General features: G+C 67.1%; 51 protein-coding genes and 5 tRNA genes (2 of these 56 running past the window's edge). 40 read left to right on the top strand and 16 right to left on the bottom strand.

Translation table 11 applies throughout. The features are described 5' to 3' along the window. Together ACFWZ1_RS10050 and gloB are read right to left on the bottom strand one after the other, a co-directional pair. Positions 1–197 carry the start of a transglycosylase SLT domain-containing protein gene (locus ACFWZ1_RS10050; RefSeq protein WP_439666307.1) on the bottom strand. Its footprint begins 1054 nt before the window's first position, so 197 of the gene's 1251 nt are visible here — the first part of the coding sequence; the start codon lies at positions 195–197; the stop codon falls past the left edge of the window. Then, positions 194–958 (bottom strand): hydroxyacylglutathione hydrolase, encoded by a 765-nt coding sequence (gene gloB / locus ACFWZ1_RS10045; RefSeq protein ID WP_439666306.1) that lies wholly within the window; start codon positions 956–958, stop codon positions 194–196. The genes ACFWZ1_RS10050 and gloB overlap by 4 nt, the downstream gene beginning before the upstream one ends. A gap of 205 nt (positions 959–1163) precedes the next feature. On the opposite strand from gloB, the gene ACFWZ1_RS10040 reads away from it, so the two are divergent. The 3 genes from ACFWZ1_RS10040 to dnaQ are packed head-to-tail and all read left to right on the top strand — an operon-like array spanning position 1164 to position 3035. Further along, the gene (locus tag ACFWZ1_RS10040; protein WP_439666305.1) at positions 1164–1844 is read left to right on the top strand and encodes a methyltransferase domain-containing protein; all 681 of its coding nucleotides are present in this window, start codon (positions 1164–1166) and stop codon (positions 1842–1844) included. Between the two features lie 16 nt (positions 1845–1860). Further along, on the top strand, positions 1861–2304 hold the full coding sequence (gene rnhA, locus ACFWZ1_RS10035; RefSeq protein WP_231320356.1) for a ribonuclease HI: 444 nt from the start codon (positions 1861–1863) through the stop codon (positions 2302–2304). Beyond that, positions 2301–3035, top strand: coding sequence for a DNA polymerase III subunit epsilon (gene dnaQ, locus ACFWZ1_RS10030; RefSeq protein ID WP_439666304.1), 735 nt, complete (start codon positions 2301–2303; stop codon positions 3033–3035). Before rnhA ends, dnaQ begins: the two co-directional genes overlap by 4 nt. A gap of 163 nt (positions 3036–3198) precedes the next feature. Here dnaQ and ACFWZ1_RS10025 read toward each other — a convergent pair whose 3' ends face one another. The 3 genes from ACFWZ1_RS10025 to ppsA form a co-directional block, all read right to left on the bottom strand. Further along, the gene (locus ACFWZ1_RS10025) at positions 3199–3903 is read right to left on the bottom strand and encodes a PP2C family protein-serine/threonine phosphatase (RefSeq protein WP_439666303.1); all 705 of its coding nucleotides are present in this window, start codon (positions 3901–3903) and stop codon (positions 3199–3201) included. A 104-nt stretch (positions 3904–4007) separates the two neighbouring features. After that, positions 4008–4097, bottom strand: a tRNA-Ser gene (locus ACFWZ1_RS10020). An 87-nt stretch (positions 4098–4184) separates the two neighbouring features. Beyond that, on the bottom strand, positions 4185–6557 hold the full coding sequence (gene ppsA, locus ACFWZ1_RS10015) for a phosphoenolpyruvate synthase (protein ID WP_439666302.1): 2373 nt from the start codon (positions 6555–6557) through the stop codon (positions 4185–4187). Between the two features lie 222 nt (positions 6558–6779). On the opposite strand from ppsA, the gene ppsR reads away from it, so the two are divergent. Both ppsR and ACFWZ1_RS10005 read left to right on the top strand, forming a co-directional pair. Next, positions 6780–7595, top strand: coding sequence for a posphoenolpyruvate synthetase regulatory kinase/phosphorylase PpsR (gene ppsR, locus ACFWZ1_RS10010; RefSeq protein ID WP_231320348.1), 816 nt, complete (start codon positions 6780–6782; stop codon positions 7593–7595). Positions 7596–7611: 16 nt separating this feature from the next. Beyond that, the gene (locus ACFWZ1_RS10005; protein WP_231320346.1) at positions 7612–8088 is read left to right on the top strand and encodes a DUF1249 domain-containing protein; all 477 of its coding nucleotides are present in this window, start codon (positions 7612–7614) and stop codon (positions 8086–8088) included. Positions 8089–8234: 146 nt separating this feature from the next. On the opposite strand, the gene ACFWZ1_RS10000 is transcribed toward ACFWZ1_RS10005, so the two are convergent. The 3 genes from ACFWZ1_RS10000 to ACFWZ1_RS09990 form a co-directional block, all read right to left on the bottom strand. Next, a tRNA-Asp gene (locus tag ACFWZ1_RS10000) sits at positions 8235–8311 on the bottom strand. Positions 8312–8349: 38 nt separating this feature from the next. Next, a tRNA-Glu gene (locus ACFWZ1_RS09995) sits at positions 8350–8425 on the bottom strand. Positions 8426–8434: 9 nt separating this feature from the next. Next, positions 8435–8510: transfer RNA gene (locus ACFWZ1_RS09990), tRNA-Ala, on the bottom strand. A gap of 149 nt (positions 8511–8659) precedes the next feature. On the opposite strand from ACFWZ1_RS09990, the gene ACFWZ1_RS09985 reads away from it, so the two are divergent. The 5 genes from ACFWZ1_RS09985 to ACFWZ1_RS09965 all read left to right on the top strand — a co-directional run bounded on the left by ACFWZ1_RS09985 (position 8660) and on the right by ACFWZ1_RS09965 (position 13604). Beyond that, the gene (locus ACFWZ1_RS09985; RefSeq protein ID WP_231320344.1) at positions 8660–10414 is read left to right on the top strand and encodes a cation:proton antiporter; all 1755 of its coding nucleotides are present in this window, start codon (positions 8660–8662) and stop codon (positions 10412–10414) included. A 141-nt stretch (positions 10415–10555) separates the two neighbouring features. Then, positions 10556–11314: an FKBP-type peptidyl-prolyl cis-trans isomerase N-terminal domain-containing protein gene (locus ACFWZ1_RS09980; protein ID WP_439666301.1), complete on the top strand. Its 759-nt coding sequence runs from the start codon at positions 10556–10558 to the stop codon at positions 11312–11314. 119 nt (positions 11315–11433) lie between these two features. Then, positions 11434–12780 (top strand): UDP-glucose dehydrogenase family protein, encoded by a 1347-nt coding sequence (locus tag ACFWZ1_RS09975; RefSeq protein WP_439666893.1) that lies wholly within the window; start codon positions 11434–11436, stop codon positions 12778–12780. Further along, positions 12773–12985, top strand: coding sequence for a SlyX family protein (locus tag ACFWZ1_RS09970; protein ID WP_231320340.1), 213 nt, complete (start codon positions 12773–12775; stop codon positions 12983–12985). The genes ACFWZ1_RS09975 and ACFWZ1_RS09970 overlap by 8 nt, the downstream gene beginning before the upstream one ends. A gap of 58 nt (positions 12986–13043) precedes the next feature. After that, on the top strand, positions 13044–13604 hold the full coding sequence (locus tag ACFWZ1_RS09965) for a DUF2058 domain-containing protein (RefSeq protein ID WP_439666300.1): 561 nt from the start codon (positions 13044–13046) through the stop codon (positions 13602–13604). Positions 13605–13634: 30 nt separating this feature from the next. On the opposite strand, the gene ACFWZ1_RS09960 is transcribed toward ACFWZ1_RS09965, so the two are convergent. After that, positions 13635–15695: a 3-hydroxyacyl-CoA dehydrogenase NAD-binding domain-containing protein gene (locus ACFWZ1_RS09960; RefSeq protein ID WP_439666299.1), complete on the bottom strand. Its 2061-nt coding sequence runs from the start codon at positions 15693–15695 to the stop codon at positions 13635–13637. 150 nt (positions 15696–15845) lie between these two features. On the opposite strand from ACFWZ1_RS09960, the gene ACFWZ1_RS09955 reads away from it, so the two are divergent. From ACFWZ1_RS09955 to recO, 11 genes are all read left to right on the top strand, one after another. Continuing rightward, the gene (locus ACFWZ1_RS09955) at positions 15846–16343 is read left to right on the top strand and encodes a hypothetical protein (RefSeq protein ID WP_231320334.1); all 498 of its coding nucleotides are present in this window, start codon (positions 15846–15848) and stop codon (positions 16341–16343) included. Positions 16344–16350: 7 nt separating this feature from the next. Beyond that, positions 16351–18891, top strand: coding sequence for a putative bifunctional diguanylate cyclase/phosphodiesterase (locus ACFWZ1_RS09950; protein ID WP_439666298.1), 2541 nt, complete (start codon positions 16351–16353; stop codon positions 18889–18891). Positions 18892–19142: 251 nt separating this feature from the next. Beyond that, positions 19143–19739, top strand: coding sequence for an RNA polymerase sigma factor RpoE (rpoE, locus tag ACFWZ1_RS09945; RefSeq protein ID WP_209621599.1), 597 nt, complete (start codon positions 19143–19145; stop codon positions 19737–19739). Beyond that, entirely contained in the window at positions 19736–20380 is a 645-nt protein-coding gene (locus ACFWZ1_RS09940) for a sigma-E factor negative regulatory protein (RefSeq protein WP_231320331.1), read from the top strand. Before rpoE ends, ACFWZ1_RS09940 begins: the two co-directional genes overlap by 4 nt. A gap of 111 nt (positions 20381–20491) precedes the next feature. Beyond that, positions 20492–21976, top strand: coding sequence for a DegQ family serine endoprotease (locus tag ACFWZ1_RS09935; protein ID WP_439666297.1), 1485 nt, complete (start codon positions 20492–20494; stop codon positions 21974–21976). A gap of 190 nt (positions 21977–22166) precedes the next feature. Beyond that, positions 22167–23957, top strand: coding sequence for a translation elongation factor 4 (lepA, locus tag ACFWZ1_RS09930; RefSeq protein ID WP_231320328.1), 1791 nt, complete (start codon positions 22167–22169; stop codon positions 23955–23957). Positions 23958–24046: 89 nt separating this feature from the next. Beyond that, on the top strand, positions 24047–24964 hold the full coding sequence (gene lepB / locus ACFWZ1_RS09925) for a signal peptidase I (RefSeq protein ID WP_439666296.1): 918 nt from the start codon (positions 24047–24049) through the stop codon (positions 24962–24964). Between the two features lie 103 nt (positions 24965–25067). Beyond that, on the top strand, positions 25068–25448 hold the full coding sequence (locus ACFWZ1_RS09920) for a DUF4845 domain-containing protein (RefSeq protein ID WP_231320326.1): 381 nt from the start codon (positions 25068–25070) through the stop codon (positions 25446–25448). Positions 25449–25453: 5 nt separating this feature from the next. After that, the gene (rnc, locus tag ACFWZ1_RS09915) at positions 25454–26113 is read left to right on the top strand and encodes a ribonuclease III (protein ID WP_439666295.1); all 660 of its coding nucleotides are present in this window, start codon (positions 25454–25456) and stop codon (positions 26111–26113) included. 79 nt (positions 26114–26192) lie between these two features. Beyond that, complete coding sequence (gene era / locus ACFWZ1_RS09910; protein WP_439666294.1) at positions 26193–27122, top strand: GTPase Era; 930 nt, start codon at positions 26193–26195, stop codon at positions 27120–27122. A gap of 62 nt (positions 27123–27184) precedes the next feature. After that, positions 27185–27904, top strand: coding sequence for a DNA repair protein RecO (gene recO / locus ACFWZ1_RS09905; RefSeq protein WP_439666293.1), 720 nt, complete (start codon positions 27185–27187; stop codon positions 27902–27904). Positions 27905–27982: 78 nt separating this feature from the next. On the opposite strand, the gene ACFWZ1_RS09900 is transcribed toward recO, so the two are convergent. Then, positions 27983–28723 carry a response regulator gene (locus ACFWZ1_RS09900; RefSeq protein WP_439666292.1) on the bottom strand — a complete coding sequence of 247 codons (741 nt, stop codon included), beginning with the start codon at positions 28721–28723 and terminating at the stop codon, positions 27983–27985. 45 nt (positions 28724–28768) lie between these two features. Between ACFWZ1_RS09900 and ACFWZ1_RS09895 the strand changes: the two genes are divergently transcribed. The 8 genes from ACFWZ1_RS09895 to ACFWZ1_RS09860 all read left to right on the top strand — a co-directional run bounded on the left by ACFWZ1_RS09895 (position 28769) and on the right by ACFWZ1_RS09860 (position 36197). Then, positions 28769–30790, top strand: a complete 2022-nt coding sequence (locus ACFWZ1_RS09895; RefSeq protein ID WP_439666291.1) for a hypothetical protein — start codon at positions 28769–28771, stop codon at positions 30788–30790. A 25-nt stretch (positions 30791–30815) separates the two neighbouring features. Next, on the top strand, positions 30816–31415 hold the full coding sequence (locus tag ACFWZ1_RS09890) for a YdbL family protein (protein ID WP_439666290.1): 600 nt from the start codon (positions 30816–30818) through the stop codon (positions 31413–31415). Between the two features lie 74 nt (positions 31416–31489). Further along, positions 31490–32803 carry a 23S rRNA (uracil(1939)-C(5))-methyltransferase RlmD gene (gene rlmD, locus ACFWZ1_RS09885; protein ID WP_439666289.1) on the top strand — a complete coding sequence of 438 codons (1314 nt, stop codon included), beginning with the start codon at positions 31490–31492 and terminating at the stop codon, positions 32801–32803. Positions 32804–32963: 160 nt separating this feature from the next. Then, positions 32964–33509, top strand: a complete 546-nt coding sequence (locus ACFWZ1_RS09880; protein WP_231320316.1) for a CYTH domain-containing protein — start codon at positions 32964–32966, stop codon at positions 33507–33509. Continuing rightward, positions 33500–34516, top strand: coding sequence for a beta-N-acetylhexosaminidase (nagZ, locus tag ACFWZ1_RS09875; RefSeq protein WP_439666288.1), 1017 nt, complete (start codon positions 33500–33502; stop codon positions 34514–34516). The genes ACFWZ1_RS09880 and nagZ overlap by 10 nt, the downstream gene beginning before the upstream one ends. Further along, on the top strand, positions 34513–35067 hold the full coding sequence (locus ACFWZ1_RS09870) for a hypoxanthine-guanine phosphoribosyltransferase (RefSeq protein ID WP_231320313.1): 555 nt from the start codon (positions 34513–34515) through the stop codon (positions 35065–35067). Before nagZ ends, ACFWZ1_RS09870 begins: the two co-directional genes overlap by 4 nt. A 14-nt stretch (positions 35068–35081) precedes the next feature. Further along, complete coding sequence (locus tag ACFWZ1_RS09865) at positions 35082–35831, top strand: S-methyl-5'-thioinosine phosphorylase (protein ID WP_439666287.1); 750 nt, start codon at positions 35082–35084, stop codon at positions 35829–35831. A gap of 159 nt (positions 35832–35990) precedes the next feature. Continuing rightward, positions 35991–36197 carry a cold-shock protein gene (locus ACFWZ1_RS09860; RefSeq protein ID WP_036117760.1) on the top strand — a complete coding sequence of 69 codons (207 nt, stop codon included), beginning with the start codon at positions 35991–35993 and terminating at the stop codon, positions 36195–36197. 114 nt (positions 36198–36311) lie between these two features. On the opposite strand, the gene trxB is transcribed toward ACFWZ1_RS09860, so the two are convergent. Next, positions 36312–37274 carry a thioredoxin-disulfide reductase gene (gene trxB, locus ACFWZ1_RS09855; protein WP_439666286.1) on the bottom strand — a complete coding sequence of 321 codons (963 nt, stop codon included), beginning with the start codon at positions 37272–37274 and terminating at the stop codon, positions 36312–36314. 205 nt (positions 37275–37479) lie between these two features. On the opposite strand from trxB, the gene ald reads away from it, so the two are divergent. From ald to ACFWZ1_RS09815, 8 genes are all read left to right on the top strand, one after another. Further along, positions 37480–38544, top strand: a complete 1065-nt coding sequence (gene ald, locus ACFWZ1_RS09850) for an alanine dehydrogenase (protein WP_231320310.1) — start codon at positions 37480–37482, stop codon at positions 38542–38544. A gap of 224 nt (positions 38545–38768) precedes the next feature. Beyond that, positions 38769–41093, top strand: coding sequence for a DNA translocase FtsK (locus tag ACFWZ1_RS09845; RefSeq protein ID WP_275045763.1), 2325 nt, complete (start codon positions 38769–38771; stop codon positions 41091–41093). A gap of 198 nt (positions 41094–41291) precedes the next feature. Next, positions 41292–41954, top strand: a complete 663-nt coding sequence (lolA, locus tag ACFWZ1_RS09840; RefSeq protein WP_439666285.1) for an outer membrane lipoprotein chaperone LolA — start codon at positions 41292–41294, stop codon at positions 41952–41954. 7 nt (positions 41955–41961) lie between these two features. Further along, positions 41962–42633, top strand: a complete 672-nt coding sequence (locus ACFWZ1_RS09835) for a YoaK family protein (protein ID WP_439666284.1) — start codon at positions 41962–41964, stop codon at positions 42631–42633. 55 nt (positions 42634–42688) lie between these two features. Then, positions 42689–44008: a replication-associated recombination protein A gene (locus ACFWZ1_RS09830; RefSeq protein WP_231320307.1), complete on the top strand. Its 1320-nt coding sequence runs from the start codon at positions 42689–42691 to the stop codon at positions 44006–44008. A 92-nt stretch (positions 44009–44100) separates the two neighbouring features. Beyond that, a complete protein-coding gene (locus tag ACFWZ1_RS09825; protein WP_231320306.1) occupies positions 44101–44676 on the top strand; it encodes a hypothetical protein in 576 nt (191 codons plus the stop codon). 111 nt (positions 44677–44787) lie between these two features. Further along, positions 44788–46068, top strand: coding sequence for a serine--tRNA ligase (gene serS, locus ACFWZ1_RS09820; RefSeq protein WP_439666283.1), 1281 nt, complete (start codon positions 44788–44790; stop codon positions 46066–46068). A gap of 29 nt (positions 46069–46097) precedes the next feature. Further along, positions 46098–46187: transfer RNA gene (locus ACFWZ1_RS09815), tRNA-Ser, on the top strand. A 376-nt stretch (positions 46188–46563) separates the two neighbouring features. On the opposite strand, the gene ACFWZ1_RS09810 is transcribed toward ACFWZ1_RS09815, so the two are convergent. Next, positions 46564–48768 carry a histidine kinase dimerization/phosphoacceptor domain -containing protein gene (locus tag ACFWZ1_RS09810; RefSeq protein ID WP_439666282.1) on the bottom strand — a complete coding sequence of 735 codons (2205 nt, stop codon included), beginning with the start codon at positions 48766–48768 and terminating at the stop codon, positions 46564–46566. A gap of 258 nt (positions 48769–49026) precedes the next feature. Between ACFWZ1_RS09810 and ACFWZ1_RS09805 the strand changes: the two genes are divergently transcribed. Both ACFWZ1_RS09805 and ACFWZ1_RS09800 read left to right on the top strand, forming a co-directional pair. Further along, the gene (locus tag ACFWZ1_RS09805) at positions 49027–49848 is read left to right on the top strand and encodes a Crp/Fnr family transcriptional regulator (RefSeq protein WP_439666281.1); all 822 of its coding nucleotides are present in this window, start codon (positions 49027–49029) and stop codon (positions 49846–49848) included. Positions 49849–50331: 483 nt separating this feature from the next. Beyond that, a complete protein-coding gene (locus tag ACFWZ1_RS09800; RefSeq protein ID WP_231320297.1) occupies positions 50332–50544 on the top strand; it encodes a hypothetical protein in 213 nt (70 codons plus the stop codon). Here ACFWZ1_RS09800 and ACFWZ1_RS09795 read toward each other — a convergent pair. The 3 genes from ACFWZ1_RS09795 to ACFWZ1_RS09785 form a co-directional block, all read right to left on the bottom strand. Next, positions 50522–51718, bottom strand: a complete 1197-nt coding sequence (locus ACFWZ1_RS09795) for a cation:proton antiporter (protein WP_439666280.1) — start codon at positions 51716–51718, stop codon at positions 50522–50524. The genes ACFWZ1_RS09800 and ACFWZ1_RS09795 overlap by 23 nt on opposite strands. A gap of 82 nt (positions 51719–51800) precedes the next feature. Further along, positions 51801–53183, bottom strand: a complete 1383-nt coding sequence (nhaD, locus tag ACFWZ1_RS09790; protein WP_439666279.1) for a sodium:proton antiporter NhaD — start codon at positions 53181–53183, stop codon at positions 51801–51803. Between the two features lie 61 nt (positions 53184–53244). Continuing rightward, positions 53245–54690, bottom strand: a complete 1446-nt coding sequence (locus ACFWZ1_RS09785) for an MFS transporter (protein WP_439666278.1) — start codon at positions 54688–54690, stop codon at positions 53245–53247. Positions 54691–54863: 173 nt separating this feature from the next. Between ACFWZ1_RS09785 and rnk the strand changes: the two genes are divergently transcribed. Next, positions 54864–55271 (top strand): nucleoside diphosphate kinase regulator, encoded by a 408-nt coding sequence (gene rnk / locus ACFWZ1_RS09780; protein WP_231320290.1) that lies wholly within the window; start codon positions 54864–54866, stop codon positions 55269–55271. Between the two features lie 18 nt (positions 55272–55289). Here the strand turns inward: rnk and ACFWZ1_RS09775 are convergent, their stop codons facing one another. Beyond that, on the bottom strand, positions 55290–55763 hold the 3' portion of the coding sequence (locus ACFWZ1_RS09775; protein WP_231320289.1) for a phosphatase PAP2 family protein. The gene runs 144 nt beyond the window's last position; the window shows 474 of its 618 coding nt (coding positions 145–618); its start codon lies off the right edge, out of view — the gene reads right to left on this strand; its stop codon occupies positions 55290–55292.

Raw genomic sequence — 55763 nt, 5'->3', positions numbered from 1 at the left:
AAGCTGTCGCGCAGGCGCTCCCATACGTTGGTGGTGGTCACTGGCACCTGCGGGATCGCGGGCGCGGCGGTCACATCGGGTACCTCGGCCTGCGGCGCCTCCGCGCCTGGTGTCGTGGACCGGGGAACGGGCGCAATGGCGCAGGCGGCGACCAGCAGCGACAGGACAAGCGGCAAGGGGCGCAGTACGTGTTTCATCCTTGGAAGACATCCTTGGCGGCGCGCAGCGCGGCGAAGCGTTCGACCCGGCTGCCGGAGACGTGGTGCCGGCTCGCCCATTCGGTCAGCGATTCGCTGTCGATGCGCAGGAAGGGATTGCAGGCCAGCTCGCTGGCCAGCGGCACGGGAAGGGTGGGGCGGCCCAGCGCACGTGCCTCGGCGACCTCGGCGCAGCGAGCCGCCAGCGAAGGATTGGACGGGTCGACTTCACGCGCGAAGCGGCCGTTGGACTGGGTGTACTCGTGGCCGCAGCAGACTTCGAGGTCCCCTGGCAGCGCTGCCAGCCGTTCGAGTGACGCCAGCATCTGCGCTGGCGTGCCTTCGAACAGGCGTCCGCAGCCGAGGCTGAACAGCGTGTCGCCGCAGAACAGCAGGCCTTCGCCGGCATATGCGATGTGGCTGCGGGTGTGGCCGGGGACTTCGATCACTTCGAAGTGCGATTGCGGCCGGTCCAGCATGACGACCTCGCCATCGCCCACACGGTGGTCGACGCTGCCGATGCGCTCGTCGCGCGGCGCATGAACGGTGGCGCCGTGGCGCTCACGCAGCACCTTAGCCCCGGCGACGTGGTCGCCGTGGTGATGGGTCAACAGGATCGCCCGCAACTGCAGCGCACGCCCGGCAAGGGCGGCCTCGACGGGCGCGGCGTCGCCGGGATCGACCACGATCGCCTGGCCGGCATCGTCGTGCAGCAGCCAGATGTAATTGTCGGCAAGCGCCGGTAACGGTACGACGTGCAAGAACGGTCTCCGCAGTCTTCGTATCGACTGGCGCAGGCATCCGGCTTGCGCGAACCGCCCGACTATAAGTGGCGTATCCGGGAGGCTCGTTAGTGAGCCGTTAAACGTGTGATTTTTGTTCAGGCAGGCGGCCGGTTCCGCGACCTGTGACGCGCTTGCGACCGCCAACGGCTACACTTCGCTTTTGCGGCATAACGGGCGCGACATGGCCGAGCGCGATCAAGACATCTATGCCAGCAAGCCGATGCGCGGCCTGCTCGCCGCAGAGGCGCAGGCGCTTGCTCCGGAGCTGCAGCGCTGCGCCGGCGCGTATGCATTGCAGGTGTCCGCTGTCGCGCGGGCCTCGCCGCCGGCCCTGCCGATGCTCGATCGCTGGGTTCACCTGCATCTGGATGGCAACCATGGCGCGGGCGACCTGCACACGTGCATGGACGAACCGCTGCCGTTCCTGGACGACGCCTTCGGCCTGGTGCTGCTGAGCCATGCGTTGGAAGTGGCGCCCGATCCGCAATTCTTGCTGCGTGAGGCCGCCCGCGTCCTGATGCCGGGTGGGATGCTTGCGCTCACCGGCATGCATCCGGCCAGCGGCTGGTTGCCCTGGCTGCTCTGGCGCGGCCGCCGTGGCGTGAACCTGGAATCCCCGCTGCGCATCGGCCATTGGCTACGCAGTGCCGAACTCAATGTCGAGCGCGTGCAACGGGTCGGCCCCATGTGGCCGAGCTCGGCCGCGGTGCCGCACCATGGCGGTCCGCTCGGCGGCGGTTACCTGCTGATCGCGCGCAAGCGCCGCCAAGCGGCGGCTCCGGTCCGGCTGCGCCCGCGTGCGATCGCCGCGGCGCCGGTCGCCGGCCTGGCGCCCGGTGCGCGCCGCAGCGCCGCCGCCTGATTTTTCGCGAGGAACGATGATCGAAGTCGAAGCGTTTACCGACGGCGCGTGCCTGGGCAATCCCGGGCCCGGCGGCTGGGCTGCATTGCTGCGCGCCAAGGGCGTCGAGCGCGTGTTCTCCGGCGGAGAGCCAGACACCACCAACAACCGCATGGAACTGATGGCCGCCATCGGTGCGCTGGAGGCACTGACGCGCCCGTGCAAGGTCGTGCTGACCACCGACTCGCGCTACGTCATGCAGGGCATCGAGCAATGGCTGCCGAAGTGGGTCGCCAACGGCTGGCGCACGTCCGACAAGAAGCCGGTCAAGAACCAGGACCTGTGGGAGCGGTTGGCAGCGGCCAAGGCGCCGCATCAGGTACGCTGGGCGTGGGTGCGCGGCCACACGGGCCACGTGGAAAACGAGCGCGTCGATACCGCCGCGCGCGAGCAGGCCGAGCGTTACAGGGGCAGGGCATGAGGCAGATCGTTCTGGATACCGAGACCACGGGTCTGGAAGTGCGCCAGGGTCACCGGTTGATCGAAATCGCCTGCGTGGAACTCATCGAGCGACGTCCCAGCGGCCGGCACTGGCAGACCTATCTCAACCCCGAGCGTGCGATCGACGAGGGCGCGCGGCAGGTCACCGGCATCGAGGACGAATTCCTGCTCGACAAGCCGCGTTTCGCCGAGGTCGTCGCGGAGTTTCTCGAGTTCATCGGCGATGCCGAGCTGATCATCCACAACGCAAGTTTCGACGTCGGCTTCCTCGACGCGGAGCTGGCGCGCGTGGGCGCGCACATGGGCTGCATCGCCGACCGCTGCCGCGTGATCGACACCCTGGCGATGGCGCGCGAGCGCTATCCCGGCCAGCGCAACAGCCTGGATGCGCTGTGCAAGCGCCTGGGCGTGGACAACTCCGCGCGCGACCTGCACGGCGGCCTGATCGACGCCCAGCTGCTGGCCGACGTCTACCTGTACATGACCTCCGGCCAGGTCGCGCTGGACCTGGCGTTCGAAGGCGCCACCGACGAAGCCGGCGCGGCCGTGCTGGCGCCGGTCACGCTGCTGCGCCGCCCGCGCGTGCTGCGGGCGGATGCCAATGAAATCGCTGCGCACGAAAGCCGTCTGGATGCGCTGGACAAGGCCGCCCAAGGCGGTAGCGTGTGGCGTCGGCTGGAGCAGCCTGAAGCGGCGTTGGCCGAAGCCTAGGCATCGGCGGCGCAACGGACGCTACGGTTTGCCAGGAAGGCTGGCGAAGCGACTCGCGACGCCGGATGGGATTGTTTTTTTTAGAGATTATTGGGCGCGACTGCGGGGCATGGCGGTCGCCCGAGGCGCCCCTACAGGTGCGAGCGTCGGGGTTCGTTGAGCGCTAAATCACGCGCGCCAGGATCACCGTGATGTTGTCGTCCGCGCTGCCGTCGAGTGCGGCCAGCAGCAGGTGATCGACGCATTCCTGCGCGGCCAGGTCCGTACGCCCGACGATCCGCGCGATCGCGGCGTCGGACAGGCCCTCGGTCAGGCCGTCGCTGCACAACACGAAGCGGCTGCCCGGTTCGGCGCGCCCGCGCGCCATGCCGATATGCAACTGCTCGATCGAGGTCACGCCCAGCGCCTGCGTCAGCACGTTGCGCTGCGGGTGGCGATTGGCCAGCGCCGGGTCGAGCTGGCCGGCGGCGACCAGTTCCTGTACCAACGAATGGTCGTGGCTTACCTGGCGCAGCGCGCCGCCCTGCCAAAGATAGATGCGGCTGTCGCCGACCCAGGCCACCTCGTAGCGGTCGCCGGCCAGCTTCAGCGCAGCGACCGTGGTGCCCATCGGCAACCGGTCCGCCGCGGCGCTGGAATGCCGGAACAGCCGCTCGCCCGCGCTGCGCACTGCCTCCACCAGTCCGCGCCCGCGCGCGACCTGCTCGACGATCGCATCGCGCACCAGCGCCGAGGCCACCTCCCCATGCTGGTGTCCGCCCATGCCATCGGCGACGAGGAACAGGCCCAGCGCCGGATCGGCGTAATAGGTGTCCTCGTTGCGCGCGCGGCGCAGGCCGACGTGGGTACCGTGTCCGAACTCGATCATGGGGTGCCTGAAGGTGCGAGCGCCACGCAGCATGCCATGGCGCCGGGCTTCGCAAAAGAAAGGCGGAAAAACAAAACGCCCCACGAGGGGGCGTTTGTCTTTACTGGCGGAGAGGGTGGGATTCGAACCCACGGTACGCTTACACGTACGCCTGATTTCGAGTCAGGTACATTCGACCACTCTGCCACCTCTCCGAAAAGGTTCGCGGGTCGACGCGAGCCGGCGATTTTACGTGGAGCCGGGAGTCCTGACAAGCGCTCCCGGCACGCCGGGCTCCGACCTCAACCGGCCTTCTTCTTGGCCAGCCGCAACCAGGTGTCGACCACCGTGTCGGGGTTGAGCGAGACCGATTCGATGCCCTGGTCCATCAGCCATTCGGCCAGGTCCGGATGGTCGCTCGGGCCCTGGCCGCAGATGCCGACGTACTTGCCCTTTTCGCGGGCGGTCCTGATCGCCATGGCGAGCAGCTTCTTGACCGCCGGGTCGCGCTCGTCGAACAGGCTGGCGACGATGCCCGAATCGCGGTCCAGGCCGAGCGTCAGCTGGGTGAGGTCGTTGGAGCCGATGGAGAAGCCGTCGAAGATCTCCAGGAACTCGTCGGCGAGCAGGGCGTTGGATGGCACCTCGCACATCATGATGACCTTGAGGTCGCCCTCGCCCTTCTTGAGGCCGTTCTTCTCCAGTACCTCGATCACCTTGCGACCTTCGCCAAGGGTGCGCACGAACGGGATCATCACCCACACGTTGGTGAGGGCCATGGTCTCGCGGACCTTCTTGACCGCCTTGCATTCCAGCGCGAAGGACTCGGCGAAGCCCGCATCGACGTAACGGCTGGCGCCGCGGTAGCCGATCATCGGGTTCTCCTCGTGCGGCTCGTAGCGCGAGCCGCCGATCAGGCCGGCGTATTCGTTCGACTTGAAATCGGACAGGCGCACGATCACCGGCTTCGGGTACACCGAGGCGGCGATGGTGGCGATGCCTTCGGCGAGGCGGTCGACGTAGAAGCTCACAGGGTCGGCATACCCGGCCATGCGCTCGTCGATCTTCGCCTTGGTCTCGGCGTCCTGGCGGTTGTATTCGAGCAACGCCTTCGGGTGCACGCCGATGTGGCTGGCGATGATCATTTCCAGGCGCGCCAGGCCGATGCCGGCGTTGGGCAGCATGCCGAAGTCGAACGCACGCTCGGGGTTGGCGACGTTCATCATGATCTTGAGCGGCGCCTCGGGCATCGCGCCGAGGTCGGCGGTGATGCGGTCGAAGGCGAGCTTGCCCTCGTAGATCGTGCCGGTGTCGCCCTCGGCGCAGGACACGGTGACTTCCGCGCCATCCGGAATCAGCTGCAGGGCATTGCCGGTCCCGACCACCGCCGGCACGCCCAGTTCGCGCGCGATGATCGCGGCGTGGCAGGTGCGGCCGCCGCGGTTGGTCACGATGGCTGCGGCGCGCTTCATGATCGGCTCCCAGTCGGGGTCGGTCATGTCGGCGACCAGCACGTCGCCGTTCTGGAACTCATGCATCTGGCTGATCGACTTGACCACGCGGGCCTTGCCCGAACCGATCTTCTGGCCGATGGCGCGGCCCTCGGCGAGCACCTTGCCCTTCTCGTTGAGCTGGAAGCGTTCGAGCTGCGTGGCGTGCGCGCGCGACTTCACCGTCTCCGGACGCGCCTGCACGATGTAGAGCTTGCCGGTGTTGCCGTCCTTCGCCCACTCGATGTCCATCGGGCGGCCGTAGTGCTGCTCGATCACCAGGGCCTGCTTGGCCAGTTCCTGCACGTCTTCGTCGGAGAGGCAGAACCGGTTGCGCAGCTCGGCCGGGGTTTCCTCGATGCGCACGCGCTCACCGGGCTTGTCCGAATAGACCATGCGCTGCTGCTTGGCGCCGAGGCTGCGGCGGAGCAGGGCGGGCTTGCCTGCCTTGAGCGTGGGCTTGAAGACATAGAACTCGTCCGGGTTGACCGCGCCCTGCACGACCATCTCGCCCAAGCCGTAAGAGCCGGTGACGAACACCACGTCGCGGAAGCCCGACTCGGTGTCCAGCGTGAACAGCACGCCGGAGGCGCCGATGTCCGAGCGCACCATCAGCTGCACGCCGGCGGAAAGGAACACGTCTTCGTGCTTGAAACCCTGGTGCACGCGGTAGGCGATCGCACGGTCGTTATAGAGCGAAGCGAAGACTTCCTTGACCTTGTGCAGCACGTCGTCGATGCCGACCACGTTCAGGAAAGTTTCCTGCTGGCCGGCGAAGGATGCATCCGGCAGGTCTTCAGCGGTGGCCGAAGAGCGCACGGCGACGGCGATGTTGTCCGCGCCGGCGTCCTTGCACAGCTTGATGTAGGCGTCGCGGATCGCCTGGTCCAGTTCCTGCGGCAGCGGCGTTTCGGTGACCCAGCTGCGGATCTCCTTGCCGGCGGTGGTCAGTGCCTCGACGTCTTCCACGTCCAGACCATCAAGCCGCGCCCGGATGCGCTTGGCCACGCCGCTCTTGTCCAGGTACTGCTGGAACGCGTCAGCCGTGGTGGCGAAGCCGCCGGGCACCGAGACGCCGAGCTTGGCGAGGTTGCCGATCATCTCGCCGAGCGAGGCATTCTTGCCGCCGACTTTGCCCAGGTCGGTCATGCGCAGGTTGTCCAGCCAAAGCACCAGGTCGTTCAAGGGAATCTCCTTAGTAAAGCTTGGGTAATACGCTGCGCCGCGCCGAAACCGGGCCGCAAAGGACTGGTATTGTCCGCTTTCGATGGTGCATGGCACAAGAAGACCATTTGTTCACGATGCCGCGCCAACTGCATACCAGTCAGCGCGGAGTCAAGCAGGGACAGGCTTTGGCGCTTGCGCTAAGGTGCCTGGCCAAGCCCCGCGGACAAATGGAAGACAGGCATGCAACGTACGGTTTTCTTCATATCCGACTCCACTGGTATTACGGCGGAGACGATCGGCAACTCCATCCTTGCGCAGTTCGAGGGCATCCAGTTCGACAAGCATCGCCTGCCGTTCGTGGACGACGCGCATAAGGCCGAGGCTGCTGCGCTCCGCATCAAGACCCGTTACGCGCAAACCGGCGAGCGGCCGATTGTCGTCAACACGATGGCCGATCGGGGCCTGTGCGAGGTCGTGGCGGCGAGCGGTGCGCTGATGCTGGACGTGTTCGCGCCGTTCATCGGGCCGCTGGAGGAAGAGCTGGGCGCCAAGCGCTCGGGCATGGTCAACCGCTCGCACGGCCTGGTCGACTTCGACAAGTACGAGGCGCGCATCAACGCCACCAACTACGCGCTGGCGCACGACGATGGCGTGGACGTGGATTACGAGCAGGCCGACCTGATCCTCATCGGCGTGTCGCGCTCGGGCAAGACGCCCACCTGTCTCTACATGGCCTTGCATTACGGCGTCAAAGCCGCCAACTACCCCCTGACCGACGACGACCTGGACAAGCTGGAACTCCCCAAGCGGCTCAAGCCGTACAAGGATCGCCTGTTCGGCCTCACCATCGACCCGCAGCGGCTGGCGCAGATCCGTGAACAACGCCGGCCCGACAGTCGCTATGCCACAGTGCAGCAGTGTCGCTGGGAACTGGAACAAGCTGACCGGCTCATGCGCCAGGCGGGGATATCCTCGCTCAACACCACCCACGTCTCGATCGAAGAGATCGCCAGCAAGATCTTCGAGCGCTTCGGTATCGAGCGAACCATGTTTTGAGGTATATGCAGGCTCAATGAGTGCCGTACTGGACAACCGCTCCGCCTTGCTCCCGGGACGCTTCGAATTCCTGATGGGGTTGTATGCGGAGAACTACCACCGCCTGGCGCACCTGTTCGCGCCGCAGACGCTTGCGCCGGGGCGCTATCGTTCCAGCGTGGACGACGGCCTGGACGTGCACATGCATGTGCAGGAGCGGCATCCCTACACGCTGGAGCTGGAGTTGACCTACGGGTTCGTCGACGCGAACACGGGGCATCCGACTCCGTCGGCGCAGCTTCGGATGTACACCGATGCGCACGTAGCCGAGGCGCTGCATTGCCATCCAGGCCGGCACCTGTGGCAGGTGCTGGGACCGTTCCCGGAAGCGCACACGGTGCTGCAGCATCGGCTGCGCATGAACGGGTTCCTGTCGCGCTGGTTGGAGTACCTGGCCGAGCAGGGGCATTCGCCCGGAACGCTCGAGCGGATCGAGGAAGCGGCATTTCCGTAGGTGGGCCTCAGCCCACCATGCCCTTGGCGAACGTGCGGTGGGCCCAAGCCCACCCGATGTTTCCGGCCACGGTCGAAAGCAGTGATGCTTCGCGAATGGCGAAATCGAAACAACAAAAAACCCGCACGAGGCGGGTTTCTCATTAGTGGCGGAGCGGACGGGACTCGAACCCGCGACCTCCGGCGTGACAGGCCAGCATTCTAACCGACTGAACTACCGCTCCGCGTTGTCTTCCAGCTACACAAAGTGCGAGGCCAACCTTGGCGTCCCCACGGGGATTCGAACCCCGGTCGCCACCGTGAAAGGGTGATGTCCTAGGCCTCTAGACGATGGGGACGTATTAGGTTGGTGGAGCCAGGCGGGATCGAACCGCCGACCTCCTGCATGCCATGCAGGCGCTCTCCCAGCTGAGCTATGGCCCCGCCGCTGGAAGCCCGGAAGAATAGGCAGGGTTCGCGAATCCGTCAAGCTTTTTTTGGAGAATTTTGCGCCTGTCGTCACGCGTGTTTGCTCCGCGCCGACACGCTCGCGTTGTGACGTAAGCTGGACGGCCACACTCGCCGGAGCATGCATGCACGAGATCGGTTTCATCCGCGACCTCGCCATGGTGATGATCGTCGCGGGCGCTACTACGGTGCTCTTCCAGCGCCTTCGCCAGCCCGTGCTGCTCGGCTACATCCTCGCCGGCATTTTGATAGGCCCTCACACGCCGGGCGTGTTGGTGGGCGACCCGCGCGCCATCGACGACATCTCCAATCTCGGCGTCGTGCTGCTGATGTTCACGCTGGGCCTGGAGTTCAGCGTGCGCAAGCTGCGTGAGGTCGGCATGGGCGTGCTGATGGTCGCGGTGATCGAGGTGGGCCTGATGCTGTGGATTGGCACGGGTCTGGGCGAGGCGCTCGGCTGGAACCGGATGGATGCGTTGTTCCTCGGCGCGCTCATCTCGCTGTCCTCGACCATGGTCGCCACGCGCACGCTGGCCGAAGGTGGCCTGCGGCACCTGCCGTTCGCGCAACGGGTGGTCGGCATCCTGGTGGCCGAGGACGTTCTGGCGATCGTGATCCTCACGGTGCTCAGCGCAGTGGCCATCGGCGGCGCCATGGAGGCGGGTACCGCGTTGACGGTAGTGGGGCAGGTGGGACTGTTCGTAGTGGCCGGCATGATCCTGGGCCTGTTGCTGTTGCCCAGACTCATCGACTACGTGGCCGGTTTCGGCCGCGACGAAACGCTGCTGGTGTGTGCGTTGGGCGTGTGCTTCGGCGCGAGCCTGTTCGCGGCATCGCTGGGCTTCAGCGTAGCGTTGGGTGCATTCCTCGCGGGCGCGGTCATCGCCGAAGCGCGCAATGCGCATCGTGTCATGCGGCTGGTGGAACCCCTGCGCGACATGTTCGCGGCGCTGTTCTTCGTGGCGATCGGCCTGAAGATCGATCCTGCCCTGTTGTGGCAGTACGCACTGCCCGCGCTGGGCGTCGCCGTGGTGGTGATCGTCGGCAAGACGCTGACGGTCGGCATGGGCATGGTCGCGGTCGGGCAGGAGGTCCGCTCCTCGATCCGCACGGGCCTGAGCATGGCGCAGATCGGCGAGTTCTCGTTCGTGATCGCCACGCTGGGTGCCTCGCTCGGCGTGGTCAGCGATTTCGTCTATCCCACCGCGGTCGCGGTATCCGTGGTGTGCATGGCCGCGTCGCCCTATCTGGTTGGACATGCCGACGGCATCGTCGATGGCATGCGGCGCGTCACTCCCGGCCCGCTGCGGCTGTTGCTGACCAGCTATGCGGGCTGGCTGGGAAGCCTTCGGCCGGTGGAGCAGAACGCGATGATCGCCGCGATGCTGCGCCGATTGCTCTGGCACATCGGCGTCAACGTGGTGCTCGTCATTACGCTGTTCGTCATCGGTGCGTACGTCAATGCGCACAACTGGGCATGGTTCTCCACCTTGGGCGCCGGGCGCGAGACGCGGCATTCGCTGATCTTCGCCGCGGCGCTGTTCCTGTCGCTGCCGATGCTGATCGCCATCTACCGCAAGGCCGAGGCGCTGGGCATGCTGTTGGCGGAACTGGGCATCCGCGAGCAATTTGCCGGCGGCTACACACACGCCATCCGCAGCCTGCTGGCGCGGCTCATCCCGTTGGGCACGCTGCTGGCACTCGGTTTGCTGGTAAGTGTGCTCGGTTCGGCGATCCTGCCGCCGCGAGGCGTGGCGATTTTGCTGCTGGTGGCGGGCGTGTTGCTGTCGGCCGTGCTGTGGCGTGCGCTGGTGAAGATGCACGCCCGGTTGCAGGCGGCCCTGCGCGACACGCTGGAGCGGCCGTCGGCCGACGACTGAGGGGAACCTTTCCAAACCATGACGGTCGACAGCCGGTGTCGTTGCCAAGACCGCTCGACGCGCCTCACAATGCTCCGCCTGCCTCCATCGGGGAGGCCCGGCCGCATTGCCGGCAAATCCATACACGAGGGAGTTTCTTCGATGAAGCATTTTCTGCGTCCCACGCTGACGGCGGCCACCCTGGCCGTTGCGCTGGGCATGACCGCGGGGGTCCACGCCCAGTCCGCCAAGTCGGGCGCCGCTGGCACGGTCGACAAGACCAAGGCCAGCTATGTGGTCGGTTGGGACCTGGCCAGCCAGCTGCCGCCGCTGGTGCGCGAGGAAGTCGATCCGGCGACGGTCGCCCGCGCCGTGCAGTCGGCACTGTCGGGCCAGAAGCCGACGATGAGCGAGGCCGAAGCCAAGACCGTGCGCGACGCCTTTGTCGCCAAGCTCCAGGCCAAGGCCAAGGCCCAGTACGAGAAGGTCGCCTCGGAGAACAAGTCCAAGGGTGAAGCCTTCCTCGCCAAGAACAAGAGCCAGCCGGGCGTGAAGACGACCGCCTCGGGCCTGCAGTACAAGGTTGTCAGCGAAGGCACCGGCGCCCGCCCGGGCCCGAACGACACCGTGCAGGTGAACTACGTCGGTACCTTCGTCAGCGGCGAGAAGTTCGATGCCTCGGCCGATCACGAGAAGGGTCCGGCTTCGATCCCGCTGCAGGGCGTGATCCCGGGCTTCCGCGAAGGCCTGGAGCTGATGAAGACCGGCGCGCACTACATGCTCTACATCCCGTCGAACCTGGCCTACGGCGCGCAGCCGCAGAACGGCTTTCCGCCGAACGCCACGATCATCTTCGACGTGACCCTGGTGAAGACCGGCCCGACCCCGGCCGGCGGCGGCCAGGACGCGGCGGGCAAGTAAGCCTTCCTGCATCGGCAAATCGAAGGGCGCGGAGCGATCCGCGCCCTTTCTTTTTGCGGTCGTCACGGGTGGCGCCTGTTAGAATCCGCGATCGTTTTGTTGGAGCGATCACCCGGATGATGAATGTCACCCTGTTCGGCACCGGCTACGTCGGCCTGGTCACCGGCACCTGCCTGGCGGAAATGGGCAACCATGTCCTGTGCGTGGACGTGGACGCGGCCAAGGTCGCGCGTTTGAAGCATGGCGAGGTGCCGATCTACGAGCCAGGCCTCGCGCCGATGGTCAAGCGCAACCACGAGGGTGGTCGGCTTGACTTCACCACCGAGGCGGAGCCGGCGGTGCACCACGGCGACGTGATCTTCATCGCCGTGGGGACGCCGCCGGACGAGGACGGCAGCGCGGACCTGCGCTACGTGCTGGAAGTGGCGCGCAGCATCGGCAAGCACCTCAACCGCTACGCGGTGGTGATCAACAAGTCGACCGTGCCGGTGGGCACCGCCGACAAGGTGCGCGCGACCATCGCCCAGGCGCTGGCCGAGCGCGGCGCGGTGATTCCGTTCGACGTGGTCTCCAACCCCGAGTTCCTCAAGGAAGGCGACGCGGTGGAGGACTGCCTGCGGCCGGACCGCATCGTGATCGGCAGCTCCAGCGAGCGCGCCGTCGGCGTGCTGCGCAAGCTGTACGCGCCGTTCAACCGCAACCATGACCGCACGGTGGTGATGGACGAGCGTTCGGCCGAGCTGACCAAGTACGCGGCCAACGCGATGCTGGCGACCAAGATCAGTTTCATGAACGAGATCGCCAACATCGCCGAGCGCGTCGGCGCGGACATCGAGCAGGTGCGCCGCGGCATCGGTTCGGACCCGCGCATCGGCTACCACTTCATCTACCCCGGCGCCGGCTACGGCGGCTCGTGCTTCCCCAAGGACGTGCAGGCGCTGGAGCGCATCGCGCGCACCGTGGACTACGAGGCGAAGCTGCTGGGTGCGGTGGAGGCGGTCAACCACGCGCAGAAGGGCAAGCTGTTCGAGCTGATCGAGCGCCACTGTGGCGGCCAGCTGAAGGGCCGGACCGTGGCGTTGTGGGGCCTGGCGTTCAAGCCCAACACGGACGACATGCGCGAGGCGTCCAGTCGGCGGCTGATGGAACAGCTGTGGGCGGCCGGCGCCAGGGTGCGCGCGTTCGACCCGGAGGCGCGCGCGGAGACCACGCGCATCTACGGCGAGCGGGCGGATCTCACGCTGTGCGAGGACGCGTACGAGGCGCTGGACGGCGCCGACGTGCTGGCGATCGTGACCGAGTGGAAGGCGTTCCGCGCGCCTGACTTCGCGCGCATTCGCGGCGTATTGAAGGACCCGGCGATCTTCGACGGACGCAACCTGTACGACCCGGCGCAAGTGGAGGAGGCGGGGCTGGCCTATTACGGCATCGGGCGCGGGCGTTCGCTGAGGCCGGCGAATGTCTGACATCGAGCGCCGCCTGGAAGAACTGGAGGTGCGCCTCACCTTCCTCGATGACACGGTGGCCGCGCTGGCCACCGCCGACGCCGAGCAGGCCATGCGACTGGTGGCGCTGGAGCGCGTGCTGCACGATCTGCGTGCGGAACTCGCCTCGATGCGCACCTCCCAGGGCAGCGATCCGCACAGCGAGCCACCGCCGCCCCACTATTGACAAGCACCGGACGCGCGTGGCGTTTTCCGGAAGACCAACGCAACACTGGAGCCGGATCATGGCCGACTCTCTTCGTGATCAGCTGCTCAAGAGCGGCATCGTCAAGCAGGTGCGCGAGGAACAGCGCGCGAAGTCGCCGTCCCCGGCACCCCGGGGCGGACGTCCGCCGCAGGGCAAGGGCAAGGCGTACGTGCCGAAGCCGCGGCGCGACGACGGCGAGGTGGACCTGGCCAAGGCTTACGCCATCCGCGCGCAAACGGAGGCTGCCGAGCGCAAGCGCGCCGAGCAGGAGGCCGCCGAGCAGGCGCGCATCAAGCGCGAGCGCAAGGCAAAGATCCAGAAACTGCTGGAAGGCCAGGCGCTGAACAAGGCCGAGGCCGACCAGGTGCGTCACTTCGAATACGGCGGCAAGATCCGGCGCGTACACGTTGACGCGGACCAGCTGGCGGCGATCAACGACGGGCGGCTTGGCGTCGTGCAGCAGAACGGCCGCTATCTGCTGGTCAGCCAGGCGGTCGCCGAGCAGGTGCGCGGGATCGACCCCCACCAGCTGGCGCTATTGGTCGATCCGCAGGCGGCGACCGACGATGACGGCGTGCCTGATGACCTGATGTGGTGAGTAGGGTGGGCCACGCCCACCCTGCGAGAGCTACGGCGTCATGGGCTGGCTGAGCGCCGGCGAGTCCCAACCCTGCTTGGGCAGGAAGCGTTCGCCATGCCGATGCGCCAGTTGCTCCAGACGGCCGCGGACATTGGCGGCACCCTCGCTGCGGATGTACTGGATCGGGCCGCCGCGGAACGGGGCGAAGCCCGTGCCGAAGATCACGCCGGCGTCCAGGAGGTCGGCATCATCCACCACGCCATCGGCCAGGCAGGCGACCGCTTCGTTGACCATCGGCAGGATCATGCGGTCCTGGACCTCCGGCGGCGGCGTGTAGTCGGGGTCGACTTCCGGCTTGACCGGCTTGCCGTCCTGCCACACGTACAGGCCCTGGCCATCCTTCTTGCCGCGCTTGCCGGCTTCGAGCTTGTCCTCGATGCCGGGCGGCAGTTCCAGCCCCAGGAAAGGTGCCAGTTCCTTGCCGACCGAGGCGCACACGTCCAGACCGACCGTGTCGGCCAGCTCGATCGGCCCCATCGGCATACCGAACTTCTTCGCCTCGCGGTCGAGCACCGGTCCGGGGACGCCTTCGCTGTAAAGGCGCAGGGCTTCGAGCAGGTAGGGCATCAGAATGCGGTTGACCAGGAACCCAGGCGTGCCCTTGACGGCCACGGGCACCTTGCCCAACGCCTTGCAGAAAGCCAGCGCGCGCTTTTCGACGGTGGGGTCCAGCTGGTCATGGCGCACCACCTCGATCAGCGGCATCTGTGCCACCGGATTGAAGAAGTGCAGGCCCAGGAACCGCTGCGGGGCGGCCAGCCCCGGACGCAGTTCGTCCAGCGGGATGCTGGAGGTGTTGGTGGCGAGGATTTCCTGCGTCTTGAACTGCGGCTCGATCTTCGCGTAGAGCTCGCGCTTGGCTTCGGGGTTCTCGTAGATCGCCTCGATCGCGAGGTCGGCCGTCGCCACGCCCGCACCTTCGACATCCGCCCGCAGACGGCCCATCGCGGCTTCCACCTTTTCCGGCGTCTTGAGCTTCTTCTCGTAGAACCCGCGGGCGCGATCCAGCGCAGGCTGGACGAACTTCATCTCGCGGTCCTGCAGGGTCACGTCGAAGCCCTTGTAGGCCGCCCAGGCGGCAATGTCGCCGCCCATCACGCCGGCACCGACCACATGCACGCGGCGGATGCCGGGGTCGACCCCGCCGCCGGCCCCTTTCAGTCGCTCCTGCAGCAGGAACACGCGGATCAGGTTGTGCGCCGTGGGCGTCTGCGCCAGCTTCGCCACCGAGCGGGCTTCGAGCTTCAGGCGCTGCTGGATGCTGGCGCCGCCGTTCTGCCATACGTCGATCAGCGCGAACGGCGCCGGGTAGTGTTCCTTTCGCACCTTGGCCGCAGTCTGCTTGACCACCATCGGCGCCAGGATCTGGCGTACGGGCCACCAGTTGGTCGCCCAGGCCTTGGCACGCTGCGCGAACGGCCGCGCATGCGGGCGGCGCAGCAGGGCGCGTGCCTCGGCCAGCAGTTCGGCCGGCGGCGCCACCCGGTCGACCACGCCCAGCGCCAGCGCGCGCCGGGCCGAGAGCGGCCTGCCGGTAAGCATGATCGGAAGCGCCTCGGTGGCGCCTATCAGGCGCGGCAGGCGGGCGGTGCCGCCCCAGCCGGGATGGATGCCCAGCATCACCTCTGGCAGGCCGATCTTGGTCTTGTCGTCGTCGGCGGCGATGCGCTGGCGGCACGCCAGGATCAGTTCCGTCCCGCCGCCCATGCAGGCGCCGTGCACCGCGGCCACGGTCGGGCAGGGCAGGCGGGCCAGCGATTCGAACACCTGCTGACCGTGCCGGATATTTTCCAGCACGGTGTCCTGCTCGGCGTAGCGCACGAATTCCTTGATGTCCGCACCCACGGCGAAGCCCGAAGCCTTGGCCGAATGGACGATCACGCCGGCCGGCTTCTCGATCGACAGCCGCTCGACGATCTGCGCCAGTTCGTCCAGCACTTCGCGGGAAATGGCGTTGACGCTGCTGTCGGCACGATCGAGCGTCAGGGTGACGATGCCGCCCTCGTCCACGCTCGTCTTCCAGTGATTGAAGCGCAATCCTTCGAACATGGCGTTGGGAGGGGTGGCCGGGGAGCCCTGAACCATACCGCTGCGTGCGGATGAATGCGAGTTGAGGGGCCGGTCGCGATCGGGGCCGATCTTCCGGAACGGTGACTTGGCGCTATTGCGCTTCGCCCGCAAGTCCGTAACTTACGCTCGATGAACCCCTTGCTGGCCTCCGCCCCGCCACCTCCCGGCATCGAGATCTTCGAGCGCATCCTGGCCGCGCCGGCCGGGCTGATCCTGCTCGAGGGCTGCGACAGCCAGGCGTTGATCGAGCAGTTCCGCGCGGTCGTGCGCCGGAGCGGGCAGACGGTGTACCTGTGGCAGCCGGACCTGGGCCTGGGCAATCTGATCGACGCCCATGCACGCGTGCCGGGCAGCCAGCGGCTGGGGGCGGCGCTGCGCTACATGCAGCAGAGCATGCATTTCGGCGTCTACCTTCTGATGGGCCTGGAGCCACCGCTGTCGGCGATGGACAGCACCTTGCTGCGCCAGTTGGCCAAGCCCCCGACCGGGCACGTGCGCCGGGTCGTATTGCTGGATGCCTCGCCCGCACTTATCGATCACCTGGGCGACATGGCCATGCGCATGAAAGGCCAGCCCGATGCGCCACTGCGCCCGCGCCTGCGCGACGGCCGCTGGCTGGTTGCCTGAGGACCACGTGAGCGCCGGCATCCTGGTGGTCGCTGCCCAGCGCGATTTGCGCCGGAACGTGTTCGACGCCCTGGACGGCGCCGGCCACCCGACCATTCATACCGCCCGCGGGGTGCCGCACGCCGAATTGCTGCTGGACGGTCGCCCCCCGCTGGCGCTGGTAGTGGTGGCCTTCGACGGCGACGAAATCGTTGCGCAAACGGCCTGCGAGCAGCTGCGGCGCATTCCCGCCTGTGCCGAGGCCCCCATGATCGCGGTGCTGGCCGATGGCGCCACGGTCAAGCCCGGTCAGCTTCCGCCTGGCGTCTCTGACTGGTTGTACGCATCGCAGGTGGAGCTGGAACTGGTTGCCCGCTGGCGCCGGACCCGTCCGCAGGCGTCCCTGCCGATGCAGGCCGGGCCTGACCAGTACCGCTTCGCATTCGAAGAGGACGCGAGCGAATGGTTGATCGTCGACCCGCAGACCGAGCGCGTGCTGGAAACCAGTTCGGCCGTTGTCCGGCACAGTCACCTCGAGGTCGAGCAACTGGTCGGCCGCGGTCTGAGGGAGCTGCTGGCGTTCGAGGGCATCGCGATCGAGCACGTGCTGCAGCAGGCCGACCGGCGCTGGTATGCCTGCCAGCGGCGCTCCAGCCGCGGCGCGGACACCGGCCAGGCCAGCGCGCGGCGGGTCCGCCATGGCGGACAGGATGCGATCGCGCTGCTGTTCCGTAGCGACCGGGCCGACATCCGCGCCGAGGCGGCGCTCAGCCTGCTCTCACGCATGTTCGCCTCGGCCAGCGGCATCGACACGCAGAAAGTGGCTGCCCGTCTGCTGGTGGACGAATTGGGCCTGGACTATCTGGCCCTGTGGTCGTCCCGGCCGGCGGAGGGCGCTTCCGGCCCCGGTCTGTTGATCCAGCTGTGGCGCGGCGAGGACCAGCCCTGGCCCGCGCCCGCCCAGCAGGGCGTGCTGCGCCAGGTGCTCGACGGCAAGGCGATCCTGCATCCGGTCGACGCGCGCAAGCTCGGCGCAAACGACCCGCTGATCGAGATGCTGGGCGTCTCCGGTTTCGCGGGCCTGCCGCTGTTCGACGAGCGGCGCTCGGTTCTGGGCGCCCTGCTGGTCGGCAGCCGCACGCCGTTCGGTGACATGGGCCTGGTCGAGCCGGTGCTGCGTTGCGCGGCGGCGCGCTTCGCGCATGCGCAGGAATTGCGCCTGACCCGTGAACAGGGCCGCGCGGAAGGCTTGATCGACTCGCTCACCGGCCTGCCCAACCGCCTGCTGTTCAACGACCGCCTGGACACCATCATCCGCGAGGCGCACCGCACCCGCGAAACCTTCGCCGTGCTGTTCGTCGACCTGGACCGCTTCAAGGACATCAACGACACGCTCGGTCACGCCGCCGGCGACCATGTGCTGAAGACGGTCACCCACCGCCTGTGCTCGAGCGTGCGTGCCTCCGACACGGTGGCGCGCTACGCCGGCGACGAATTCGTGGTGGTGCTTCGCCACATCATCAAGAACGACGACGTGCTGCGCGTGGCGGAGAAGATCGTCCAGGTGATGGAGGCGCCACTGAAGATCGCCGGCGAGGAAGCGCCACTGAAGGTCACCGCCTCGATCGGCGTGAGCTTCTACCCAGACGATGCGCTCGATGCCGAGACCCTGCTCAAGCACGCCGACGAGGCGATGTATGCGGCCAAGCGCCAGGGCCGCAACAACTTCCAGTTCTACGAGATCAGTCCGGAACAGGCGCAGCAGCACGACGTGCTGCTCAAGACCCGCCTGCGCCATGCCGAAGGCAACGGCGAACTGCGCGTGTTCTACCAGCCGCAGGTGGATGCCGAGAGCGAGGACATCGTCGGCATGGAGGCGCTGGTCCGCTGGGAACACCCGGAATTGGGCCCGATCAGTCCCGGCGTGTTCATCCCGCTGGCGGAGGAGACGGGCCTGATCGTTTCGCTCGGCGCCTGGGTGCTGCGCACCGCCTGCCGACAGGCGCACGAGTGGGAGGAAAAGTACGGCCTGCGCCTGCGCCTGGGCGTCAACCTCTCGGCCGTGCAGCTGATGGAGCCTGACCTGCTGGACACCGTGACCGCCGCGCTGGCCGAAACCGGGCTGGATCCGCGCTTGCTGGAACTGGAAGTCACCGAGAGCATCAGCATCAAGGCAGTGCCCAACCTGGTGGAAAACCTGCACGGCCTGCATCGGCTCGGCTGCCGCATCGCCATCGACGACTTCGGCACCGGTGCCGCGTCGCTGGACTACCTGCGCAAGTTGCCGGCCGACCGCATCAAGATCGACCAGAGCTTCGTGCGCAACATCGGCATCGATCCGGACGACGAGGCGATCGTGCGCGCGACCATCGAAATGGCGCATCGCCTGAAGCGCGGTGTGGTCGCCGAGGGTGTGGAGATCGAGCAGCACCTGAAGTTCCTGCGCGCCAATCATTGCGACGAGTTGCAGGGCTACCTGTTCTGCCGCCCGCTGCCGCATGCCAGCTTCGATCGCCTGCTGGCCGAGCGCCAGCGGCTGCTGGTCGAGCCGCAGGCGAACGTGGCCTGAGTGCAGGGCGGGCGTCGGCCCGCCGCTCTCGCGCCGTCGGGCATGGTGGGCTGAAACCCCTATGGGGCACCCTTGATCCCCACCATCCCAACCGCATCTCGGACACGTGCCGTCGCCCGTCGACGGTTTTTTTTGGACCGGCTGGCCATCGTGACACCCGCGTGAACTTGCGCTCCTGCCGCTTGTCTGAGGGCGGCGCGTTACCATCCGGCTGGCGCCACCGAAAGCGGTTATCGAAGGAGACGGCCCGGATGGGCGAAAACGAACTGGATAGCGCGCTGGTCGAGCGTGTTCAAAACGGCGACCGGCGCGCTTTCGACCTGCTGGTGCGCAAATACCAGCACAAGGTGATCGGCCTGATCTCCCGCTACGTCAACAACTACGCCGAGTGCGAGGACGTGGCGCAGGAGGCCTTCGTGCGCGCCTGGCGGGCGATCGGCTCGTTCCGCGGCGACAGCCAGTTCTATACCTGGATGTACAAGATCGCCGTCAACACGGCCAAGAACCACCTGGTGGCGATGGGGCGACGCCCGCCGATGGACGACATCGCGGCCGAGGACGCAGTTTTCCTGACCGGCGCCGAGCGGATGCAGGAGGGCGCCACGCCCGAACGTGAACTCCTTCGCCAGGAAATTGAACAAACCGTCTTCGCCACTGTCCAAGCGCTGCCAGAGGAGTTGCGGACCGCCATCACGCTGCGCGAGGTGGATGGCCTGAGCTACGAGGAAATCGCCGAGGCGATGGGTTGTCCCATCGGCACCGTGCGTTCGCGAATCTTCCGTGCGCGCGAAGCGATCGATCAGCAACTGCGGCCACTGCTCTCGGACCGCGAGGATCAACCGACATGACCCAAGACCAACGTGAACACCTTTCGGCCGGCATCGACGGCGAACTCGCCCGCGAGGAGCTGCGTTTCCTGCTCCGCCGGTTCGAGCACGATGCCGAACTCGGACAGGCCTGGACGCGCTACCACCTGGCGCGTGACGGCCTGCGCCGGCAATTGCCGGCCGTGGCATCGGCCGGGTTCGCGGCACGCGTGGCACAGGCGATCGCGCAGGAGTCGGAGGCCAAAGCCGGGCGCCGCGCACCGCACTGGCTGCGTTGGTCGGCCGGCGGCGCGATTGCGGCCAGCGTCGCCGTGGCGGCGTTGATGATCGCCCGGCCGGTGACGGACGACGATCGCGCATCGACCGGGCTGGCGCAGAGCGCGCCGACCGCCGAAGTCACGCTTCCTACGGGACCGGCTGCCCCGGCCGCGGTGCCGCCGTGGCTGAGCGGCGATACCGCTTCGCGCTACAGCCAGCAGGCTGCCGCCACCCTCGGGGAGAGCTACGGCGAAGCGTTGATGCCCTATGCGCGCAATCTGTCGCCCTATCGCGTGCAGCCGGTGCGCGCTCCCAGCGACCAACCTGGTTACTACCTGCTGATCGACCCGCAGCGGGCGGCCAATGCCCGTTATCCGCGCCAGGCGGCTGCCGGCGCCCAGTGATCAGCGTCCGCGTGTCCTTGCCGCGGTCGTCTTCCCCCTAGCCATCGGCCGGCCCGCCTTGCGGGCCGTGCACGGTCGCGTCCCTAGTTTTTGCCTGAAGGAGGAGAGTCCATGAATCGAATTCCCTTGCGCACCTTGGCCTGCTGCGTGCTGATGGGGCTTGTGACGGCCGGCTGCGCCCAGGCCGAACCACCGGCAGCACAGGCGAACGCGCCGACGGCCAGAAGCGCTTCCGCGCCGGCGATGGCCAGCTTGCCGGACTTCACCCAGATCGTGAAGAAGAATGCGCCGGCGGTGGTGCACGTGGAGGCCAAGTACAACGGTCAGCGCCGCGAGCCGCGCACGCAGGCGGGCATGCCTGACGATCCGCAGATGGAACTGTTCCGTCGCTTCTTCGGCATGCCGATGATGCCTTCACCGGAAGAGCAGGAGCACACCTCGCTGGGCTCGGGCTTCATCATTTCCAGTGACGGCTACATCCTGACCAACAACCACGTGGTCGATGGCGCCGACGCGGTGACCGTGCGGCTGCAGGACCGGCGAACCCTCACCGCGAAGGTGGTCGGCACCGACCCGAGTTACGACATCGCACTGCTCAAGGTGGACCAGGACGGCCTTCCCGCCGTGTCGATCGGCGAATCGCGCTCGCTCGAGCCGGGCCAATGGGTGCTCGCGATCGGCTCGCCGTTCGGCCTGGACTACACCGTCACCCAGGGCATCGTCAGCGCCGTGGGCCGCAACCTGGGCAGCGGCGACCAGCCCTACACCTCCTTCATCCAGACCGACGTGCCGATCAACCGCGGCAACTCCGGCGGACCGCTGTTCAATCTGCAGGGGCAGGTGGTTGGCATCAACTCGCAGATCTATTCCAACACCGGCGGCTACCTGGGCGTGTCGTTCTCCATCCCGATCGACGTGGCGATGAACGCCGTGCAGCAAATCAAGGAGCACGGCTACGTCACCCGCGGCCAGCTCGGCGTGCAGGTGCGCGGCGTGGACAGCCAGATCGCCAAGGCGCTCAACATGGACAACCCGCGCGGCGCCATCGTCGGCGTGGTGCAGGACGGTAGCGCGGCCGACAAGGCGGGCATCCAGGTTGGCGACATCATCACCGGGTACAACGGCCAGCCGATCATGGATGCCGGCGATCTGCCGCCCGTGGTGGGCATGACCAAGCCGGGCACCAAAGTGCCGGTAGAGATCCTGCGCAACGGCAAGAAGCAGACCGTCCAGGTGACGGTGGGCGAGGCGCCCCATGACAAGGCCGGTGCCACCGGCAGCGACCAGTCGCCGGTGCAGTCCGGTTCCGCGGCGCTCGGCCTGAGCGTGCGCGAACTGGACGAGGACGCCCGCCAGCAGATGGACCTGAAGAAGGGCGAGGGCGTGCTGATCGCGGACATCACCGGACCGGTGGCCGCGCGCGCCGGCCTGCAGCCGGGGGACGTAGTACTGCGCGTGGGCCAGCAGAACGTCGGCAGCGTGTCGGCTTTCCGTGCGGCGACCCGGGGCGTCAAGCCTGGCGACACCGTGCTGTTGCTGGTGCGCCGGGGTGACGACACCCGCTTCATCGCGCTGACGGTGCCTTCGGACAAGTAGGCGCCCGCCTGCCCGGCAGGGAGCCCACCTGGGGACGACGCTCTTCCTCGATGAGAGAAACGCGTCGCCCGCACGTGGGCTCCTGCCCAGGCAGGGCAGGCGTCCGATTCCATGCGACAATACCGGGTTCGTATCGCCATCCCGGCGATGCGCGGCCTTTGCGGGCCGCGAAGCCCGACCAGCGTATTCCATGGAACTGATCCGCAACTTCTCCATCATTGCCCACATCGACCATGGCAAGTCGACGCTTGCCGACCGGATCATCCAGATCTGCGGCGGCCTGAGCGAACGCGAGATGGAAGCCCAGGTGCTCGACAACAACCCGATCGAGCGCGAGCGCGGCATCACCATCAAGGCCCAATCCGTATCCCTGCCGTACACGGCGCGCGACGGCAAGACCTACCAGCTCAATTTCATCGACACGCCTGGCCACGTCGACTTCTCCTATGAGGTGTCGCGTTCGCTTGCCGCCTGCGAGGGTGCGCTGCTGGTCGTCGACGCCGCCCAGGGCGTGGAGGCGCAATCGGTCGCCAACTGCTACACCGCGGTGGAGCAGGGGCTGGAAGTCGTGCCGGTGCTCAACAAGATCGACCTGCCCACCGCCGACCCGGAAAAGGTCAAGGGCGAGATCGAGGCCGTGATCGGCATCCATGCCGACGATGCCGTGGCGATCAGTGCCAAGACCGGGCAGAACGTCGCCGAGGTGCTGGAAGCCATCGTCGCGCGCATCCCGCCGCCCAAGCCGCGTGATACCGACAGGCTGCAGGCGTTGATCATCGACTCCTGGTTCGACAACTACCTGGGTGTGATCTCGCTGGTGCGCGTGATGCAGGGCGAGATCAAGCCCGGTGACAAGCTGCTGGTGATGTCCACCGGTCGCGTGCACGAGGTCGACGACGTCGGCGTGTTCACGCCCAAGCGCAAAAAGCTGGAGAAGCTCGGCGCCGGTGAGGTGGGCTGGATCAACGCTTCGATCAAGGACGTGCATGGCGCACCGGTGGGCGACACGCTGACCCTGGCCGCCAAGCCGGCGGACAAACCGCTGCCGGGCTTCCAGACCATGCAGCCGCGCGTGTTCGCGGGCCTGTTTCCAGTGTCGGCGGACGACTATCCGGCGATGCGCGAGGCGCTGGACAAGCTGCGCCTGAACGACGCCGCGCTGTTCTTCGAGCCCGAGTCCTCCGAGGCCATGGGTTTCGGCTTCCGCTGCGGTTTCCTTGGCATGCTGCACATGGAAATCGTGCAGGAGCGACTTGAGCGCGAGTACGACCTCGACCTCATCACCACCGCGCCGACCGTGGTGTACGAGGTGCTCAAGACCGACGGCACCGTGATGGATCTGGACAATCCCGCGAAACTGCCGCCCGTGCCGCAGATCCAGGAGATCCGCGAGCCCATCATCGTCGCGAACATCCTTACGCCCCCCGACTACATCGGCAACATCATCACCCTGTGCGAGGAAAAGCGCGGTGTGCAGCGCTCCATCCAGTACATGGCCACGCAGGTGCAGATCAGCTACGAGATGCCGCTGGCCGAAGTCGTGCTCGACTTCTTCGATCGTCTGAAATCCGTCTCGCGCGGCTACGCCTCGATGGATTACCACCATGAGCGCTTCGAGGCCGGTCCGTTCGTGCGCGTGGATGTGCTGATCAACGGCGATCGCGTCGACGCGCTCAGCCTGATCGTGCACCGCAGCCACGCCGACCGTCGCGGTCGCGACCTGGTCGAGCGCATGAAGGACCTGATCCCGCGCCAGCAGTTCGACGTGGCGATCCAGGCGGCCATCGGCGCGCAGGTCATCGCCCGTTCCACGGTGAAGGCGCTGCGCAAGAACGTTCTGGCCAAGTGCTATGGCGGTGACGTGAGCCGCAAGAAGAAGCTTCTGGAGAAGCAGAAGGAAGGCAAGAAGCGCATGAAGCAGGTAGGCCGCGTGGAAATCCCGCAAGAGGCCTTCCTTGCCGTCCTGAAAGTGGATAAATAGTCGGGCCGGGATCGGGATCCGGATTCGAGGCGCGCCCTGTGCTTCGATCCCTGGATCCGGAGCCGATGCCGCGTCCAAAGGGAGCCACCATGGAATTCGATTTCTCCGCCATCCTCCTCGCCCTCACCGTGCTTTTCGGCGTGGTGTGGGGCCTGGACCGGCTGTTTCTGTACAACAAGCGCAAGGCACGCCTGGATGCGGCCGGCGAGGAGTACCACGACCCGGTGCCGGTGGACTGGGCGCGCTCGCTGTTCCCGGTGGTGCTGGTGGTGCTGGTGCTGCGCTCGTTCGTGGCCGAGCCGTTTCGTATTCCTTCCGGCTCGATGATGCCCACGCTGGACGTGGGCGATTTCATCCTGGTCAACAAGTTCGCCTACGGCCTGCGCATGCCGGCCTTCAACAACAAATTCCTGGACCTGGGCGAGCCCAAGCGCGGCGACGTGGTGGTGTTCCGGTTTCCCGGCTATCTGTGCCAGGACGAGGACGGCAAGTGGGTACGCAGCGGCGACATCAGCTGCTCCGACCCGCATGCGCCGGTGCCGAACCAGAACTGGATCAAACGCGTGATCGGACTGCCCGGCGACACCATCGAATCGCACGGCGACCAGCTGGTGATCAACGGCACGCCGGTGCCGGCCGACCTGATCGGGCCATTCCAGGGCCGCCCCAACGGCGACGAGTCGCGGCTGATGCGCGACTACGGCGCCGCGATGTGGACCGAGCATCTGCCGCGTTCTGACGGCAAGGGCAATATCGACCACATGATCGCGCGCATGCCGGCCTACTCGGTCCCGCTTTCGATCCCCAACGACAAGGTGCCCGCCAAGGTGCCGCCCGGCTGCTATATCGTGATGGGCGACAACCGCTACAACAGCACCGACAGCCGCTGGTGGGGCTGCCTGCCGGAGAAGAACCTGGCAGGCAAGGCGTTCCTGATCTGGCTGAGCTGGAAGGGCACACAGGATGGCTGGATCGATTTCGGCCGGATTGGCAAGATCATCCACTGACGCAGGACGTGACGGGCGCCACCTGTGGCACCCGTGACCCAAGGCCAGGGCGGCGCGCAGAATACAGACGAGGTAGCCGCCGCAGCGGCATAGCGAGGGGACTATGAAAAGCAAGCAAGCAGGTATCACGATGATCGGGTTCCTGGTCGTCCTGGTCGTCGTGGCTTTCTTCGGCTACATGGCGATGAAGCTGGTGCCGGCCTACACCGAGTACATGGGCGTCGCCAAGGCGATGACGCAGGTCTCGACCGAGGGCGTGGAAGGCAAGTCGCTGGACGAAATCCGTCGCAACCTGCTGTTCAAGATGGACTTCCAGTACGTGGATGACGCCACCATCGAGCCACAGGACATCACCATCGACCGCAGCAACGGAAACCAGCTGCACGTGGCCTACGACAAGCAGATCCCGTTCATCTACAACATCGATTTCCTCGTGCATTTCGAGAAGAGCGTGCCGTTGCAGGGCAACGTGTCCTCGCTCTGATCCCAGTGAAGTTGGATTACCGTTTCCGCGACCCCGCGCTGGCCGAGCTGGCATTGACCCACCGCAGCGTGGGCCGGCCGAACAACGAGCGGATGGAATTCCTGGGTGATGCGCTGCTCGGCGCGATGGTCGGTGAAATGCTCTACGATGCCCACCCTCGCGCCAGCGAGGGTGAGCTTTCGCGGTTGCGCGCGCAGCTGGTCAACGGCCAGGCCCTTGCGGTGGTCGCGCGCGAACTGGACCTGGGCGATGGGCTCAAGCTGGGTTCGGGTGAACTGAAAAGCGGCGGATTCCGTCGCGATTCGATCCTCGCCGATGCGTTCGAGGCGTTGGTTGCGGCGGTCTATCTCGATGGGGGATTCGATGCCTGCCGGGATGTCGTGCGTGGGTTGTTTGCCCGGCGCGTGGCCGACCTGCCCAAATCGTCCAAGGACGCCAAGACCCGTTTGCAGGAATGGTTGCAGGCGCGAGGCCTGCCGCTGCCGACCTACGAACTGGCCGGCAGCCACGGCGAAGACCACGCCAAGGTATTCGAAGTCAACTGCAGCATCGCCGAGCCGGTGCCGCTGAGCGCCGCGGCAAGCGGACCCAGCCGCCGGGCCGCCGAGCAGGACGCGGCCGAGACCGTGCTCGGCCAGCTGACCCCACCGCTGCCGCCCGCCTGAATCCTTCATCCCTTGCCGCTGGCGCCGTTGGCGCGGCGGCGCCATGCTTTGCCCTCTGCCCGCCGGAAAACCTTCTGCCATGAACGACGAAACCGAATCCGCCGGCGATCTGCCGCACGAGAACTATCGCTGCGGCGCGGTAGCGCTGGTCGGCCGCCCCAACGTAGGCAAGTCGACCCTGCTCAATGCCCTGATCGGCTTTCGCCTGTCCATCGTCAGCCCGCGCCCCCAGACCACCCGCCACCGTATCCTGGGCATCGCTACCAGTGAGGCGGGGCAGGTGATGTACGTGGACACGCCCGGCCTGCACCGCGGCGCCAAGCGCGCGATGAACCGCAGCCTCAACCGCGCCGCGCGCACCGCGATGGCCGAGGTCGACCTGGCCGTGCAGTTGATCGAGGCCGGTCGCTGGACCGACGAGGACGAGGCGCTGTACGCCGCGCTGGTCGAGCAGAACGTGCCGCGCCTGCTCGCCATCAACAAGGTCGACCTGGCCAAGGACAAGGGCGCGCTGCTGCCCTTCGTCGCCGAACTGACCGCCCGACACCAGTTCGAGGACATCCATTACGTCAGCGCCCTCAAGCAGAAGGGCCTGAAGGAACTGGAGGGCGCGATCCTCAAACGCCTGCCGGTGCGCCCGCCCGTGTTTGGCGAGGATGAGATCACCGATCGCAGCGAACGCTTCCTGGCCGCCGAGATGGTGCGCGAGCAGCTGATGCTTCGTCTCGACCAGGAGCTGCCATACGCCACGACGGTGGAGATCGAGCAGTTCACGGATCGCGAGGATGGCGTGGCCGAAATCCATGCCATCGTCTGGGTGGAGCGCGATGGCCAGAAGGCGATCGTGATCGGACAGGGTGGCGCCCAGCTCAAGGCCATCGGCAGCGCCGCGCGCCGACACATGGAGCGGCTGTTCGAGCGCAAGGTCTTCCTCAAGCTCTGGGTGAAGGTGCGCGAGGGCTGGGTGGATGACGAGGCGATGCTGAAGAAGCTCGGATACACCGACTGACAGCCGATCGCGGGGGTGCGATTCTGTCACTCCGAAACCCGTTCCCGCCCCGGCCTTGATGCATGCTCCTGGATCAGCAGCCCGCCTACGTCCTGCACGCGCGGCCCTACCGCGAGACGTCGCTGCTGCTTGAATGCCTCACCCGCGACCACGGGCGGATAGGCGTGGTCGCGCGCGGCGTTCGGCGCGAGCGGGCGCGGTTGCAACGCGCGCAACTCGAACCGTTCCAGCCGCTGGCGCTGGACCTGCTGCTACGCGGTGAGCTGGCCACCTTGCGCGGCGCCGAGCCGGCCGGTGCGCCACGTCGGCTGACCGGTGACGCTGGCCTGGCCGGTTTGTATCTCAACGAACTGGTGGTACGGCTGACCGGCCGCCAGGATCCGATGCCCGATCTTTTCGCGGCGTACGCGCGCACCCTGCCTCGCCTTGCCGAACCCGGAACGCTGGCCTGGCAACTCCGCCGCTTCGAACGCGACCTGCTCATGGCGATCGGTTATGCGTTGCAACTGGAGGCCGAGGCCGACAGCGGCGAGCCGCTCGCGCCCGAGGGCTCGTACCGCTATCAGGTCGAGCACGGTCCGGTGGCCTGTCCGGCGGGTGCGCCGCGGGCGATCCGTGGTGCCGACCTGCTGGCGCTCGCGGCGGACCAATGCCCCGATACCGCTGGCCTGGCGGCGTTGCGCCGGCTCATGCGCGAGGTGATCCGCTTCCATCTGGGCGGCGGCGAACTGCACGCCTGGCGCGTACTGGCGACCGCCATGTCGCGCCGGCAACCGGACTGAGCCGGGGACATCACGCCGAAGTCGCGGCGCATCCATCTGGAAGTCCCGCTCGGCAGAACAGGTTGCCTTCGGTGGTACTCAGCGCTCCAGCACCGCCAGCGTCGCGACGAGCGCCTGCCGGAATCTTTCCCGCGCACCTTCGCCCACGGAACCGCCGGTCTCCACCTGGCGTTGCAGATGCTTCGCCTGCAGCGCCAGCGCGGGTGCGCCGCAGAAGCCGCAGGCCGAACGCAACCGGTGCAGCCGCTCGACCAGTCGGGCCGGCTCGCTGCACAAGTGCGCCAGTTCGTTGAGTAACGTCACCAGTTCCTCGCGCAGCAGGCCCCGCAGCGCATGCATGGTGCGCGCGTCGCCGCTGCTGGCGAGCCCGGCCGCATCGTCCAGTAGCGGTGCGTTCCGGCCGCTGTTGCGGGCGAGTGTGACCAGCGCACGCAGCGCATCCAGTTCGCAGGGCTTGAGTAGTACGTCGCTGAAGCCGACGGCCAGTAGTTGCTGGCGATCCTCGATCGAGACCTCGGCGCTGGTCGCCACGGCGGGCGCGTCGGCGGAGCGGGCCTGGGCATCGGCGCGCAAGGCGAGCAACACGTCGCGGGCGCCGGCACCGGGCATGCGGCAATCCAGCAGGAGCAGGTCGAAGGTCTCGATGGCGGCACGCGCCAGCGCCATCTGGCCATCGACGCACTCGTGCACCTGCGCGCCCAGCGCGCGCAGGCCATCGCCCAGGAAGCGGCGGCTGGCCGGGTCGTCGTCGGCCACAAGCACGTAGGGAAGGGGGAGATTGGAAGGCGGCGGGTGGCGCAGGAAGGCGGCTGTGCTCATTGACGAATCCATGTCGTTCAGCTGGCTTTGGCAGAATGATGGCACATGCTCCCTCCCTCCCGCCGCCTGCTGATGTGCCTCGGCCTGCTCCTCGTCGCCCTGTGGACGAACCCGGCCTGGGCGGATGTCGACCTGACTGCCAAGGTGGTCGCGATGCCGGGTGTGCGCCTGCAGCAGGTGACCCTGCACATCGGCGAGGATGGCAAGGGAGGGCTCGCGCTCAAGCTCCATGCCGCGCGGGCGGACGTTGGGGCGATGGGCTGGCGCCGGGTCGGGCTGGATCTGGAGGGGGCGCTGTCGCGCGACCTGCAGATGCGCTGGCTGCTGGACGGCTCGATCGCCCTGCGGGGCGCCCCGGGCGGGGCGCTCGGCAATTCGGACGTGCATCTGGTGATCGACGAGCGCGCCAACACGCTGCAGGCGGATATCGCCCAGGCCACGGCGACCGCCAGTGCCTGGGTTCCGCTGGACCAGACCAGCCACGCCCAGATCACCCTGAAAAACCTGCCGGCGCAATGGCTGGCCGGGCTGCTGGGTACGGTGTGGTCGGGCCGGCCCACGGGTGGGCGGCTGGACGCCGAGCTGGCGCTGGACGTGCACGACAATGGCATCCAGTCATCCGGCGAGTTCAGTATGGATGGCGTGGGTTTCGATACCCCCACCGGCACGCTGGCCGGGCAGGGTGTCGATGGCACGGGCCGGCTGGGCATCGACACGGAGGGCGGGCCGGCCCGCTTCACCGTGGATGCCACCCTGCGCGGCGGTGAGCTGCTGCTCGGTCCGATCTACGCGAAATTGCCGGACCACGCCGTGCAGCTCAACGTGGCGGCGGTCGGGCAAGGCGGTGCGCTGGCGATCAGCCGCCTGCGCGTCAACGATGCCGATGCGCTGCAGCTGGACGGCGCGCTCGCCTTCGATGCGAAGGGCAATCTGGACAAGCTGCGCCTGGAGCGTTTCCAGGCCCGGTTCCCCGCCGCCTACGACCGCTATGGCGCCGCCTGGTTGGACACGCTGGGCCTGCATGGGATGAAGGTGACCGGTGCCTTGAGCGGCAACCTGGATTTGCGCGAGGGCGGCCCGCGCGGCTTCGCTTTCACCGCCGACCATCTCAACCTCGCGACGGCCGACGGCAGGCTGGCGATCGACGACCTCAATGGTGGCCTGGATTGGTCCGCCGACGCCGATCGCCCCACCACCAACCTCGGCTGGCGTGCGCTTCGCGTCTATCGCCTGCCGTTCGGTTCCGCCCGAGCGCAGTGGCGCAGCCGCGGCGGCACGCTCGGGCTGACCCAGCCGCTGGCGGTGGCACTGCTGGGAGGAACGGTGCAGATGAGCCAGCTCGACTGGCGTCCGGCCGCCGCCAGGGGGCAGCGACTGGAAACCTCGCTGGCTGTCACCGGCGTGGACATGGCGTCCTTCAGCAAGGCGATGGGCTGGCCGCAGTTCCCCGGCACGCTGGGTGGCGCGATTCCTTCGTTGCGCCTGGTGGACGACACGGTGGAACTGGCTGGCGGGTTGTCCGTCAATGTATTCAACGGCTTCGTGGACATCACCCAGCTTGCGCTGACGCAGCCGTTCGGCCCCAGCCCGGTGCTGGCGGCGGATGTGGGCTTCCGCCAGCTGGACCTGGGCTCGATCACCAGCGTGTTCGACTTCGGCAGCATCACCGGCCCGCTGCACGGCAGCATCGACAACCTTCGTCTCGTCGACTGGCAGCCGGTCGCGTTCGAGGCGCACCTGCTCGCCGACGAGGGCGGGCGGATCAGCCAGCGTGCGGTCAACAACCTCACCGCGGTGGGCGGCGGCGGCATCGCCGCGGGCCTGCAGGGCGCGGTGCTCAAGCTCTTCAAGACCTTCGGCTACGCGCGCATCGGCCTCAACTGCGCTTTGACCGGCACGGTCTGCCACATGAGCGGGCTGGAGAATACCGGGGACGGGTACACTATCGTCGACGGCAGCGGTTTGCCGCATCTGAAGGTCATCGGCCACCAGCACGAGGTCGACTGGCCCACCCTGGTGAGCCGGTTGAAGGCGGCCACCGAAGGCGGCGGCCCGCAGATCCGCTGACGTCCACACCCTCAGGAGCCTCCCCATGCGCAAGCTCGTCTACGTCCTGCTGACCGCCGCAATGGTCGCGCTCGTCGGTTGCGTCACGATCAACGTCTATTTCCCCGAGGCTGCAGCGCAGAAGGCGGCCGACCGCTTCATCGGCACGGTGATCGACCAGGGCAGCGCACCGGCCCAGGACGCCAAACCAGCCCCGCCCGCGCACGAGCCGGCCCAACCTTCGGCCATGCTGCTCGACCTGCTGGTGCCGGCTGCCTATGCCGCCGACACGCCCGATATCCGCGTGCAGACGCCGGCCACCGAAGCGATCCGTGGCCGCATGCAGGCACGTTTCCAGACCATCCTCCAGGCCTTGCTCGACTCGGGCGCGATCGGCTTCACGAAGGATGGGCTGGTGGTCGTCCACGACGCCAGCAAGATTCCCCTCAGCAAGCGCGCGCAGGCCACCGCCGCGGTGTCTGACGAGAACGGCGACCGCAACGCCCTGTATCGCGAGATCGCCCGCGCCAACGGGCATCCCGAGTGGGAGTCGCGAATCCGCGCCACCTTCGCCAAGGGCTGGATCGAGCGCGCGCACGCCGGCTGGTATTATCAGGACGCTTCGGGCGCCTGGAAGCGCAAGTAAGCCGCGCCCGTCCTCCAGAGCTTTGACCGCTGCGCCCGGGTCGCCGATCCGGGCGCAGGCGTTTTACGAGTGCCATGAAAGAATTCGAAGCCACCATCACCGACCTGGGCCACGACGGCCGCGGCGTCGCCCGCATCGACGGCAAGACCGTGTTCGTCAGCGGCGCGCTGCTTGGCGAGCAGGTCCGCCTCGGGATCCGCAAGCGCCACCGCAACTTCGACGAGGCAGAAACCCTTGAGGTACTGGAGCGCTCGTCGCATCGGGTCGAACCGCGCTGCGTGCATTTCGGCCAGTGTGGCGGTTGCTCGCTGCAGCACCTGGACGCACCGGCGCAGATCCAGGCCAAGCAGCGCGTGCTGTCGGACAACTTCGCGCGCATCGGAAAGGTCGAGCCGCGGCGCTGGCTGGAACCGCTCACCGACACGCCCTGGGGTTATCGCCGCAAGGGGCGACTGTCGGTGCGTGCGGTGGCCAAGAAGGGCCGCGTGCTGGTGGGTTTTCGCGAAGAGTCCAATCCACGCTTCGTGGCCGACATCAGCCATTGCGACGTCGTGCATCCGATGCTGGGCGGCCGGATTGGCCAGCTCGCCGAGCTGCTCGGCGGCATGGACGCGGCCAACGATATCCCGCAGATCGAATTCGCCGCGGGCGACGATACCGTGGCGCTGGTGTTCCGGCACCTGAAGCCGCTCAGTGAGCACGACACCCAGGCGCTGGTCGCATTTGGCCAGACGCATGGCTTTGCGATCTACCTGCAGCCAGGCGGCGTCAGCAGCGTCCACCCGTTGTGGCCCGAACAGCCACGCCTGGCCTTCCGGCTGCCGGCCGGCAAGGGCGTGGCCGATGTCGAATTGGAGTTCCAGCCGCTGGATTTCGTGCAGGTCAACGCGGGCATGAACCGGCGCATGCTGGCGCTCACGATGGAACTCCTTGACCCGCAGCCGACCGACCGCGTGCTCGACCTTTTCTGCGGCCTGGGCAACTTCACGCTGCCGCTCGCACGGCGCGTGGCCGAGGTCGCCGGCGTGGAAGGCGAACACGGGCTGGTCGAGCGCGCAGGCGCCAACGCCGCCCGCAACGACATCGCCAATGCGCGGTTCCACGTTGCCAATCTGTTCGAGGACCAGCGCGGCAGCGCCTGGGCGCGCGCCGGGTGGGACAAGATCCTGCTCGACCCGCCCCGCGCGGGCGCCGAGCAGGTACTGGAGTACCTGCCGCGCAAGGGCACCAACCGGATCGTCTACGTCTCCTGCCACCCGGCCTCGCTCGCACGCGACGCCGGCCTGCTGGTGCACCGCCATGGCTTCGACCTCACAGCCGCTGGCGTCATGGACATGTTTCCGCATACCGCGCACGTGGAATCCATCGCGCTGTTCGAGCGCCGCTGAGCGCCGACGCTTTCCTGCCGAGGGGCCACTTGAGGGGGATGCTGTTGCCGCAGTCAGGAGCAAGGCATCGCGCTCCAGTGGGCCCTGCAAAGGGCCGAGCGTCGACATAACCTCGCACCCGCCGCGCTATCCTTTCCGTTCCCTTCTGCCGAACTCCGCCATGGCCGTCGAAATCGAACGCAAGTTCCTGCTCGCTAGCGACGCGTGGCGCCAGGCGATCGTGCATCGCGAGCGTATCGCCCAGGGTTACCTGGTTGGTGCGCAGGCGCTGCACGAAGGCCACGCGCGCGCCTCGGTGCGCGTGCGCCGCGCGGGCGAGCGGGCATGGCTGAACATCAAGAGCGCCACGCTAGGCATCGAGAGGGCAGAGTTCGAATATCCGGTGCCGCTGGAGGATGCCGAATCCATGCTGGCCTCGCTGTGCGACGGCGTGCTGGAGAAGATCCGCCATCACGTCGAGGTGGACGGCACGCTGTTCGAAATCGACGAATTCCTGGGCGACAACGCCGGGCTGGTGGTGGCCGAGGTCGAATTACCCGCTGCCGACGCGCCGTTCCCGCGCCCAGCCTGGCTGGGTCGCGAGGTCAGCGCCCTGGGGCGCTACTACAACGTCAACCTGATCGCGCATCCGTTCGCGCGCTGGTCGGATGCCGAGCGCACCGCTGCCGATGGCGTGGAAGCCGCAGGAGCGCGGGCATGCTGCTGATCGGTCTCGCCGGGCTGGAGCTCGAGCCGCGCGAGCGCGACTGGCTTCTCGCGCCCGGCGTGGCGGGCGTAATCCTGTTCGCGCGCAACTACGCCGATCGCGGGCAGCTGATGGCGCTGGCCGAATCCATCCGCGAGGTCGGCGGAGAACACCTGCTGATCGCGGTCGACCAGGAAGGTGGTCCGGTACAGCGTTTCCGCGAGGGATTCACGCGCCTGCCAGCCCTGTCGAAAATCGGCGCGACGTACGGGCGCGACCCTGAAAACGCCGTGCGCCTGGCCGAGGAACACGCCTGGGTGATGTCGAGCGAGCTGCGCGCCTGTGGCGTGGATTTCAGCTTCGCTCCGGTGGTGGACCTGGCCCGCGGCAGCGCCGCGATCGGTCCGCGCGCTTTCCATGAAGACCCAGGCATCGCCGGCGAGCTGGCACAGGGCTACGTGCGCGGCATGCACCTGGGCGGCATGGCGGCGGTGCTCAAGCACTTTCCCGGCCATGGTTCGGTCGCGGCCGATACGCACAAGGCGCAGGCGATCGACCCCCGTCCGCTGGACGCGATCCGCGACGCCGACCTGCGTCCGTTCGTCGAAGCCATCGAGGCGCATGCCGAGGCGGTCATGATGGCGCACGTGATCTATCCGGCCGTGGACGAGCGTCCGGCCGGCTTTTCACCCGTGTGGATCGAGGACATCCTGCGGGGCGAGCTGGGCTTCGCCGGCATTGTCATCAGCGACGACATCAGCATGGCCGCGGCGGGTACCGCCGGCGGTGTGGGGGCGCGGGTCAGGGCGCACCTGGCCGCCGGGTGCGATCTGGTGCTGGCGTGTTTTCCGGAGGTGGTGGACGAGGCGATCGCCGCGCTGCCACCGCCGTCCGACGACGTCCTCGAGCGCCTTGCGCCGCTGCGCGGCGCCATTGGCGCGACCTGGGAAGGCCTCCTGGACAACCCGCAACGCGACCGTTTCATCGCGCGGATCACCGCGCTGGACGAACCTGAAGGAAACGCATGACCACTCCGCTTCCCCCGCTGGCGCAGGCGCTGGCCAATGCCGACGTGCTGTTCGAGCGCGATGAACTGGAAACCGTGATCGCCGATCTTGGCCGGCGTATCGATGCCTCGCTCGATGGCGAGCGGGCGGTGTTCCTGACCGTGATGAACGGTGCGCTGATGTTCGCCGGCCAACTGGCGCTGTCGATCCGCACTGACCTGGAATTCGACTATGTGCACGCCACCCGCTACCGCGGCGCCACCGCCGGGCGTGACCTGTGCTGGCTGCGCGAGCCGCAGGCGGCGCTGGCCGGGCGGACGGTGCTGCTGGTCGACGACATCCTGGACGAGGGCCACACGCTCAAGGCGGTGCGCGACGATTGCATGAAGCGCGGCGCTAAGCGTGTGCTGATCGCCAGCCTCTGCCGCAAGCTGCACGACCGCTGCGTGGAAGGCATCGCCCCGGACTTCAACGGCGTGGAGCTGCCGGATCGCTACGTGTTCGGCTATGGCATGGACTACTACGAGCAGGGCCGCAACCTTCCGGCCATCTACGCACTGAGGGGCGAATGAGCCCGGGAACGACCATGACCGAACCGACCATCGACCTGGCCGTCATCGGCGGCAGCGGCCTGTACCAGTTCCCCGGCCTTGAAAACATCAGCCGGCGTGCGCTGGAAACGCCCTATGGACCCGCCTCGGGCGAGGTGGTGCTGGGCGACTTCGCCGGCAAGCGGCTGGCTTTCCTGGCGCGTCATGGCGAAAGCCACGCGCTGGCGCCGCATCGGGTCAATTACCGCGCCAATCTTTGGGCGCTGCACGCGCTGGGGGCCCGGCGGGTGATTGGCGTCAACGCAGTCGGCGGCATCCGCGCCGACATGGGCCCGCGCGTGCTGGTGGTGCCCGACCAACTGATCGATTACACGCACGGCCGCGTCACCAGCTTCTGTGACGCCGAGGGCGTCGAGGTCCGGCATATCGACTTCAGCGAGCCCTATACCGCCTCGCTCCGGCAGGCGCTGTTGGCGGCGGCAGGCAGGGCGGGCATCGCCATGATCGACGGCGGTTGCTACGGCGCGACCCAGGGCCCGCGGCTGGAAACCCGTGCCGAAATCGCCCGCATGAAACGCGATGGCTGCGACCTGGTCGGCATGACCGGGATGCCGGAAGCGGCCCTGGCGCGTGAACTCGAACTGGAATACGCCTGCCTGGCGCTGGTGGCCAATTTCGCCGCCGGTTGCGGCGATGAGGCGGAAATCAGCATCGAGGAGATCTTTGCCCACCTGGCCGCGGCCACGGCGCAGGTTCCGGTGTTGCTCAAGGCAATGCTGTCCTAATCAGCTAATGGCCTTTTCGCACAAAAGTTAATCGCGCATATTGCGCTTTACCGGTAAACATGCTGATACTTTTGCCCGTGCCAGGGGCGGCCGACCAGGGGAAATGGCGGTCAGGCTCCAAAGCCCTGGTGCATCCAGTCCTAGTCAGAGGTTCACGCAATGCGTTTCGGTACGGTCAAGTGGTTTAACGACGCCAAGGGTTTCGGCTTCATCGCACCCGAGGACGGTGGGGAGGACGTGTTCGTCCATTTCTCGGCCATCAACTCCAAGGGCTTCCGTAGCCTGCAGGAAGGTCAGCGCGTGAAGTTCGAAGTCACCACGGGTCCGAAAGGCGCCCAGGCTTCGGGCGTGGAAATCGCAGCCTGATCCGCGCTTAGCGCGTCATGATGAAAGAAAAAGCCCCATGCTCGCGCATGGGGCTTTTTTTGTGCTTCAGGCGGGAGCCCGCAAGGGGGCTCCTGCGCAGGGCCAGGGCTCGGATCAGCCGAGCAAGTGCTGCTGGTCCAGCCAGCGCTCGGCATCGAGCGCGGCCATGCAGCCGAAACCGGCCGACGTGATCGCCTGGCGATAGACGTGGTCGGCGACGTCGCCGGCGGCAAACACGCCCGGCACCGAGGTCAGCGTGGCCATGCCGCTGGTCCCGCTACGGATCTTGATATAGCCGTCGTGCATTTCCAGCTGGCCTTCGAAAATGCCGGTATTGGGCGTATGGCCGATGGCGACGAAGAAACCGGTGGCCTCGATATCGCGGGTCGCGCCGGAATTGACGTCCTTCACGCGCACGCCGGTCACGCCGGACTGGTCGCCCAGCACTTCGTCGATGGTGCTGTTCCAGACCAGCTCGATCTTGCCGGCAGCCGCCTTCTCGAACAGCTTGTCCTGCATGATCTTTTCAGCACGCAGTTTGTCGCGGCGGTGCACCAGGGTGACCTTGCGCGCGATGTTGGCCAGGTAGAGCGCCTCCTCCACGGCGGTGTTGCCGCCGCCGACCACCACCACGTCCTGTTCGCGGAAGAAGAAGCCGTCGCAGGTGGCGCAGGCGGACACGCCGCGGCCCTTGAACTTCTCCTCGCTCGCGATTCCCAGGTACTTGGCGGTGGCGCCGGTGGCGATGATCAGCGCGTCGGCGGTGTACTCGCCGGAATCGCCCTTCAGGCGGAACGGGCGCTGCTTGAGGTCCACCACGTGGATGTGGTCGAAGATCATCTCCGTGTGGAAGCGTTCGGCGTGCTCGGCCATGCGCTGCATCAGCGCCGGGCCCTGCAGGCCCTCCACGTCGCCCGGCCAGTTGTCCACTTCCGTGGTGGTCATAAGCTGCCCACCCTGCTGCAGGCCGGTGATCAGCGTCGGCTTGAGGTTGGCGCGCGCGGCATACACCGCAGCGGTGTAGCCGGCGGGGCCCGAGCCGAGGATCAGCAGGCGGCTGTGCTTGGGGGTGGTCATCGTTATAATCCTTGGGTTTGCTGGCGGCTTTGATCGTTACTTGCCTTGACCAGGCGCGACATGGATGTTGCCGCGCCGAAAAGGCCGGTGCTTGGAACCCCGCAAGGATGGGGAAGGGCGACGGGCGATTCAAGGCTTCCGCTTTCCGGTTTCCCACCCGTCGACGCGTTTGCGCCGGCCCAACCCCACAGGATTGCTAACTGCCATGCGTATCGGTATTCCTTCCGAAACCAAGACCCTCGAAGGGCGCGTCGCCCTCGTCCCCGCCGCTGCCGCCGACCTGGTCCGCCGCGGCCACGAGGTGTTCATCCAGGCGGGCGCCGGCGAGAAGAGCGGCTTCTCCGACGAGGCCTATACCAAGGAAGGCATCACCGTCGTTCCCGACGCCGCCGCGCTGTACGAGAAGGGCGAGCTGATCGTCAAGGTCAAGGAGCCGATCGCCGGCGACCTGGCCCTGCTCAAGAAGCACCACCTGCTGTTCTGCTACCTGCATCTGGCGGCCGAGCCGGCGCTGACCAAGTCGCTGCTCGACATCGGCCTGACCGGCGTGGCGTTCGAGTCCGTTGAAGAGAACGGCGGCCTGCCGCTGCTGCTGCCGATGTCGGTGATCGCCGGCCGCATCGCGACCCAGATCGGCACCACGCTGCTGCACCGTCCGCAGGGCGGCAAGGGCAAGCTGCTGGGCGGCATGGCCTCCACGCCGCGCGGCAAGGTCGTCGTACTGGGCGCCGGCGCAGCCGGTGGCAACGCTGCTGCCCTGGCCGCGGCCGCGGGCGCCAACGTGGTGGTGTTCGACAAGCGCCAGGATCGCCTCGCCGAGATGATGGCGATGGGTCCGAACGTGACCGCGCTGTACGCCTACGAGTCGTCGGTGGCGCAGGAAGTGCGCGACGCCGACCTGGTCGTCGGCGCCGTGCTCATCCCCAGCGCCAAGGCCCCGCGCGTGGTCACCGAGGACATGGTCAAGACCATGGAGAAGGGCTCCGTGCTGGTCGACATCTCGATCGACCAGGGTGGCTGCTTCGAGACCTCGCGCCCGACCACCTGGAAGGAGCCGACCTACGACGTGCACGGCGTGACGCACTTCTGCGTGACCAACATGCCGGGTGCCGTGCCGCAGACCTCCTCCGTGGCGATCTCCGCAGCGATCCTGCCGTACGTGCAGCGCCTGGCGGCCGGCAACCAGTGGCGCGAACATGCCCCGCTGGCCGGCGGCATCAACGTCGATGGCGGCAAGCTGGTGCATCCGGCGCTGCAGGGCATGGTCTGAGCCTCGAGGCCTGAATCCCTCTCCTCCCGGAGAGGGTGTAGACAGGCGGGTGAGGGTACGGGCGGAGCGCGGCATTTCGCTGCGCCCGTGTCCTCGCCCCAGGCCCCTCTTCCAGCGGGAGAAAGGCGCCTCCGGACACCTGCGCCTTTGCAGAAAAATCAAGCTACTACCCCCTCCGCGCCCTGTGTAGACTTGGGGCGAAGTCTCGAGGGGAATCCACTCTGGTGGCGCGAAGCGCAGCAAACGTAAAGAAGGCACCCGAATCGGTCGGTCTCAGCGAAGAAGCCAAGCGCCGCCTGCGCGAGGCCGGCGCGCTGCTGCTGCTTCCGCTGGCGGTCTACCTGCTGGTCTGCCTGGCCAGTTACAACGATCAGGACCCGAGCTGGGGCCACGTCGGCACGGTCGAACACGCGCGCAACTTCGGTGGCGCCGTCGGCGCGAACATCGCCAACCTGCTGCGCTACATCTTCGGCTGGGTTTCCTATTGTTTTCCGCTGCTGCTCCTGTTGCTGGGCGTGCAGGTGCTGCGCCAGCGCGGCGAGCATGCCGAACACCCGTGGGAGTCCTCGCTGCGGCTGATCGGCTTCGTGTTCTTCTTCATCACCGCGCCGGCGTTGATGTATCTCAATTTCAGCGAGCCCGTGCTGCCGCAGGGAACCGGCGGCATCATCGGGCAGTGGGTCGGCCACGGCCTGCTGCAGGCCTTCGGCGAGAAAGGCGCGCCGCTGTTGCTGCTGGCGCTGTTCCTGATCGCGGTGACGCTGGCCACGGGCCTGTCCTGGTTCAAGGTGATGGACTGGACCGGGCAGGGCACGCTCATGCTGGTCGGCTGGTTGCGCGGCAAGCTCAAGCAGGCGCCGGAAGTGGCCAAGGCCCAGCAGGCGCGCGCCGAGCGCGAAGTGGTCAAGAAGGCCGAGGCGGTCAAGCAGGCCAAGCGCGAGCCGGTGCGCATCGAGACGCCACCCGCGCCCGTGGCCAAGAGCGAGCGCGCCAGGCTCGAGACGCAGATCCCGCTATTCGTGGGCGCTTCGCAGCCCGGTGAGTTGCCGCCGCTGTCGCTGCTGGACGAGGCGCCGGAGCAGGGGCCGGGTTACTCGGAAGAAACCCTCGAAGTGCTCTCGCGTCAGGTCGAGCTGAAGCTCAAGGATTTCCGCATCGAGGCCAAGGTCGTCGGCGTGTATCCCGGCCCGGTGATCACCCGCTTCGAGCTGGAACCCGCCGCCGGCGTGCGCGGCTCGCAGGTGTCCAGCCTGGACAAGGACATCGCCCGCGGCCTCTCGGTGGTCAGCGTGCGCGTGGTCGACGTGATCCCCGGCAAGAATGTGATCGGCCTGGAGATTCCCAACACCCGCAAGCAGATCGTGTATCTGTCCGAGATCCTGCGCTCGGACAAGTACGACCAGATGAAGTCGCCGCTGGCGCTGGCGCTGGGCAAGGACATCGGCGGCAAGCCGGTGGTCACGGACCTGGCCAAGATGCCACACCTGCTGGTCGCCGGCACCACCGGTTCGGGCAAGTCCGTCGCGGTCAACGCGATGGTGCTCTCGCTGCTCTACAAGGCGAGCCCGAAAGACGTGCGCATGATCATGATCGACCCGAAGATGCTGGAGCTTTCGGTGTACGAAGGCATCCCGCACCTGCTCGCGCCGGTCGTGACCGACATGAAGGAGGCCGCCAACGCCCTGCGTTGGTGTGTCGCCGAGATGGAGCGCCGCTACAAGCTGATGGCCGCGGTGGGCGTGCGCAACCTGGGCGGGTTCAACAAGAAGGTCAAGGACGCCGAGGCGGCCGGCCAGCCGTTGCTCGACCCGCTGTTCCGCCCGAATCCCGAAATGCCCAACCTGGCGGCCGAGCCGCTGGAACCGCTGCCTTACATCGTCATCATCATCGACGAATTCGCCGACATGATGATGATCGTCGGCAAGAAGGTGGAGGAGTTGATCGCCCGCCTGGCGCAGAAGGCGCGCGCCGCCGGCGTGCACCTGGTGCTGGCCACGCAGCGTCCCTCGGTGGACGTGATCACCGGCCTGATCAAGGCCAACATCCCGACCCGCATCGCCTTCCAGGTTTCCTCGAAGATCGACTCCCGGACGATCCTCGACCAGTCCGGCGCCGAGGCGCTGCTCGGCCACGGCGACATGCTCTACCTGCCGCCAGGTACCGCCACCCCCGAGCGCGTGCACGGCGCCTTCGTCGATGACCACGAGGTCCATGGCGTGGTGGCCTGGCTGAAGGCCCAGGGCGCGCCACAGTACATCGAGGGCGTGCTGGAGGAGGTGCAGGCCACCAGCGACGGCAAGTTCATCAACGACTCGGGCCTGCCGCAGGACGGCGAGGAAGGCGGCGACGCCGACGCGCAGCTCTACGACAAGGCGGTCGCCGTGGTGACTCAGACCCGCCGCGCCTCGATCTCCGGCGTGCAGCGCCACCTGCGCATCGGCTACAACCGCGCGGCGCGGTTGATCGAGCAGATGGAACAGGACGGCGTGGTCAGTGCCCCGCAGCACAACGGCAATCGCGAGGTTCTCGCGCCGCCACCGCCGAAATAGCCACCTGCCGCGACGCGATCCCGTGTACAGGCGCCCTCGGGCGCGACCGCCATGCATGATGAAACACCGGGGTGCGCCCAAAGGCGCCCCTGCATACGTCTCGCAGGGCATACGCGTCAGCGAGCCTACAATCCGCTTGTGCCGCGATTAAGCCGCGGCTACCCAAACTTTCCCGCACGTTCCAGGAACAGGGTTTCCATGAACCGCCTAGTCCTCATCCTCCTCGCCTCGCTCGCGTTTTCCCTGGCGAGCCTGGCCCATGCCACCACGGGCCCCGCGCGCCAGCGCCTGGACGCTTTTGCGACCGACCTGCATTCGCTCAAGGGCCACTTCACCCAGACCCTCGCCGATGCCAGCGGGCAGGGCGCAAAGACCAGCTCCGGCACGCTCGCGCTGGAGGCTCCGCGCCAGTTCCGCTGGGACACGCTCGAGCCGTACAAGCAGACCATCGTGGCGGACGGCAGCCGCGTGTGGTTGTACGACCCGGAGCTGGAACAGGTCACGGTGCGCGTCCAGAGCACCGAGGAAGCGCACAGTCCGCTCACCGTCATCACGGACCTCAAGCAGCTCGACAAGGATTTCAGCGTGGCCGAGCGGGGCGAGCGTGATGGCCTGGTCTGGCTGCGCCTGAGCTCCAGGGCCAAGGATCCGCAGTTCGACTACGCGGACCTCGGTTTCGACGCGCAAGGCCTCAAGCGCATGATGTTCCGCGACCAGCTCGGCGCGGTTACCGACATCCGCTTTTCCGACTGGCAACGCAACGTCGACCTGTCGCCCTCGACCTTCAACTTCACCCCGCCTCCGGGCGCCGACGTGATCGGCGACCTGCCGGTCATGACCACCCATCCGCTGAAGGACTGATCCGGTCATGCCCGTGCTGCGCCAGCTGCCGCGCTGGGCGTGGGTTGGCGGTGGGGTGCTCGCTTTCATCGCGGGCCTGATCAATGCCGCGGGCTACATGGGGTTCCGCCACCAGTCGATCAGCAACCTGACCGGCTCGACGACGCTGCTTGGCATCTCCTTGGGCGCCGGCGACCGCGGCGAGGCGTTTCATTGGGCCTTGTCGCTGCTGGCCTTCGTGTTCGGCGCGATGGCCAGTGGCGCGATCGTGCAGAAAAGCACGCTCAAGCTAGGACGTCCCTATGGCGTGGCACTGCTGCTCGAATCGCTGCTGCTGTTCGCCGCCGTGCCACTGCTCCAGCGCGAATGGTCGATCGGCCTGTGGCTGGCCTCGATGGCCTGCGGTCTGCAGAACGGCATGGTCAGTGCCTACAGTGGCGCCGTGTTCCGCACCACCCACGTCTCGGGCATGTTCACCGACCTTGGGATCTACCTCGGGCATCGTTTGCGTGGGCTGGAGGTGGATACCTTGCGCGTGCGCGTCTGCCTGCTGGTGATCGGCAGCTTTCTGTTGGGGGGCGTCGTAGGCGCGCTCCTGTTTGACCACCTGCGCGAGCGCAGTCTGTTGATACCGGCGGTGTTGACCGGCCTGTGCGGCACGCTCTACAGCCTCTACCGCCAGCGCACGACAACCCCGTAGGCGCGCGCCCGGCAGCTGTCAGCGCCCGCAACGCGGCGGGCGGTATCATCCGCCGATGCCCGAGACCGCCTCCCTGTTTCCCGATTCCGATGCGCTCAAGCCGCTTGCCGAACGCATGCGTCCGCAAAGTTTCGATGAGATCGTCGGCCAGCCGCGGCTGACCGCCAATGAATCGCCGCTGCGCCGCGCGCTGGAGGCGGGCAAGGTGCATTCGATGGTGCTGTGGGGCCCGCCGGGCTGTGGCAAAACCACGCTGGCGCTGCTGGTGGCGCGCTACGCCGATGCCGACTTCCGCGCCATCTCGGCGGTGCTTTCCGGCTTGCCGGACGTACGCAAGGCCTTGGCCGAGGCGGAAGCGAACTTCGCCCAGGGCAGGCGCACGGTGCTGTTCGTGGACGAGGTGCACCGCTTCAACAAGGCCCAGCAGGATGCCTTCCTGCCGCACATCGAGCGCGGCGTGATCGTATTCGTCGGCGCCACCACGGAGAATCCGTCGTTCGAGCTCAATTCCGCGCTCCTGTCACGCTGCCGCGTGCACGTGCTGGAGGCGGTGTCGGCGGACGCCATCGTGGCGGCGCTCGAACGGGCGCTGGCCGACGAGGAACGCGGCCTGGGCCGGCTGCACCTGCAAATCGAAGCCGAGTCGCTGAAGCTGATCGCGCAGGCGGCCGACGGCGATGTGCGCCGCGCGCTCACGCTGCTGGAAATCGCCGCGGAACTGGCCCACGAAGGGCGCATCGACGAATCCACCCTGACCCAGGTACTGGCCGATCGCACGCGACGTTTCGACAAGGGCGGCGAACAGTTCTACGACCAGATTTCCGCGCTGCACAAATCGGTGCGCTCCTCCGATCCGGACGCCGCGGTGTACTGGCTGTGCCGCATGCTCGATGGCGGGTGCGATCCGCTCTACCTGGCGCGCCGCATGACCCGCATGGCGGTCGAGGACGTCGGCCTGGCCGAGCCGCGCGCTTGGCGCATGGCGCTGGACGCCTGGGATACCTACGAGCGACTGGGCAGCCCCGAGGGCGAACTGGGCCTGGCGCAACTGGCCATCTGGCTGGCCATCGCACCGAAGAGCAACGCCGCCTACATGGCCTACAACAAGGCCCGCGCCGCCGTGCGCGACTCCGGCACGCTCGAAGTCCCGATGCACCTGCGCAACGCACCCACCAAGCTGATGAAAGGGCTGGGTTACGGCAAGGGCTACCAGTACGACCACGATGCCAGCGGCGGCATCGCGCTGGGGCAGCAGTGCCTGCCCGACGCCCTCGATGGCGCGGTGTTCTACGAACCGGTCGACCGCGGACTGGAGCAGAAGCTGCGCGAGAAATTGCTGGCTCTGCGCGAGGCCCGTCGCCAGGCGCGCAAGTAGTGGCTTCAAACGCCGGCCCAAACATCGGCGGCGCTTGATCCGCGGCGTGCCGCCTGCCTAGAGTCGGCCCACCAACCGGGGAGGGAAGCATCATGCGTATCCTGATCGCGGCGCTGATCGGCGGCATCGTGATGTTCATCTGGGGCGCCGTGGCGCACATGGCGCTGGGGCTCGGCAATCCAGGCATACGCCCGCCGGCCCACGAGGACGTGGTGCTATCCAGTCTGCACGAAGGGCTGGGCAACGAACCGGGTGTCTACATCCTTCCCTGGCTCGACCCTGACGCCATGGGTGACGAGGCCGCCGTCAAGGCATACGGCGCCAAGGCCAGCGCGGCGCCGTATGCCTGGGTGGTCTATCTGCCGCAAGGCGAGGACATGACCCGCATGGGGCCGCAGTTGGCCACGCAGTGGGCGGGCGATACGTTGGCGGCGCTCGTGCTGGCGAGCCTGATGAGCGTGACCGGTCTGGGATTCGGTCGGCGCCTTGGCCTGGCCGGCGCGGTAGCGGTGTTCGCCTGGATGAGCACCATGGTGCCCTACTGGAACTGGTACCGCTTTCCGGCCAGCTTCACGGCGGCGGCGCTGATCGAGCAGGTGATCGGCTGGCTGCTCGCCGGTGCCGCGATGGCCTGGTGGCTTGGCCGACGCGAACGCCGACCCGCCTGAACCTGGTTTCCTTGCGGGCTCCTGCAGGTTTCCGGAGGCGACCACGCGTTTGCTAGCGCGTGGCCCCCACGGCGATAATCGACGGTTCAAGCACTTCGACGGAACGCCCCCATGCTGGACCCCGCCCTCCTGCGCTCGCGCCTGGCCGACACGGCCGCGCGCCTCAAGCAAACCCGTGGTTTCGACCTGGACGTTGCCGCCGTCGAAGCCCTGGAGGCCGAGCGCAAGCGCCTGTCCACCGAGACGCAGGAGTTGCAGAACCTGCGCAACACCCGTTCCAAGGCCATCGGGCAGGCCAAGGCCAAGGGCGAGGACGTCGCGCCGCTGATGGCCGAGGTCGCCGGCATCGGCGACCGGCTCAAGGCCAACGAGCAGGCGCTGGGCGAGGTGCAGTGCAAGCTCGCCGGCATCGCGCTGGGCATCCCCAACATTCCGCACGAATCGGTGCCGGTCGGCAAGGACGAGCGCGACAACGTCGAGATCAGCCGCTGGGGCCAGCCGCGGAGTTTCGACTTCCCCGTCAAGGACCACGTCGAACTGGGCGAGCGCCACGGCTGGCTCGACGGCGACGCCGGAGCCAAGCTCTCCGGCGCCCGCTTCACCGTGCTGCGCGGCCAACTGGCCCACCTGCACCGCGCGCTGGGGCAGTTCATGCTCGACCTGCACACGGGCGAGCACGGCTACCTCGAATGCAACGTGCCGGTGATCGTCAATGCCGACAGCATGCAGGGCACCGGCCAGTTGCCCAAGTTCGAGGAAGACCTGTTCGCCACCGACGTCGGCGAGACACGGCGTTACCTGATTCCCACCGCCGAAGTGCCGCTGACCAACCTGGTGCGCGACACCATCCAGGATGTCGAGGCGCTGCCGCTGCGCATGACCGCGCACACGCCGTGCTTCCGCGCCGAGGCTGGCAGCTATGGCCGCGACACCCGCGGCATGATCCGCCAGCATCAGTTCGAAAAGGTCGAGATGGTGCAGGTCGCCCGTCCCGACCAGTCGCACGCGCAGCTGGAAGAAATGGTGGGACACGCCGAAGCCGTGCTGCAGAAGCTTGGCTTGCCGTACCGCAAGATGCTTCTGTGCAGTGGGGACATGGGTTTCACCGCCGCCAAGACCTACGACCTGGAAGTGTGGCTGCCCAGCCAGAACACCTACAGGGAAATCTCCAGCTGCTCCAACTGCGAGGATTTCCAGGCCCGTCGCCTGCAGGCGCGCGTGCGCAACCAGGAAACCGGCAAGCCCGAGCTCGTCCATACCTTGAACGGTTCCGGTCTCGCTATCGGACGCACCCTGATCGCGGTCATGGAGAACTACCAGAACGCGGACGGTTCGATTACCGTACCCGACGCACTCAAGCCCTACCTGCGGGGCCTCGATCGCCTCGCCTGACGCGACCCGAGCGCAGGCCCGAGTCAAACGGAGAGATGGCCGAGCGGTTTAAGGCACCGGTCTTGAAAACCGGCGAAGGGTCAAACCTTCCGTGGGTTCGAATCCCACTCTCTCCGCCATATTCCGGGACGGGACACCGCGCCGCCTGATTCGATCCACGCGGGGAGGTCCACCGCCGCCGATCACGCCCGCTGGGGCGGCGGGCAACGGCTGACCAATTCCGCCCGACATCTCGGCGCCAGACTGGTGGTTTCGAGAACGCCAGGCCGGCCAGGACGGGGAGAAGATCGGCCAATCTTCCAGGCGTGCGTGCACTGCCGCCGCAAGGTATCCGCAAACGGGATTCTCGCCGCATGGCGATCCGGTGCGGGGGTCTGCACCGGGACGTACCCTGGCATCCTCGATCTTTTTGGCTGGGTCGGGAAACCCGCAGAACGCATGTCTTTGTTTCCTTCGCAACGGTTCGCTCAAGTCCGATGCAGATGGCACATCCCGCTACACCGGCGTCTCCAGGGACGTGGCATCGCGTTGCGCGCATGCATTCCTTTTCAGCGGCACCGTAATCGTCACGGTCGTGCCGCTTTCGCCGGTCAGGGTTTCCGCATGACCGCCAAGCTGGGCGGTGAAAATCCGGATGAGCTTCGAACCAAGCCCACCGCCCTGGACCTTGCCGCGCATGCCAAGGCCGTGATCCCTGACCACGAGCCGCAGTCCGTCGCCTGCGCTATCAGCCCGTACTTCGACGGGACCGGGCGAACCGGCATAGGCGTACTTGGCCGCATTGGTCAGCAGTTCGGTGACCAGCAGTGCAAGGGTGACGGCAGTCTGGCTTGGAATGGCCGCGTCCGTGGCTTCGACCGCGACGCGGCCAGACCAGCCATCGCCCCACGAGAACATGAGATCGGCGCAGAGCTCCTTGAGATACGGTCCCAGACGAACATTCTGCGCGTCGCTGGATCGCCACAGGTGCCGGTGCACGGCGCTCACTGCCATCAACCGATTCACGGCGCCCTCGAACTGCCCGCGCACTTTGCGATCGCTGGTCTGGCGCGCCTGCAACTGAAGCATGGAGTTCACGATCTGCAGGCTGTTCTGTACCCGGTGATGTACTTCCTGCATCAACACGTTCTTCTGAGCAACCAACGACTGTTGTTCGGCCAGCGTGTCGCGCAGTCGACGGTTGAGCTCCCGGAGCGCCTGTTGCTGGAACAGGGCGGTCAATGAGCGCCCCAGCTGGCGCGCGGCGTTGACTTCGGCCCGCGACCAGCTGCGAGCCGTCTGGCGGACGGTCTCTGTCCAGGTGGCGAAAGAGGTCCGTGGCGTCGGCTCGGCCGGCCCGTCGTCGTAAAATTCGTGCGAGCTTCCCGCCCACCTGACAGGGAAGATTTCCTCGGCGCGGAACCACAACAGCACGATCGGATCGGGCGCGTCGATCGACGTTGCAAGCACGCCGCTCGCTTCCGTCGCATAGGCCGCCGCCGCGGCAAGCTCGCCCGGCAGCTGGTGGGTGGCGAACGCTTCATGGCGCAGCCGCTCCTCCAGCCATTGGGCGAGTGCCGCGGTTTCCGTTTCGCCCGGTGTCTGTCCGCGTAGCTCGGTCCGCCCGGCCGATACCAGCGCGACCCCGTCGCACGGAACCATCCCGGCCAGCCGGGCCAGATCGAGTTCCAACGGACGGTCCCTCTCGAGCGCCACGCGCATATCGTCGAGCCAGGCCGTCCTGAGATGTCGCAGGCTGGTGCTCTGGCGCTGGTGACGGGCTTCTTCGCGTGCCTCGATCTGGTGGGAAAACACCCGCGCCAGGTGCCGGCAAGCTTCGCGCATCTCATAGGCCATGTGCCTGGGCGTGCTGTGATGGCAGGCGACCAGGCCCCAGAGTTCGTTCTTCACCACTATCGAGATGGACATCGACGATGCCGCGCCCATGTTCCTCAGGTACTGCAGATGTATCGGCGGCGCGCTGCGCAGGGAGCAATCGCTGATATCGAGCGTTTGCGCTCCCTGGAACCCCGACGTTCGCAGGGGGGCAGGTACGTAGTTCGCATCAGGGATGATCCTGAACCGGTTCCTGAGATAGAGCCCGCGGGCCTCGCCTGGAATCTCGGAGCCCTGGAAGCGGTGGTTGAGCAGGGAAGGGAGCGCGTCGGAGCGAGACTCGCCGACCACCTCGCCGGCTTCGTCGTCCAGGAACCGGTAGACGAGGACGCGATCGTAGCCGGAGAGCCGGCGCACCTCGGCGGCCATGGTGCCGAAGAGTTCATCCGTTTCCCCCGGCAGATCCAGCGAGGCAATGGCGCGCGCCAGTTGCGACATGCTGTCGGCGGCCTCGGCGGGTGGCGTCGCCGCTGGCTCGAATTCGATGATGGCTCCCTCGCGATTGGGGTGCGCCGTGATATCCCAAGCACCGTTTCCCGGGGGCTCGGGATGCCACTTGACCACGTAGCCCTGCAGCCGCGGGTCGAGCCTTTCCATGATCTGTGCAAGCCCGAAGCCCTTGCTGTCGATCAGCGCGTCGACGGATTGCCCAAGCAAAGCTTCGGGTGCCACGCCGACAGCCCGCGATGTGTCGCCGGCAAGCTGCGTAACCACGCCCAGGCCGTCGAGCCAGAGCAGGGCGCCGTGTGGCTGTATCGCTGCGGGAACATGGATGAGCTCCCGGTCGAACAGGTTGTGGTGGTGTTCCTCGGGGGAATAACCCATGGGCTGGCCAGTAAGGCCGCTTGGCGTTTGCGGCGTGGGTTGCGGGCGTACGCTTCGCCTGGTGCGTTCAACGACGGGCGTGGCGTGAGAGTGCTCCCCGACTCTAGGTGAGTTGCGCCCGGAAGTATGTCCAATTGTGGACATAGAGCTGACGAGGTACTCACGCGAAAATTACCTGCAGCGCCTTGAGATAACGTCATAAGACCGTGGGCAAACGGCCCTCTCGTCGTGTGCACAGTCACGGCCATCAGGGGGTTTATGGCTAGCCAATACGAGCGTGCGCAATCACCCGGCGAGACGAGCGAGATCGCACCGCCGAACAATCTGCTGCGTGCGCTGCACCAGGACGATCTTGTCTTGCTCCAGCCCCACCTGGAGCCCCAGCGAGTGGAGGTGGGTCGCGTGCTCTTCGAGCCCGGCGATCAGGTGCGGCACGTCTACTTCCCTTGCGGTCCGACGCTGATCTCCTTCATGGTTTTGCTGGAAGACGGTCGCGGCATCGAAACCGCGCTGGTGGGCCGGGAGGGGGCGGTGGGTGGCATCGTCAGCCAGGGTCGGCTGCCCGCCTATTCGCGCACCGTGGTGCAATTTCCCGGCCCGTTGCTCAGGATGGGCGCACTGGAGCTCGAACAGGCCAAGAGCCGGTCGACGAGCCTGCGTCATCTGTTCGCCCGGTACGCGGACTGCCTCATGGCCCAGGTGTTCCAGTCCGTGGCCTGCAATGCGGCCCACTCGATCGAACAGCGGACGGCAAAATGGCTGGTCGCAGCGCTTGATCGCACGGGTGACCACGATGTGCCTCTCACGCAGGAGCAACTTGCGTCCATGCTCGGTGTCGGGCGCAGCTACATCAGCCGCGTGATCAAGCAGCTGAAGGACCGCGGCATCCTGGAAACCCGCCGCGGTGGCGTGCGCGTCACCGAGGCCGGTGGGCTCGACCGCATCGCCTGCGGCTGCAACCGGGCGGTCCGGTCGCACTTCGACGACGTACTGCGCGGGGTGTATCCAGGGGAGGAAGAGAGCGACGCGATCAAGGCAAGTGCCGGCGACCTGCAGCCCGGGTCGCGCATGCCTGGTTGATGGCATCTGGCCTTCCCACGGGGGAAGGGGGCTGCGACGGAAAGCGGGCGTGTCTCGCGGTCAGCAGGCCCGCGGTCGTCGAACGCGTCGCCTTTGTCATCGCCGAGCAAGAAATCTGCGGCAAGCTGCCGGCGTCTTCCAGCTCGGGTCCACGCATGCGAATCGAAGAACTTTTCGACCTGATGGGCGTGCTGGCGATCCTCGTGTTCCTTGCCCTGGTTCTTGGCTGGCTCGCATGTTCGGTCTCGGCCGTGCTGGCGTGATCCGGAGATCGCCGAAGGCCCCGGCGGCTGCCTACGCCCACAGCAGGATCAGATTTCCCCTACGGCGACCAATAGGGTGGCCCCTCATACTTCGCGCCAATCGGAGACAGTGCACGCCGGCCAGGCGTCAGCGGTTGCCGACAAGCCATCGCCCGCGGCGGCGACCGCTTCCTGTCACAAATACGGCGTAGCATGGCCCTCCCGCGGGCCGCTCGGTGTCATGACCATGGCCATTGACGAGAAGATCCAGGAAAGGTTGGCGCAGGCGCATCGCCTTTTGGCTCTCGAGATCGAGCATCGCGACCGGGTGCGGGCAGAACGCCTGGACGACTCGGATGCGGAGAAGGCCGTCCGGCTACGACAGGCCTGCATCGAGCGGATCCAGCAGGTGCTTGCCCGGCACCGCCCGATCATTCGGCTCCGGACGGGTTGACCGCCGCCGGGTAGCGCTTCAACAGCCACGCCAGCACCGGCGGCGTGACCATTGCGGTGAGCAGCGACATGGCCACGATCACCGCGTAGATGCGGTCGCTGAACACGCCCGCCGCGAGGCCGAGGCTCGCCACCACCACACCTACCTCGCCGCGCGGCACCATCCCGAAGCCGACGATGGTCGCGGCGCGTCGGCCCAACGCCAGCGAGCCGAGCCAGCCGCCAACGAGCTTGGAAACGATCGCGATCACGGTGACGATCGCCAGCATCCCCATGGCCTCGGCGCTGGCCAGCTGGGCCAGGTCGATCTTGCTGCCGGTGATGACGAAGAAGAACGGCGTGAGCAACGCCAGCAGCGGTTGGGTCTGTTTCTCCAGCGTATGCTGTTGGTGCGTCTCCGAGGCGATCATGCCGGCGAGGAAGGCGCCGATGATCGCCGCCAGGCCCAGCAGGGTAGAGAGCCAAGCCAGGCCCAGGCAGATCGCCAGCACGATCGCCAGCGGCGAGTGGGCGCTATGCGGTTTCTCCAGCCACCCGGAGTTCCAGCGCATCACGCGCGCGCCGCCAAGCCCGACGAGCACGATGAAGCCGACCGCGCTGCCCAGCACCACCAGCAGCTTGACCGGCTCGAAGCCCTGGCCGCCCTGCAGTGACACCACCACGCCGAGCAGCAGCATGGCCAGAATGTCGTCGATCACCGCGGCGCCCAGGATGACCTTGCTTTCGACGCGCTGCAGCGCACCCAGTTCCTGCAGTACGCGCGCGGTAATGCCTGCGGAGGTGGCGACGAAGGCGGCGGCGATGAACAGCGACTTGCCCCAGGGAAAGCCGCTGCCGTGCGCCCATACCCCGCCCATGGCGAAAGGAACCAGCACGCCCAGCAATCCGACCAGGAAGGCGACCTTGCCGACTTTCTTCAGGTCGTCCAGTCGCGTTTCCAGTCCGACGGAAAACAACAACAGCACGACACCGATTTCGGCCAGCACGTCCAGCGGCGTGCCGGGCAGGATCTGGTCCGGACTGATCCAGCCGAGCAGGGAAGGTCCGATCACGCAGCCGGCCGCGATCTCGCCCACCACGCCCGGAAGCCTGAGTCGCTGGGCGATCTCGGCGCCGATCTGGGCGGCGACGAAGACCAGGAACAGGGTGAGCAGGATGTCGCTGGCGTGGTGCATGGAGTTCCTTGGTGGCGATTGCATGTGACAGGCGGCGACCGGCGCATGACGGTCGCGCACAGGGTGCGCCCCCTACGGGGTTTTACGTGCCGTTGAGCGCAAGGTGAAGGGCGATGCTCGCCCCGTAGCCGAGCGCGATCGCCCAGCTCCAGCGCAGGTGGCTCATGAAGGTGTAACGGCCGCCGGAAGCTCCCATCAACGCCACGCCGGCGGCCGAGCCGACCGAGAGCAGGCTGCCGCCCACGCCGGCGGTAAGGGTGATCAGCAGCCATTGCGACGCGTCCATCGGCGGGTCCATCTGCAGCACCGCGTACATGATCGGGATGTTGTCGATCACCGCCGAGAGCACGCCCATGGCGGTGTTGGCCAGGGTCGCGCCGAGCGAGCCGTAGAGCGTGTGCGAAGCCAGTTCCAGGTAGCCCAGCGCGGCCAGCCCGCCGACGCAGCCGAACACGCCGTAGAAGAACAGCAGCGTGTCCCATTCAGCGTTGGCGATGATGCGGAAGATCGAGTACGGCTCCTCTTCCACGCCTTGCGCCAGCGCATATCGACGCTGGCTGCGATCGATGCGCGAAGCGAGCAGGTTGAGCAACGCCAGTCCCGTGAGCATGCCGTACGCCGCTGGCATCCCGAGCCATTGCCTGCCCATCACGGTGATCGCGATGGTCAGGGCGAAAGTGAGGCAGATGCCAACGCCGCCGGGTTTGACGCGCACGCGACCGGGCAGGGATTCCGGTAATCCTTTCGGCAACGCGAAATGCATCGCGACCGCCGGCACCAGCCAGTTGACCAGCGCGGGCGGGAAGAGGCGGAAGAAATCGAAGAATTCGGCCTTGTGCGCCTGCCACACCATCAGCGTGGTGATGTCGCCGAACGCGCTCCACGCGCCACCGGCGTTGGCCGCGACCACCAGGTTGATCAGCGAAAGCGTGGCAAAACGCGCCTGTCCGCCGCCCACCGCCAACACCACCGCCGACATCACCAGCGCGGTAGTCAGGTTGTCCAGCACGGGCGACAGGAAGAACGCGATGGTGCCGGTGATCCAGAACAGCGCGCGGTAACCCAGCCGCCGGCGCGTCAACTGCGCGCGCAGCGCTTCGAACACGTTGCGCTCGCCCATCGCGGTGACGTAGGTCATCGCAACTACCAGGAAAAAGAAGATTTCCGCGTACTCCAGGAACATCGCCTGAAAGGCATCGCGTGCGGCAACCGAGCCGCCGCCGTCATCGCGCGTTTCCCAGGCGATGAGGCCCCAGATCAGCGCCGCGGCCAGCATCACCGGCTTGGACTTGGCGATCTGGATGCGTTCCTCCAGCACCACCGCCACATAGGCGAGCACGAACAGCGCCAGCGCCAGCCAGCCGACCGGATGGCCGGTCAGATGGAAATTCGCGCCGGATTCGGCGGCGACGGCCGAGACGGGGAAGACCCCGCCCAGCGTGGCGAGGAACAATGTCGAACGCATTGGATCGCTTTCCTTGGGAACGCCGGTCAAGCCTATCAGGCGCGTGCTCGTCGACCGCGCCTCAGGCGGGCAGTTCCCTGCGTGCCGGACGGTCGGCCCGAAGACGGCTGAACACCCGGCTGGCCGAGGCCGTGACCACCGCCAGGATCAGGACCGTCCATCGGAACGCGGCCACGTAATCGGAGTGTGCGTGGCCCTGCAATAGCGACTCCATCAGGAGCGTGGCCAGCGCAATGCCGAAGCTCATCGACAGGTATTGCGCGGTGGATGCCATCGACGACGCCATCGAGGCGTGCTTGATGTCCAGGTCGTGATAAATCAGCGTGTTCATCGCCGTGTACTGCAGGCCGCCGAAGCTGCCGTAGAGGAACACCATCGCCGCGATCAACCACGCCGGCGTGTCACGGCCGAAGGTAGCGAACGAGGCCAGCAGCATCGCCACGATCAACGTGTTGCCGATCAGCAGGCGGCGATAGCCCAGCCGCGCCAGCGCGCGATTGACGATCCACTTGGCGCTGATCGAACCCAACGCCTGCGGCACCATCATCAGGCCCGCCATCAGCGCCGACCAGCCGCAGCCGACCTGCAGGAACAACACCAGCAGCAGGAACATGCCGGAGATGCCCAGCCGGGTGAACAGGTTGCCGGCCAGCGCCACCCATACGCTGCGCACCTTCAACAACGACAGGTCGGCCACCGGGAACGCCGTGCGCCGGCTGTGCCAGACGTAGATCACGCCGATCAGCAGCGCCAGCGCCGTGCATTCGACGATGCGCGCCCAGGCCACGTGCTCGCCGCCGACCAGCTCCGAGGCCGTCAGCAGCAGTGCCGAAGCGGCCGCGAACAGCAGAAACCCGAGCAGGTCGAAGCGGTTGGCATGGCGCATCCGGTACTCGGGCATGTCCTGCTTGTTCATCCACAGGCCGCAGATGCCCACCGGCACGTTGATCAGGAAGATCAGCCGCCAGGACGTGAACTCCACCAGCGCGCCGCCCAGCAGGGGCCCCAGCACCGAACCGAGCAGGCCGAAGGTAGCCACCGTGCTCATCACCGCCACGAACTCGTGCTTGGCGATGCTGCGCACGAGCACGTAGCGGCCCACCGGCATCAACGCCGCACCGCCGACGCCCTGCATGACGCGCGCGGCCACCAATTGGGGCAACGTCTGCGCGACGCCGCAGAACAGCGAGCCCACGCCGAACACCGCAATGGCGGCGCCAAAGACCTTGCGCGTGCCGAAGCGGTCGCACAGCCACGGACTGGCCGGGATCAGGATCGCCAGGGTCAGCACGTAGCTGGTAAGCGCGCTTCGCATGCCCAGCGGGGTGACGCCCAGGGCATTGGCCATGGCGGGCACGGCGGTATTGACGATGGTCGAATCCAGCGCCTGCATGAAGAAGGCCGCCGAGACCAACCAGATCAGGCCGCGAAACCGTTCGCGCGAGGATTCTTCGACCGGCTCGCCCGCGTGCAGGGGAGGGGCGGGCGTGACGGCATCGTTCGGCATGGGGGCGCATGATACGGGCCCGGCTGCCTCTGATGCGTGCACGATCGCGGGTCCGTGACGGGCTTGCCTTTTTGTGCCGTCGTCACCAGATTCCACTTGGAACCTGCGCCTTGCGCGCATCCCTGTCTGAAAGCGCGCCGGCATGACCGCCGGCTTTTCCCGTGGAGAATCCCATGAGCCGGCCTGCCATCGTCCTGTCCCGCCTGGATGTCGAACGCATCGAGAATCTGCTCGATCGCCTGCCAGCCGGCGAGGCGCAGAAGCACGCGTCGCTGCGGTCGGAGCTGGAACGGGCGGAAGTGCGCGAGCCGGCGCAGATGCCTGCCGACGTGGTCACCATGAACTCCACGGTGACCTTCAGCGAAGAGGGCACCGGCGAACGCATCACCATGTCGCTGGTGTATCCCGGCGCCGCGGGCAAGCCCGGCACGGTGTCGATCCTCGCCCCCGTTGGCAGTGCCTTGCTGGGACTGGCGCGCGGCCAGGAGATCGACTGGCCGATGCCGGGCGGGCGGCCCCGGCACCTGCGCGTCATGGAAGTGGACTACCAGCCCGAGGCCTCCGGCCACCTGCATCGCTGAGCGCAGGCCGATCCACCCTCATGGTTTGAAGTGGTGCACGTAGCCCACGCTGAAACCGCCGGGTAGCCAGCCCACGACCAGCGGCGAGTCGCGCCGGGTCGCCCACAGGCCAACCCCGGTGCCGATCAGTGCGCCGACCAGCACGTCGCTCTGCCAATGCGCGTGCACCTTCATGCGCGCGACGGCGTCATAGGCCGGGAGCAGGGCCAGCGCATAGACCGCCGGGTGTTCGTCGCCGTAATTGGCGATGAAGGGCGTGACGGCGGCGGAGAGTGCAGCCACCTCGCCACTTGGGAAGCTCTGGCCGTGCTTGAAGAAGCGGTTCGGATCGTCCGTCTGCGAAGGACGCTCGCGACGGAAGGTGTACTTCAATGCCTGCGTGCCTACGCCGCTGATGACCATGGCGTCGACCGAGCGCCAGAAGGTGTCGCCGAGCTTGTCGTCGTCGCCGAAGGCGATGGCGCCGGCGCCGATGGTGACGATGCTGCCGTA

Source organism: Frateuria sp. GZRe14, assembly GCF_051900395.1.
In the GTDB taxonomy this organism is placed as follows: domain Bacteria; phylum Pseudomonadota; class Gammaproteobacteria; order Xanthomonadales; family Rhodanobacteraceae; genus Frateuria_A; species Frateuria_A edaphi.
Note: the sequence above shows the minus strand (reverse complement) of the source record. Positions and strands in the feature narration are given on the sequence as shown.

What these genes read in the sequence shown, in the direction of transcription:
- ACFWZ1_RS10040 (WP_439666305.1), top strand. Translation starts at nt 1,164, where the DNA reads ATGGCCGAGCGCGATCAAGACATCTATGCCAGCAAGCCGATGCGCGGC.
- rnhA (WP_231320356.1), top strand. Translation starts at nt 1,861, where the DNA reads ATGATCGAAGTCGAAGCGTTTACCGACGGCGCGTGCCTGGGCAATCCC.
- dnaQ (WP_439666304.1), top strand. Translation starts at nt 2,301, where the DNA reads ATGAGGCAGATCGTTCTGGATACCGAGACCACGGGTCTGGAAGTGCGC.
- ACFWZ1_RS10025 (WP_439666303.1), bottom strand. Translation starts at nt 3,903, where the DNA reads ATGATCGAGTTCGGACACGGTACCCACGTCGGCCTGCGCCGCGCGCGC.
- ppsR (WP_231320348.1), top strand. Translation starts at nt 6,780, where the DNA reads ATGCAACGTACGGTTTTCTTCATATCCGACTCCACTGGTATTACGGCG.
- ACFWZ1_RS10005 (WP_231320346.1), top strand. Translation starts at nt 7,612, where the DNA reads ATGAGTGCCGTACTGGACAACCGCTCCGCCTTGCTCCCGGGACGCTTC.
- ACFWZ1_RS09985 (WP_231320344.1), top strand. Translation starts at nt 8,660, where the DNA reads ATGCACGAGATCGGTTTCATCCGCGACCTCGCCATGGTGATGATCGTC.
- ACFWZ1_RS09980 (WP_439666301.1), top strand. Translation starts at nt 10,556, where the DNA reads ATGAAGCATTTTCTGCGTCCCACGCTGACGGCGGCCACCCTGGCCGTT.
- ACFWZ1_RS09975 (WP_439666893.1), top strand. Translation starts at nt 11,434, where the DNA reads ATGAATGTCACCCTGTTCGGCACCGGCTACGTCGGCCTGGTCACCGGC.
- ACFWZ1_RS09970 (WP_231320340.1), top strand. Translation starts at nt 12,773, where the DNA reads ATGTCTGACATCGAGCGCCGCCTGGAAGAACTGGAGGTGCGCCTCACC.
- ACFWZ1_RS09965 (WP_439666300.1), top strand. Translation starts at nt 13,044, where the DNA reads ATGGCCGACTCTCTTCGTGATCAGCTGCTCAAGAGCGGCATCGTCAAG.
- ACFWZ1_RS09960 (WP_439666299.1), bottom strand. Translation starts at nt 15,695, where the DNA reads ATGTTCGAAGGATTGCGCTTCAATCACTGGAAGACGAGCGTGGACGAG.
- ACFWZ1_RS09955 (WP_231320334.1), top strand. Translation starts at nt 15,846, where the DNA reads ATGAACCCCTTGCTGGCCTCCGCCCCGCCACCTCCCGGCATCGAGATC.
- rpoE (WP_209621599.1), top strand. Translation starts at nt 19,143, where the DNA reads ATGGGCGAAAACGAACTGGATAGCGCGCTGGTCGAGCGTGTTCAAAAC.
- ACFWZ1_RS09940 (WP_231320331.1), top strand. Translation starts at nt 19,736, where the DNA reads ATGACCCAAGACCAACGTGAACACCTTTCGGCCGGCATCGACGGCGAA.
- ACFWZ1_RS09935 (WP_439666297.1), top strand. Translation starts at nt 20,492, where the DNA reads ATGAATCGAATTCCCTTGCGCACCTTGGCCTGCTGCGTGCTGATGGGG.
- lepA (WP_231320328.1), top strand. Translation starts at nt 22,167, where the DNA reads ATGGAACTGATCCGCAACTTCTCCATCATTGCCCACATCGACCATGGC.
- lepB (WP_439666296.1), top strand. Translation starts at nt 24,047, where the DNA reads ATGGAATTCGATTTCTCCGCCATCCTCCTCGCCCTCACCGTGCTTTTC.
- ACFWZ1_RS09920 (WP_231320326.1), top strand. Translation starts at nt 25,068, where the DNA reads ATGAAAAGCAAGCAAGCAGGTATCACGATGATCGGGTTCCTGGTCGTC.
- era (WP_439666294.1), top strand. Translation starts at nt 26,193, where the DNA reads ATGAACGACGAAACCGAATCCGCCGGCGATCTGCCGCACGAGAACTAT.
- recO (WP_439666293.1), top strand. Translation starts at nt 27,185, where the DNA reads ATGCTCCTGGATCAGCAGCCCGCCTACGTCCTGCACGCGCGGCCCTAC.
- ACFWZ1_RS09900 (WP_439666292.1), bottom strand. Translation starts at nt 28,723, where the DNA reads ATGAGCACAGCCGCCTTCCTGCGCCACCCGCCGCCTTCCAATCTCCCC.
- ACFWZ1_RS09895 (WP_439666291.1), top strand. Translation starts at nt 28,769, where the DNA reads ATGCTCCCTCCCTCCCGCCGCCTGCTGATGTGCCTCGGCCTGCTCCTC.
- ACFWZ1_RS09890 (WP_439666290.1), top strand. Translation starts at nt 30,816, where the DNA reads ATGCGCAAGCTCGTCTACGTCCTGCTGACCGCCGCAATGGTCGCGCTC.
- rlmD (WP_439666289.1), top strand. Translation starts at nt 31,490, where the DNA reads ATGAAAGAATTCGAAGCCACCATCACCGACCTGGGCCACGACGGCCGC.
- ACFWZ1_RS09880 (WP_231320316.1), top strand. Translation starts at nt 32,964, where the DNA reads ATGGCCGTCGAAATCGAACGCAAGTTCCTGCTCGCTAGCGACGCGTGG.
- nagZ (WP_439666288.1), top strand. Translation starts at nt 33,500, where the DNA reads ATGCTGCTGATCGGTCTCGCCGGGCTGGAGCTCGAGCCGCGCGAGCGC.
- ACFWZ1_RS09870 (WP_231320313.1), top strand. Translation starts at nt 34,513, where the DNA reads ATGACCACTCCGCTTCCCCCGCTGGCGCAGGCGCTGGCCAATGCCGAC.
- ACFWZ1_RS09865 (WP_439666287.1), top strand. Translation starts at nt 35,082, where the DNA reads ATGACCGAACCGACCATCGACCTGGCCGTCATCGGCGGCAGCGGCCTG.
- ACFWZ1_RS09860 (WP_036117760.1), top strand. Translation starts at nt 35,991, where the DNA reads ATGCGTTTCGGTACGGTCAAGTGGTTTAACGACGCCAAGGGTTTCGGC.
- trxB (WP_439666286.1), bottom strand. Translation starts at nt 37,274, where the DNA reads ATGACCACCCCCAAGCACAGCCGCCTGCTGATCCTCGGCTCGGGCCCC.
- ald (WP_231320310.1), top strand. Translation starts at nt 37,480, where the DNA reads ATGCGTATCGGTATTCCTTCCGAAACCAAGACCCTCGAAGGGCGCGTC.
- lolA (WP_439666285.1), top strand. Translation starts at nt 41,292, where the DNA reads ATGAACCGCCTAGTCCTCATCCTCCTCGCCTCGCTCGCGTTTTCCCTG.
- ACFWZ1_RS09835 (WP_439666284.1), top strand. Translation starts at nt 41,962, where the DNA reads ATGCCCGTGCTGCGCCAGCTGCCGCGCTGGGCGTGGGTTGGCGGTGGG.
- ACFWZ1_RS09830 (WP_231320307.1), top strand. Translation starts at nt 42,689, where the DNA reads ATGCCCGAGACCGCCTCCCTGTTTCCCGATTCCGATGCGCTCAAGCCG.
- ACFWZ1_RS09825 (WP_231320306.1), top strand. Translation starts at nt 44,101, where the DNA reads ATGCGTATCCTGATCGCGGCGCTGATCGGCGGCATCGTGATGTTCATC.
- serS (WP_439666283.1), top strand. Translation starts at nt 44,788, where the DNA reads ATGCTGGACCCCGCCCTCCTGCGCTCGCGCCTGGCCGACACGGCCGCG.
- ACFWZ1_RS09810 (WP_439666282.1), bottom strand. Translation starts at nt 48,768, where the DNA reads ATGGGTTATTCCCCCGAGGAACACCACCACAACCTGTTCGACCGGGAG.
- ACFWZ1_RS09805 (WP_439666281.1), top strand. Translation starts at nt 49,027, where the DNA reads ATGGCTAGCCAATACGAGCGTGCGCAATCACCCGGCGAGACGAGCGAG.
- ACFWZ1_RS09800 (WP_231320297.1), top strand. Translation starts at nt 50,332, where the DNA reads ATGACCATGGCCATTGACGAGAAGATCCAGGAAAGGTTGGCGCAGGCG.
- ACFWZ1_RS09795 (WP_439666280.1), bottom strand. Translation starts at nt 51,718, where the DNA reads ATGCACCACGCCAGCGACATCCTGCTCACCCTGTTCCTGGTCTTCGTC.
- nhaD (WP_439666279.1), bottom strand. Translation starts at nt 53,183, where the DNA reads ATGCGTTCGACATTGTTCCTCGCCACGCTGGGCGGGGTCTTCCCCGTC.
- ACFWZ1_RS09785 (WP_439666278.1), bottom strand. Translation starts at nt 54,690, where the DNA reads ATGCCGAACGATGCCGTCACGCCCGCCCCTCCCCTGCACGCGGGCGAG.
- rnk (WP_231320290.1), top strand. Translation starts at nt 54,864, where the DNA reads ATGAGCCGGCCTGCCATCGTCCTGTCCCGCCTGGATGTCGAACGCATC.